The sequence below is a fragment of the Bacillus cereus group sp. BfR-BA-01453 genome, from assembly GCF_022662915.1.
Classification (GTDB): domain Bacteria; phylum Bacillota; class Bacilli; order Bacillales; family Bacillaceae_G; genus Bacillus_A; species Bacillus_A paranthracis.
Genome location: NZ_JAKUEN010000002.1, coordinates 461,373 through 519,043, shown reverse-complemented (window position 1 = coordinate 519,043; position 57,671 = coordinate 461,373). Strand labels below are relative to the sequence as shown.

Genomic DNA, 57,671 nt, shown 5'->3' with positions numbered 1-57,671 from the left:
TTCTTCTTTATTTACAGTAATCCCTCTATGATCAATTTCTAGCTCACACACTTTCATAGACGTAAATACTCTCGCTAATTGCTCAGCAATTTCTTGACGTTTCTCATACGGCGTTAATATAAAAATAGATGGTCCTGCACCGCTAAGCGCTGTACCGTATGCACCGAATTCTTTTGCACATTTACGAATAGATGGTAATAACGGTACAAGCTCTAAACGATACGGCTCGTGAAAATGATCCCTTTCCATCATTTCGCCTACAACTTTCCATTTCTTTTGACATAAAGCAGCTACTAATACATTACTTATTGCACTAGCCTTAACAGCTTCATGAAACGGGAATACATCTGGTAATACAGATCGACTTTCATCTGTATTTAGCTCTTCATTTGGAATAAGAGAAATAACACCTAATTCCTTACTTTCAATTCTTACAACCGAAACATTCTTCCCATCAAGTGCTCCGATTACAGTTCCTCCTAATATAGAAGCAGCAACATTATCGGGATGTCCTTCAAAATTTGTAGCAATTTGAACTTTTTGATCAGTCGTTAAGTTCAATTTTCCTAGTTGATTCGCAAGCTCTATCCCAGCCACAATTGCTGATGCGCTACTTCCTAGACCTCTTGTTAGTGGGATGTTACTAGTAACTTCTATTATATGGGGTGATAAAGAAGGACATACTTTACATGCCGTGCTAACAATTAAATTTTTATCGTCTATCGGAATTGAATCTTCAAAGGAATGGATCACTTGCCATTTATCAGCTTTTTCTTTAACTACTACATGTAAATATAATGACAAAGCTATTCCTACTGAATCGAATCCAGGTCCAACATTCGCTGTACTAGCAGGAACACGAATACTTAATGGTATCACGACATAATCACCCCTTTAATATGCTCTTTAATTTGTTCTATATTATTTGAAACACTTGCAATATCTAATGTATTAGAAGAGATTGCGATATCAGGATCTTTCAAGCCGTTTCCAGTTAAAACTGCAACAACTGTTTCTCCTTTTTTGATTTTTCCAGATTGAACATGTTTCATTACGCCAGCTAATGAAGCATTTGATCCTGGCTCAGCGAAAACCCCTTCCGATTTTGCTAATAATCTATACGCATGTAAAATTTCTTCATCTGATACCATATCTATTTCACCGTGAGATTGCTCAGCAGCCTCTACTGCATATGACCAACTTGCTGGGTTACCGATGCGAATCGCAGTTGCAATTGTTTCTGGCTCGTCAATTACATGCCCTTTTACAATTGCAGCTGCTCCTTCCGCTTCAAATCCGTGAATTCTTGGCTTTTTATAACCTTTTTCTTTCTCATATTCACAGAAACCTTTCCAGTACGCTGTAATATTTCCGGCATTCCCAACAGGGATCGCTAGAACATCTGGTGCACGTTGCAACTGATCACAAATTTCAAACGCTGCTGTTTTTTGCCCTTCAATTCGATAAGGATTTACCGAGTTAACTAATGTGATTGGCTCTTCTGCAGCAATATTTCTTACAGCCTTTAGTGCATCATCAAAATTTCCTTCTATTGAAATAATTTCAGCACCATAGGCAACTGCTTGCGCTAATTTTCCATGTGCAATCTTTCCTTCTGGAATTACGATAATACATTTCATTCCAAGGCGTGCCGCATATGCTGCGGCCGATGCTGATGTATTACCTGTTGATGCACAAATAATTGCCTCCGAACCTTCTTCTTTCGCCTTCGCAACTGCCATTACCATACCACGATCTTTAAAAGAACCTGTCGGATTCGCTCCTTCATACTTACCGTATAACTGAATTCCTAATTGTTTTGATATATTTAATAACGGGATAAGCGGTGTATTTCCTTCCATTAAGCTCACATCAGGTGTATTTTCATTGACCGGTAAATAAGAAGCATACTGTTTTAATAATCCTTTATACATATTGTTTTTCCTCCTCAATAATGTAGTAACTGTTTATTTCACTTGCGACATCTTCTATCGCTCCTAAAACTTGTTCGAATTGATACTTTGAAGTTTGATGTGTCACAACAACGACTTCTGCAAGTTCACGATTTAAAGGTAACTGAATAACTTCTTTTAAACTTACAGAATAATTAACGAAACATTCTGTTATTTTTTGCAACATCCCAGGTTCATCTCGTAATGAAATACGTAAGAAATATTTCGAAACAACTTCTTCATCTCCCTGTAATTCATATGGTTCTGGCTCTTTTAACGCACTTTTATTTTTCGGAACTTGATTCATATTTTTAACGATTGAAATAATATCACTTACTACTGCAGAACCAGTCGGTAATTTCCCAGCTCCTGGTCCGTAAAACATTACTTCTCCTACTGCTTGACCGTGAACATATACCGCATTAAATTCATTATTTACATTCGACAATGGATGATGACTTGGTAAAAGTGTCGGTTCTACACTTAAATGAATGGCTGATCCTTGTTTCTCCGCTTTCCCAATTAACTTCATTGTAAACCCTAACTTTTCAGCCATTTGTAAATCTTCTTTTTCGACCTTTCGAATCCCTCTTACTTGCACATCATCTAAAGAAACATTCATCGAAAAACCTAAGTTTGCAAGAATCGCTACCTTTCTCGCCGCATCTAGCCCATCTACATCCGCTGTCGGATCTGATTCTGCAAAACCTAATTTTTGTGCTTCCTGTAAAGCTTCTTCATACGACCATCCATTTTGACTCATCTTTGTTAACATGTAATTTGTTGTACCATTTACAATTCCCATTATTTTTTCAATCTGATCTGATGCTAATCCGTCTGTTAACCCTCTTAACACCGGAATACCGCCCGCTACACTTGCCTCATAACACAAATCACAATCATTATCATTTGCCAGTTGGAGAAGTTCTGCACCGTATACAGCCATTAAATCTTTATTTGCTGTCACGACATGTTTCTTATTTCGTAAAGCCTTAACAATATGCTGCTTCGCTTCTTCAATTCCGCCCATTACCTCTACTACAATATCAATATTTGAATCATTTAGAACTTCATCAACATGACTTGTTACTACGATTCCATCAATACAAACATCACGTTCTTTTTCTAAATCACGTACAACAACTGTCTTCACTTTCACTTCATACCCTGTATCAAGTGCAATTTTTTTACAATGTTCTTTCAAAATATGGACAACACCACTTCCGACCGTACCTAATCCTAACACCCCTACATTAACAACATTATTCATCTTCTAATCTCCTCCTACAATTTTATTTTTTATCCTTATCAATCACCTTGCTCTGCTTTTCAATCATGCAGGTGGTGGTTATTTCCGTACGTACAAATCGTTTCATGTTACAGCACCTCCTTTCAAAGTAATAAAAAAACACACTCATCCCTAGGAAAGGGACGAATGTGTTTTCGTGGTTCCACCCTTGTTCCAACCTAGACGTATTTCTCTCTAGATTGCTCAAGTTCAGATAACGGCTGATTCCGTCAATAATTACTAGATTACTCGTTCACTATTGAAGTTCAAAGGTGGTAAAATCATTTCTCGTGTTAGGAAGCTCACACCCTTGACTTCCCTCTCTGTAAACCGTAAAAATGATTTCATGTCCTTATCGTTACTTTTCGTTCATGTTTATTTGTTAACTCATTATACTCGCATAAAAAACAAAATCAATACTATTTTTTAATTATTTTCAATTTTCAATCTCTAAAACTATAAAAAAACACACTCATCCCTAGGAAAGGGACGAATGTGTTTTCGTGGTTCCACCCTTGTTCCAACCTAGACATATTTCTCCCTAGATTGCTCAAGTTCAGATAACGGCTGATTCCGTCAATAATTACTAGATTACTCGTTCACTATTGAAGTTCAAAGGTGGTAAAATCATTTCTCGTGTTAGGAAGCTCACACCCTTGACTTCCCTCTCTGTAAACCGTAAAAATGATTTCGTGTCCTTATCGTTACTTTTTCGTTCATGTCTATTTGTTAATTTATTATAGTTATCAACTTTTTAAAAAGCAAGCCTATTTTACTAACTATTTTCAAAAACTTCTTTTATTATATTTTACAATAGCGTTATTCATCTACAGATTGATTTACCTATTTGTAATTTTCTCTACTTATAAATTAACAGTTTATATATAAATATCCCATTTTAAAACACATAGATACTCGCAAAAAAAATATATTAATATAATTTTGTCAATACAATCTTTTCGTATAACTTTCTTCTAAAGAACGTGCAACATCTTCTTCTGAAGTATTTACTTTCGCATGCTCCAGCAACATTTTTGCTGCTGAAGGTAACTCTTTTTTATGTAACCAAAATTCTGGATCCCACATTTTTGAACGAATAAAAGCTTTTGCACAATGGATATAGCATTCCTCTACCTCAACCACAATTCCAAGTAACGGATTGCGTCCATTTGCCTGCATTTCTTGCAAAATTTCTTCGTCATTTGTTATATACGCTCGGCCATTTATTCTGAGTGTCTCCCCAAGGCCTGGGATAAAAAAGATTAATCCTACACGTGGATTGGAAATAATATTCAAAATGGAGTCTATACGACGATTGCCTGGTCTTTCTGGAATGATAATTTTATTATTATTAAATACGAATACAAATCCAGGTGCATCTCCTCTCGGCGAAGCGTCACACTCTCCTAATTGATTTGCAGTAGATAGTACTAGAAAAGGAGATTTAGAAAGAAAATCTACGCAATGGTGGTCTAATGATGAAATAACCTTTTTCAAAGCGCGCTCACTTGGTTCCCCTAATATTTTCCGTAATTCTACCTCAGTTGAAATAATCGATTTTATTTCCTTACTCTCTATTCCCACTAATACCGACCCCCTTTTTTCTTTATTTTCCCAAAATTCAATACAAATATTGTATAATAAAATTTGCAGAAAGGGGAATTAAAATGACAGAGTGGTTAACGATATTTGATTCTGAAAGAAATACAATTGGGAAGAAATTACGTGATGAAGTGCATCGTGACGGTGATTGGCACGAAACATTTCATTGTTGGTTTGTAGAAAAAGATGATGAAGATATTTTTATATATTTCCAATTACGCTCTAAAAATAAGAAAGAAGCTCCACTTATATGGGATATTACTTCAGCTGGACATATAATGCATGATGAAGATGTACAAATTGGCGGTCTTCGTGAAATTGAAGAAGAATTAGGCCTTTCCTTTCAAACGACCGATTTAGCATACAAAGGAATCTTTACAATAGATTATGAAATTTCAAATCTTACGGATCGCGAGTTTTGCCATATGTATTTTCACAATGTCATCGATCCACTTCCATTCGCACCAGGTGAAGAAGTAGACGATGTGATGAAAGTACATGCAACTTCTTTTCTACAACTATTAAAAAGAGAGATTTCATCTTTTACAGCTATTTCTGTCTTAAACAATAAACCGATAACGATAACATTTGAAGATATTTATCCATATGATATTGCATACTATGAATTTGTTATAGAGCAAGGAAAAGAATTACTAAAAAATAATGATTTGTAAATAGAATAGGACTCCCTACTAATATCGGTCGGGAGTCCTATTTTTCATTATTGCTCAAGTGTCTTCAACTTTTTCTCTACTCGTATGAATAAGCGAATGATTAGTACTAGCATAAAGATTATTATCGCTAACGTTGTATGGGGATATTTAAACAGTATACTAATAAAACTTCCTATCAACATCATAATGAATCCATTTTGTTTCATCACTTCTGCGCTATATCTGTTCCCCGCATCCCATAGTCCCTTATTTTTCATAGATCGTTTCGTACGGTAACCATATGCAGCGTTAATATCCGTTGGTGGATTTTTTCGAAGAATAAGTGCAGCAAGTATAAATATAACACCAATCAATATGCTCATTCCTATGTTTACTAATGCATAGCTCAATTATATCCCCCCTAACTTACACTTTTATTATACGATACGACCCTATTTTTTCCAATTCATAACACATTCACTTTCTTTCTTTCGATGTCTGGAACATACTTGGAAGTGTTACAAAACGTGCCCCTTTCGTTTTTAACTGCGGAATAATTTTGTCTAGCGCCTCTACGGACCCTTGCAAATGCCCACCTGGAGTTGAATGCTGAAGTATGACACTACCAGGAAATGAGTTCCCTAACACATTATTTGTAATCGTATCAGCGCTTACACCTTTCCAATCAACCGTGTCAACACTCCACTGTACAATCATAAAATTTTGCTCAGTTGCCCACTTCAATTGATCTTCAAGTATTTCACCATACGGTGGGCGAATAAATTTCGGTGCATACCCAGCTAAACGATTTAATATCTCTTCTGTTTTTATAATTTGATTACGGTACTCAGCATCATTTACTTTCGCTAAATTAGGATGGCTATACGTATGATTACCAATTACATGCCCTTCATTCGCAATACGCTTTACTACATTTGGAAACTTTTCTGCATTTTCACCAAGCAGGAAAAAAGTCGCTTTTACATTATGTTGTTTTAACTTATCTAATATTTTTGGCGTGAATTCTAAATCCGGTCCATCATCAAATGTAAGAGCAACTTCCGCTTTATTGTACGGTCCTGAAAATGCGTACGCATATTTTTCAACCCAAGAAAATGGCGTCCACGATCCACGCTCATCTGCTTTCATTTGTACTTCATAATTTTGAGGGGTATATGCGTATGGCAATGAGTTTATATAGTCTCCATAATAAAATGAGTTATATGGCATATAAGCATACGAAACATTTCGTTCTAGTCCCCATTGATATGGAGTAAACATTTGTGGCGAATAAAAATAATACATGATAAAAACCTCCCTAAATTTTCATATGTGATTCCTCTGCACTTTGTTAGAGAAATTGTTATTCATAAACAAAAATAAGACTGTCCGTCATTTGGACAGTCTTACTGCTGACTATTATTAATAAATTGATGTACTATCTTTCGGTAAAGCTTTCACATGTTTTAAATAACTTGTCACTCTGTCATCATCACCTTGCGGGTACGGATATCCATAAGCGTTAGCAATTTCGTTCGCCACTTCCCTAAATAAATTACCCATGACAAAGAATGATTCCCATATGTTTTCATATTCTGCATTAGAAAATGTCTTTTTAAATTGCTCCCACATATCTTCTTCAAAATATTGCTCAAAATGCTTTCCAAATTTACCTGCATTAACTGTAAAGTCTGTTTTCATACCAATATGCCATTCTAGCATTACGATGAACATATCTCGCACTGGACCATCAAGCATTCCTTTCGCATAAGAAAGCTCTTCTCTCCATAATCCTTTTGCCACATTCGTACTACACCACCAAAATTCATTACAGCAATCCAAAAACTCTTTTTCTGTAGGCTTTTTTATTAAGTAGTCTTTATCGCTTGCTGGTGGAAATTCTTCCATACAATTATCTTTATCGAGAAGTAATTTACTTAAACTATCTTGCCCAACGAAATGATTTATTAATTCAACTGGAATTAGTGTTAAATCGATCCGATTTCCATCCATGAACTGCATTAAATACGGAAACTTACCATCTCCATCTGGTGAAACTAATGACATTTCTTCCGGCATTTGTACAATCATTATTTCTCCAAATCTACGAATCCAGTTATGATTAGACGTAAAAGATCGTATATCTTCTACAACATACATAATATCATAGTCTTGAAAACAGTCTTTTTTCACATTTGGATTTACACGCGATCCATTCATAATGACAGCTCGAATTCTTTCATCCTCTTTTGCTGTATTTATAATTAAGTCCAGCATTTCTTTTTCAGTTCTCATCTATTCCTAACCTCCAATTTTTAATATAAACTTATATTTTGAAGTACGTTGGAGGTCCACGAGCTAACTGCGTTGTATACGATACATGTTATAACTTTTCAAACATCTTTTTCATTCTATTTATCTCCTTTCGTTATTCTTTTACGACTGCCATTATAAATCCATCGTACCCTTTACTTCCGACTGTTTGAAGCGCCGTAGCACTTACACGTGGCTCAGTAGCTATTGCTCATAGAAGCGACGTATCCCTTGTACGCGAGGGTCATTACTCGCATTGTCAATAACTTCTCCTTCACGTACTACGTTATCCCCAATAATTACAGTACCAGGGCGTGATAGTTTCAGTGCCCATTCAAAATAAGCAGGGTTATTTTTTTATCAGCGTCTATAAAGATAAAATCAAATGGTTCATACTTCTCATTTTCTATTTGTTGTAAAGAATCTAAAGCTAATCCTGTTCGCACTTCAACTCTATCATTCAAATTAGCGCGTTCAATATTGCTACGCGCAATGTCAGCATGCTTTTCTACTATCCACTTTTGATTATACTGAAAATTCTGTCTCATATGCGAAAAATAAAGAAGGGACATCTACTTCATTACAAAATAGATATCCCTTCTTTTGTTTATACATGTATCCCTTACGGATTAGTAGACCAAAGTCCTGCTGATTTAATAAATGTACGTTTATTTAATTTCAGCTGCGCTACGATAAACTCTGCAATATCTTCTGCTTGCATTACTTTATCAGGATTTCCGTCAGTTAATCCTAAATCTACAGCCATATCTGTTGCTACTGTACTTGGAGTTAAAGCAGTTACGCGAATGTTATGTTTACGAACTTCCATCGCTAACGATTCTGTTAAGCCAAGAACACCAAATTTAGAAGCACTATATGCACTTGTTACAGGTGCACCTTTTTGTCCCGCTGTAGATGAAATGTTAATGATATCACCAGATTGTTGTTCAATCATGCTTGGTAAAGCTGCACGAGTTGCATAGTATACACCCATTAAGTTTACTTGAATGATTTTTTCCCAATCAGCAACGTCTAGTTCTAAAAACTTACCGAACTTAGAAATACCAGCGTTATTAATTAAAATATCGATAGATCCTAAACCGTTTTTTAACGTCTCAATCGCAGTAGTCACTTCTTCATATGAGGAAACATCAGCAGTCGCAATAACAGCTTTTACGCCTTCTGCTTCTACTTCTTTCGCTACAGCTTTTAAGTTTTCTTCTGAACGAGCTAAAAGACCGACATTTACGCCCTCTTTCGCTAAAGCGATCGCTACAGCACGACCAATCCCTCTACCTGCACCTGTAATTAAAGCATTTTTGCCTTGTAATAATTCTGCCAAGTATAACACTCCTTAATCATCTCAGTTATGTATTATATTAAAATTGTATCTATGTTTATGTAAAAAGGCAATGATGCACTTTCATGTGCGTAGGTTACTTGTAGGTAACTACAGAAATTTTTTATTTATAATTCTCATGTTTTTTCCATAATTCATGTAAAATAGAAATAAATCCCACACAGAAGGGTGTATGTGTATGAAAAGAAAGAAGTGGTTCTTGTCACTAACTGCAGTCGGACTATGCATCATATTTTTGGCTATGTACTTTATATTTGGTAATCCACTACATTATAAAGTAATAGAAAAAGATACTAACGAATATCTCCATACTATAAAAGGATATAAGCAAAAAGAAATACAAAGCATAACCGGAAAATATACTCCTCTTTATAATATCGGCTATTATGCGGAAGTCGTATATAAAGACGAACCTTATTTTACATACTCTTATACATACGATAATAATAAAATAATACAAGACAACGGCATTTTAGGAAGACATACTGAGTCATTTGAAAATCTTAATTTAAACTGGTCATTGTTTGACGAGTTAGTAGACGGTATTCATACAAACTTGCAAGAAAGAGGTTTAAGTAAAAAGAAAGATTATTCTATACGCCATGTTCAATTCGTTGATATTGATGATGATAAAAACGGTGCAGAAGCATACGTTGACTTTAAAAAAGATAAAGAATCTGATTACTCATACCGTATGAATAGTGAAGGAAAAGCTTATCAATATAGTTGCATTAACGGGAAATGTGTTTTTAAAGAGAAATAGTGTTAGAAGGGTTTCCTCCTAACACTATTTCTCTTCCTAATTCGGAATACAAACAATAAATTCCGTCCCCTTCCCTTCCTCACTCTCGACTTTTATTTCTCCTTGATGAAGGTCGAGTACCTTTTTTACAATGGCCAAGCCTAAGCCACTTCCTCCATAAGCACGATTGCGTGAAGAATCTGCTTTATAAAAACGCTCAAAAATATGTTGTTTCTGTTCTTCAGATATTCCAATTCCCGAATCGCGAATACGCACTTCCACTAATGTCTCATATTCTTTTAGCTTGATTGAAATCGTACCGCTACTTGGAGTAAATTTAATACTATTATGAATTAAATTAATCCAAACTTGACTCATACTTTCTTGATCGGCATTTATTTGTACTTTTTCTAAATCAAGGTCTAATTCAATTTCTTTTTCAGCCCAGAGCGGTTCACTATTTAACACAATTTGCTTTAACTGCTGATCTAATCGATAAGTCGTCCTTTCTGGTGTATATTCTTCCGACTCTAAAAGAGTTAGTTTCAGTAAATTTTGACTTAGTTTAGATAATCTCGTTGTTTCCGTTTCAATAATGGTAAGGTAATGCTCTCTTTTTTCCTCGGAAAGATTATCGTCTTGTAGTGCTCTAGCAAATCCTTTTATAGAAGTTAATGGTGACTGTATTTCATGAGAAACATTCGATACAAATTCCTGGCGCATTTTCTCCATCGCATTCAGTTCATCTGTCATATCATTTATGCTTTTTACGAGCACACCAATTTCTCCATCATATTTCTCTTCATTTCGTATTTTTACGGAGAAGTCCCCTTTTGCAATTTTTTGTATCGGTTCAATAATAGTCCAAATCATCGCCTCTCGCTTCGGTCTCATTAATACTGCAATTAATATCCAAAGAAGAATCATAAATATAAAACTGAGTATGTCACTAATGAGATAGGTAACAAAAGGAGATAAATGTATTGCAAGGGCATCCAATATACTAGATAATACATAAAATGCTGTAGACCAAATAATAGTAAGAAAAGAAAAGAGTGCTATTATCGCTCCCGTTACTTTCAGCATCTTGAATTTACTCATTCGTTCTCTTTTTCTCATTTACTTACCTCTAAGCGATATCCTAAACCCCTTATTGTTTTAATACTAAATTTCGACTTCTCTTCTTGAAACTTCTCACGTAACCGATTTATATGAACGTCTAGTGTGCGTTCATTCCCTTCAAAATCATATCCCCATACATCTTCAATTAATTGCTCTCTCGAACAAGTTCTCCCCGCTTTAGAGCCTAAAGTAAAGAGCAATTCGAATTCTTTTAACGGTAACGTAACCGTTTGTTCTCCAATTGTAACTTCAAATGTTTTACGATTTAACAGTACAGTTCCAACTTGAATTGATTGCGACACTGTAATTTGGTAACGTTTCAATAACGCCTTAACCCTCACTACTAGTTCTATCGGATCAAATGGTTTTACAAGATAATCATCCGTACCAAGATGAAACCCTTTTACTTTTTGAGATGTTTCTCCTTTAGCAGTTAGCATCAAAATCGGAATATCATAGTATTTTCTTAATTCAAAACATACATCAAATCCATCCATATTCGGCATCATGATATCAAGAATAACCATATCAACTTTCACTTCATCTATTTTTTGAAGTGCATCTAGACCATCAATTGCTTCATATGTTTGAAATCCTTCCCTCTCTAAAAATACAGAAACAAGTTCTCTAATATGTGGATCGTCATCTACTATTAAAATTTTTGGTAGCAAAGAAAACCTCTCCTTTCTACGTAGCATCTTTTATATAACTTTTAAAAATGAATCACCAGCGGAGTATAAGCCCCACTGATGATTCATTTTATAATACGCCCTCTTTAATTTTCAATTGTTGCGTTGCAAATTCACGATACATGTCATGTGTGCGTAACAATTCATCATGTGTACCACTACCTGTAAGATTCCCTTTTTCTATAAAGATAATTTTATCTGCATCTACAACAGTAGAAAGTCTATGTGCAATAACTAACGTTGTTCTGCCTTTCATTAAGTTATTTAATGCCTTTTGAACGACGGACTCTGATTTACTATCTAAACTAGAAGTTGCTTCATCTAACATAAGAATTTGTGGATTTCTAAGTAACGCCCGGGCAATGGCAATTCGCTGTCTTTGTCCTCCAGAAAGTTTCACACCACGTTCTCCCACTTCTGTTTCATATCCATTTGGCAAGTCATGAATAAATGCATCCACATATGCCATCGCTGCTACTTTTTCAATTTCTTCATCTGTCACTTCTCCCTCAACGCCGTAACAAATGTTATCCCGAATCGTTCCATCAATTAACGGACTATCTTGTGAAACGTAACCAATTTGACGTCGCCATGATTGTAATGAATAGTTCGTAATTGCATCTTTCCCTAATTTAATAGCACCGCTAGTTGGCTCATAAAAACGTTCTAATAGTGAAAATAATGTCGTTTTCCCGCTACCACTTGGCCCTACGATCGCTGTTACTTTTCCTGATTCAATTGTGAAATCAATATTCTTTAACACTTGCTCTTCTTCGTTATACTCGAAATGTACATTTTCAAGAACAATTGGTTGCTTAGCATTTGTGACTTTCACACCAGTTTCATGATCTTCTACTTCATACTCTAAAATTGTATTAATTCTTTCCGTTGCACCAATTGCCTTTTGGAATTGTGTAAAGAACATAGATAATTGACTCATCGGCATTATAATTTGAACTAAATATAAAATAAACGCTACTAGTTCCCCAGTTGTTAATGCACCGCTAGAAACTCGCATCCCGCCATATCCTACGATAATAACAAGCAATGCCATTAAAACAAACGACATAACTGGTGAAATTAACGCTTGCACTTTTCCCTCTTTCAAACCAAATTGCAATAACTTCTCTATACCTTTATTTCCAGTTTCATATTCTCTTTTTTCTGTGTTCGAAGATTTCACTAAACGAATTTCTGATAATACTTGCGTTAGCACACTTGTAAAAGAAGCAGTTTCATCTTGAAGTGCTTTTGAAATCTTATACATTTTTCGTCCTAGTGGAACTAAGATCAGTACTGATAATGGAATAACCGTTAAAAGTAAAAGTGTCATTTTCCAATCTAAAACAAATAATACGATTAATGATCCGACAATTGAAATACCGCCTGTTAATAAATTTGACAAATGCTCAGAAATTAATGTCTTCACAACACCTGTATCATTTGTCATTCGGCTAATTGTATCGCCTGTTCTATTTTGATCATAATAAGATACTGGCAATATAAGTACCTTTTTCCACAAACGTTCTCTCAGTCCGGCTACAATCTTCTGTCCTATATAATTTAGTAAATATATAGATAATCCTGCAGCTATAGTTTGCATAATAAAGAATGCAACTAGCCCAACAATTTGTCCTGTACTAATTGACGAAAGTGAAAAATTATCTACTAATCCTTTTGTTAACATCGGAATAAATAAACTCGCTCCCGTAGAAAGCAAACTCATGAATAACGCAAAAACAAGAATCCCTTTCGGAGGATTTGTATCTTGAATAAGGCGTAAAAACTGCCTCCAACTCCCTTTTTTCTTTATTTCATTTCTAACTTCCATTTCTGTCATCTCCTCGTGTTAAACAAAACTGTTCTTTCTAAAAATAGAATACAATACAAATGTAAACTGAATGTAAACACACTTTTTCTATTTTTACAAAATATACATAAAAACTCATCTTTACAACAGATATAAATATCTGATATTATTACCTGGTACTTAATATTATTCTATGTGAATGATAGATAACTAATTTACAATACTATATAAATCTCCAGTTATTGAAAGGAGTATCCTTTTTGCAAACAAATATACATTCTAAAAAGGAAACAATTATTTTTATTCATGGTTTAGTCGGCAATCGTCGTGCTTTCAAAAAAGAGCATAAACGATTTTCCGCCTCTTACAACATTATCACTTATGACTTATTAGGTCACGGCGATGATAAAGGAGAAGCTATCGAATTTTCATTACAGCGTCTCGTTGATCAATTATTGAATTTATACGAAAAAGAAGGCATTCAAAAAGCTCATATTTGCGCTTTAAGCTACGGCTGTTATATCTCTACCATTTTTGCACAAATGCATCCAGAAAAAGTTTTGAGCATTTGTCATATTGGTGGACATTATAATAACCCTTCCCTTTTATATAACGTATTTCAAAAGTTTTGGGAGAAGCGAGGAGACGATTACTCTAAATGGCTCTCTCAATACGCAAATACCATTTTTCCAAGTGGCATACTAAAGGCAAATCCGTTCGCAGTCATTTCAAGAAATATTTATTATCGGTTCGGATTGCAATTACATTCATCAATTATTGCTCAATCATTACGTCACCGGTTAGAATTCGATTTAAAATCTAAATTAAAATCACTTCCCCACCCTATTCTATGGGTAATGGGCGAACATGATCATCTCTATAAATCTTGTCTTTTTGATTTAAAGTCCATTCTTCCTAACGTTTTATATAAAGAAATACCGTTAGCAGGACATGCAGCAAACTTATTCCGCCCCAACTACTTTCATGATCTATACGCTCGATTTTTAAACGGGAAGTTACAGTAAAAACTATTACATCCCAATTTATTAAACTATAAAAAGGCTTCCCAAGTTTCCCTGGAAAGCCTTTTCTCTATACGAAAAGTATATAATCTACTTTTTCTTAGTATGCTTTTGTGTAACCTAATAGGTGCTTGCTCCAGTAAGAGTTACTCACAGAACTAATACGTACACCAGTTGCATCAGTTTCTGCACTAATGAACTGACCGTTTCCTAAGTAAACACCCATGTGAGAAGGACCTGATTTATAAGTGTTTTGGAAGTATACTAAATCACCTGGTTGTGGATTGCTAGTTTTTGTTTTAGAGCTCCAGTATCCAGCAACTGTTTGACGAGCGCCTTTATGACCAGTTTGATTTAATACGTAGTGAATGAATCCACTGCAATCAAAACCAGCAGGTGTTGTACCAGCTGTTCTGTATGGTGAACCATTTAATGATCTAGCGAATCCAGCGATTGAAGATGTATCTCCACCAGTTGTTGGTTTTTGTACGTCTTTACCTGGTTGTTGAACGTTATTTGTAACGTTATTGTTATTTGTAACGTTGTTTACTCCGCCTTTTACAAACTTAACGAAGTCTGCACTTACGTAACCTGTGCGGCCGTTATGGTTAATTTTGTACCAACCATTTTCAGCGCCAGTAACGTTTAATACTGTACCGTTTGTTACACCACCGATTACAGCGTTGTATGTAGCTGGGCCTGTACGTACTTTTAAAGCACCAGTGTTAACAACATAAGAACCACCAGTTTGAACTGTAGTAGTATTGTTGTTTGTAGTTGGTTGTTGTGTTTGGTTAGATACAGCAGAACCACCTTTTGTTACGAAGTCTTTGCTTACGTATCCAGTTCCACCATTGAAGTTGATTTTAAACCAATCTTGTACTTCACCAACAACTTGTACTGTTTTACCTTTATTTACAGAGCCTAATACTGTATGAGATGTACTTGGGCCTGTACGTACGTTAAGTGAAGAAACGTTTACTGTGTAAGTACCAGTTCCTTGTTGAACAGTAGTTCCTGTTTTACCACCAGTCGTTACGAAGTCACCACTTACATAACCAGTTTGACCGTTTACAGTTACTTTGAACCAACCGTTTTCTTGTCCAATTACTTGTAGTACTTGACCTTGTTTTACTTTAGAAATAACGCTATGTCCTGTACCAGCACCTGAACGAACATTTAATACATCAGCAGTTACTGTGTATTTTAAGTCGGATTTTGTTTCTACAGTTTTTGTTTCAGTTACAGTCGTTTGTGTTTGAGTTTGTCCATTAATTTCTTTTAGCGCTTCGTTTGAAACTTGTGCATGAGCAGAATCCATACCTGGAACTGCAACACCTGCTACTGAAGCTGCTGCTAAACCTGCAATTACTTTTTTCATAAGTTGTCTTTACTTCCTTTCCCTACTATCCTCTTAAAAAAAACTTATAAACTTAATACTTTACAATATTATCAAAGTAAAATATTCATTAAGTTCCATTTTTTAACAAGAGTTTTATTTTTCACACAGAGTTCATTTTAAACGAACGAAGTGAAATCCGTGTGAACTTCATGTGAACTTTACCATTAAACTTACTCTTTTTGCAATGCTTTTTTTATATTTCCTATGTATTTTATTGAAAATTCGACATACCATTCATTATCTTAGTATATATTTTCTATCCACTTAAAAAATTCTATTCATCTAACACAATGCAAAGAATGTATTTCCTAGTATAGTTCCTCCTATGAAGTATACTCTTATCATGACAAAAAACACTTTTTTTATCAATAGTATAATATTTTTAGAAAACTATTTTTGATACTATCTATCACTTTTAAAAGATTTGACGATTTGTAAGATTTAACTTCAAAAATTCTGTTCTAATTTGACGAAAGTACACATTCCGCTACCCATTTTTAACTGTCTATGGAATTTATAGGTTATTTATATTATCATATATATAGTAGCGTTTTAATCTATACACATTTTATTTACCCTACACGGAAAGCAATTGAATTTTAAGATGATTGTTTTATTGCTTGCAAATAGTGGAATCAAAAGGGAGGTATATTTATGAAAAACATAATAGATGATCCTATAAATAAAAATATAGAACTGTACTATGCTTTTTTTCAATTCGTTTCAATTATTACCTTACAAAAAATATCAACTATTGAAACACGTAAAAACGAATTAAAAAATCAGATAAAAAATTCCTATCAAAAAAATCCTTACTACTTATAAAAAGTGGGGGATAAACAATTCCCCCACTCGTTCCTACATTATTTATAAATTTTCACACGGTTTTCTAAAGGCTGGTATTCTTTTTCACCTGCAGGTACAACCGGTTTACCAAACGGCATTTGCGCAATAAGCTTCCAATTTTCTGGAACTCCCCATTCTTTTCTCACTTCTTCATCAATTAATGGATTGTAATGTTGCAATGTAGCACCAAACCCTTCAATTTCCAAAGCTGTCCAAATTGCAAATTGTAACATTCCAGAGGATTGCTGAGACCAAATTGGAAAGTTCTCTTTGTATAATGCAAATTTTTCTTGCAGTTGTTCCACCACTTCACTATCTTCGAAGTATAGAACTGTTCCATAACCACTTTTAAATGCATTCATTTTTTCTTCCGTAGAATCGAAGTTATTTTCAGGTACAATTTTTCGTAACGTTTCTTTCGTAATATCCCATAACTTATCGTGTTGTTCTCCAAGCAAGACGACAACGCGAGCACTCTGAGAGTTAAAAGCTGAAGGTGTATGTTTTACAGCATGATAAATCACTTCTTGAATTTTTTCATCAGAAACTACTTGTTCTTTACTAATTGCGTAAATAGATCTTCTGTCTTCAATCGCTGAGTAAAAATCTTTTGCCATCATAATTCCCTCCAATTTTCATTTGAGGCTTTTTCCTATGTACACATCATATGCCCCTCAAAACTTATCATTAATAAGTTTCTAACTTTATAATATAAACAAACAATAATAAACTCAAATAATAACACTCACATTTTTTACCTTTTTACTTTATTAGTGCTAAAAAATAAAAGGCAATTTGTTGTTACCGATAATACGTAACAACAAATTGCCTTTCTTATATGATAATCCAAATCAGTATTTCACTTAATTAACTAAGCCAAATGCATAAGACATTAGCTTATTCGTCTCTGTAAAACGCTTTGTTTTACCTTTTGTTCCCATAACAACTGTAATAATACGAGTATCACCTTGTTTTGCTGTACCCGTAAAACAATACCCTGCGCTATCTGTAAATCCTGTTTTTAATCCGTCTATTCCTTCTATATATAAAGCTTTATTATTTTTGTTTAACATATCATTTGTACTTATAACATTAATATTATTAAATGCTAACTGACTTTGACGTAAGTGAGTCACTTCTAATATTTCTGGGTAATCTTTTATAAGATGATACGCCAAGTTTGCTACATCACCAGCCGTCATTTTTGTTTCACTTCCATCGGGCTCTTGTAATCCAGAAGCATTTGCAAATTTAGCATGTTCCGACATTTTTAACTGTTTCGCTTTTGCATTCATAAGCTGAACGAAATCTTTCTCCGATTTTGCCATATGTTCTGCTAAAGCCACAGCTGAATTATTAGCTGACTCAATCATTAATGCATGATATAAATCTTTAACAGTTAATGTGTCATTAACTTGTACTGGGATTCTCGCTCCCTCTGTTTGTGCCGCTTTCGCACTCATTTTCACCGGATCTTCCCAGCGAACTTTCCCATTATGTACATTTTCTAATAGAAGATATGCTGTCATCATCTTAGACATACTTGCTGGCGCAAAAGCCTCATTTTCATTATGTTGATAAATAATATCTCCATTACTCGCATCAATAATCATAGCTGCTTTTGCATCAATTTCCGGTGGTATGTACTTTGGTGGGACTACTTTTTCAACTAATCCTGTTTTAGGTAGTTCTGCCACTTGTAAAGGTTGTCCCTCTATACTTGTTGCACTCTTTTGAGTTCCTTGGAATAAGAACCAACATATCCCTAAAACAATGACTAATAGGACTGTCAGCCTTCCCCATTTTAACCGCTTCATTTCAAAACTCCTTTAACAAACCTTTTATACACTCACATTTAACCATAACAACTTTCCCTTTATATCGTCAAGGTAAAAAGCATATTTATTCATCTACAGCAATTATTATTTCAATGCATGTATGTTACAATAACAATACCGAAATATAAGAATATTCAATGATAAATCCTTATGAATAAAACTATTAATAGAAGGGATTCATACAAATGCCACTTCCAAAATCATTAAAATACGGAGACACAATTGGGATTTACTCACCTTCTTCTCCAGTAACCTACACTTCTCCTAAAAGATTTGAACGAGCGAAATCTTACTTACAACAGAAAGGATTTCATATATTAGAAGGTTCACTAACAGGTCGATATGATTATTATCGTTCGGGTAGTATACAAGAGCGTGCTGAGGAACTAAATGCTTTAATAAGAAATCCTAATGTTTCTTGTATCATGTCAACAATTGGTGGCATGAATTCAAATTCCTTATTACCTTATATTGATTATGATGCTTTTCTAAATAACCCTAAAATAATGATTGGGTATTCAGATGCAACAGCTTTATTACTAGGGATTTATGCAAAAACAGGACTCCCTACATTTTACGGCCCGGCACTCGTTCCCTCCTTTGGAGAATTTGAGCCTTTTGTAGATGATACATACAAATATTTTGTAGAAACATTACTGCATGATCAAGCACTTCCTTACAACATAAAACAACCTTTATTTTGGTCAGACGAATTTATTAATTGGGAAGAGAAAACGAAAGAAAAAGAACTTAGACCAAATAATTGGATTTCTGTAACAAATGGACAAGCTACCGGACGGATAATTGGCGGCAACTTAAATACAATACAAGGAATTTGGGGCAGCTCTTTTATGCCATGTATTCAAGAAGGCGATATTCTATTTATTGAGGATAGCTCAAAAGATGCAGCTACTATTGAAAGAAGCTTTTCATTCCTTAAAATTAATGGTGTATTCGATAAAATTTCAGGGATTATTCTTGGAAAACATGAGCAATTTGATCATTGTGGTACAAATCGAAAACCTTTTGAAATACTATTAGAAGTACTTCAAAATCAAAGAATTCCTTTTCTAGCAGACTTCGATTGTTGCCATACACATCCAATGATCACCATGCCTATCGGTGTTCAAGTAGAGATGGATGCAACAAATAAAACGATACATATTGTAGAACCTTGGAAAAAATGAATACATGGCTTTTATTGTTTTACAATAAAAGCCATGATACTATATAATTTGGAATGTGAAAGATTAAACTAAATACGTTCCAATATCTATCATTAGAAAAATTAGGTATAAATATATATTTATATGCAAAAGAGAGTGAATAAATGAAACCAACTATTAAAAATTACTTATTTTTACATGTAGCTTTTTTGATATATTCTATCATTATGGTTTACATGAAATGGGCGGCTAAATTTCCCATTGCTTCCATCTCATTTTTTATTGCTTATTTCGGACTAGTTATACTTTTATTTGGATATGCAATTTTATGGCAACAAGTAATTAAACATTTCGAAATATCAAAAGCATATTCACATCGCGGGATTATTATACTATGGTCAATGCTTTGGTCAGTATTTCTATTTGGAGATACGATTCAGTGGAATCATTTACTTGGTGCAGCTATTATTATCGTCGGAATTGTGGTGGTGACAAAAGATGAATAGTTATATGTTATTATTTATTTTCGGGATAATTTTAGCTAATTACTCACAAATATTATTAAAAAAAGCTACTTTGCAACAATACGATTCTAGAATAAAAGAATATGTGAATCCTTATGTTATTATTGGCTACTCTTTATTTGTAATTAACGCTGGATTAAATGTTATCGCCATGAAGGGAATGGCATTAAAACAAGCATCAGCATTAGAATCCTTAAGTTATATCATCATATTAATTTTCGGTTGGTATTTCCTAGGGGAAAAAATAACGAAACGTAAACTCATCGGCAACATGATTATTATCGTTGGTGTAATCGTTTATTGTATCCAATAGTAAAAGGCTCCGTTTGTGATAAACGGAGCCTTTTACTATTGACCTAAATTTTGCACCTTATCTTTCAAATCTCGAACTTGATCTACCGTCTGCATAAGCTCAGAGTTTTTAAACTCTTCTACATTCACTTTCCCTTCTTCTATTTTTGTCATCGCCGTATCAATTAACGTATTTAACTTTTCGTTATATCCGACGATTTGCTGATGAAGATCCTTTGCTACATCAGGCGGTGTTAATTCATTAAAAACGGGTATATCTTGTTTAATTTCACTAAGCTTCGCTTCTAATTCTTTTCGAGCTTCACTATCATTAACAGCCTTTTCAGCTAATGCTGGTGCATCATTTGCAAACGCACTTATTTCATTTACATAATCTGTCGCTTTTTGAGCATAATCTATGGAGTTCTTTCCTTGTTCAACGAGTGAACATCCCATCAAACCAATTGTAACTATAAATACTAATAAAATTGATTTTATTTTCATTTTAGGCTCCCTTCGTCTTTATAATTGTCTGTAAGTTTCTCTATCCTAACTTCTAGCTACATTACTTATAACCTTTTTTCAAATAGCTATTTACCCTCTTACATGCCCGATTACTGTTACAACATCTACTTCTATATGTACGCTAATAATATCTTCAATTATATCCGTATATCCTTGTCCTATAGCTGTTCCATAGTGTAATGTAAGCCCCTTCTTTTCATACACTGACTTTGGTACTGAAAAAATAAATCTCCTCAAATTTCTTTCATCAGCCGGTTCCATAATTAAAACAATCCCATCCTCATCAAACATATACGCTCGCCCTCCAACTTTACATTCACTATGGCTCAGTATTGCCTTGGTCAGCAAAATTTAAAACATAATACGTTTATATACACACTCTGCTGCACCATAAAAATAAAAAACATTCCTTCTTTTTGTTAAGAATGAATGTTTTTTAAAAAATCAATTTCTAACTCCAGCATCTTTCTTTGACGAGGTTTTATTTTTCTTACGGGAACTCCAGCATAAATATACCAATCTTCTAAACTCTCTTTCACCATACTCATCGCACCTACTGCTGTGCCTTCTCCTATAGTTACATTTGGAAAAATAATAGAATCAGCGCCAATAATCGCATGTTTTTTAAAAATAACTTTTTCTGTTTCCACATTCCTATATTGATTCGGGACAGTTGGCCCCATTAAAGTATTTCCACTGAAATCATCAAGTACCGCATATACTAAGGTTTTAGCTGATATATTTGCAAAGTCATGCATTTCAATTCCAACTTCCCCTCCATATAACGCTGTATACGCTGATATATGCGAATAACTTCCAATTGTGATTTTGCCACTTAAAATGCAAAAATCATCAATTCTTACATGATTACCAACTGATATAACACCTGGATTATATATACTTGCTTTTTTACTAATCAATACATTTTTCCCAACAGATAAAAATCCAATTTTCTTTAGCTCTTCTTGACTATAAAAACTATTCATCTGCCGACACCACCTTCTGTCCTAAACAGATTACAATTTGTTCTACTATTTCTTTCGTCATTCCTTCCCATAAAGGCAAACTTACTATTCGTTTTGCTATTTTATTCGTTCTTGTTAAATCTGTAGACTTATAGTTTCTAAAAAGAACTTGTTGGTGGCAAGAGGGCGAAAAGTATAATCTAGCTTCTATTTTCTGTTTTTTCAGGTCTTCTATTACTTGTTTGTTGCGAACTTCTTCCGGACAAAGAATAGGCATAAATTGCTGAATAACTGCTTCTGTCTTTTGGAGTTGCCACCCTTTTTTCATTAACCCATTACTTTGTAACAATTGTTTATACCATTCAGAAATACGGGTGCGTTCTTTTAATTTGTCATCCCATTTTTTCATAGTTGCAATCCCAATCGCGGCCGCATATTCAGACATTTTACAATTTAACCCCATCATCGTACATTCACGATTTGTATCAAATCCGAAATTCCCCATTCTTTTAATACGTTGTATATCTTCTTCATTTTTACTATATATGAGCCCTCCTTCACCAATTCCGAAAGGCTTTGTTGCATGAAAGCTATATATGATCATTCCACTAAAATCTTGACCGTAATGCATCCCTCCATTCATTAATCCAAATCCCGGTGCCGCATCTACGACAACCGGAACACCTTTTTTCTCTAATTCTTCATATTCTTCTAAGTTCATCCATGAGCCAAAAGTTGCGTACGGGACAACAATCGCAACCTCTTCTTTTAATTCTTCAATCTTATCCCAGAGTACTGTTTTATCCATATACCAATCATCTATTGAAATATCAATAAAATAAGGTTCCAACCCACACCAAATAGCCGCTAATGGAGTTGCAGGGAATGTAAAACTAGGCATGAGGGCATACTTTCCTTTTTTTCTTTTCTTAAGTTGAATGGCCGCCATTAACCCTAACGTTGCGTTTGCTACTGTTGTAACAGCTCCCCTGTTCTGAAAAAATCCCGACATAATTGTTTGTTCAAAACGTTGATTTATAGGTCCATAATTCGTATATATGTGCGATGCATCAATTTCCTTCAATTCATCTAAATACTCAATTACTGGTACAGTTGAAGCACGTAAAAAAGGAATATTCTCCATATCTATTTATTCCTTCCTATCATTTTCGGACAATATAGAGCATATCTGTTTCAGATAATCCAAATTTCCTCGCACTTTTCATTCCTTGTCTTTCAGCTATGTTATATAATTCCACCTTAAATCCTGCATTCGTTAATCGTTGAATGAATCCCGATTGATTATAAATTCTCACATGATCTTCTTGACCAAAAGCTAATTTTCTCAATTGTGGTGTTACAATTAATTTATTCTCTATAATAGAATCTACATTCATTACGATTGGTACTTGAATAATTCCCCATCCATTTGGTTTTAAAACCCTATATAACTCTCGCATTGCTTTATCATCGTCAAGAACATGTTCTAATACATGGCTACATAAAATTACATCAAACGTATTACTATCATATATAATACTTGTAACATCAATTTCCTTCATTAATGGATCCTTTGGTTCTATATCCCCACATACATACGTAATATTTTTATACTCGTTAAACCAATCCCTTACATTCGCTTCAGGTGCAATATGAAGCATGGTGTATTTTCTACTTAACAAGTCCGTTTCCGTTTCAATGTACGCACGATACAATCTTTCACGATCCATTGAACTACAAACTGGACATATCCCTGTATCTTTATTCCACATCTCAAATTTATATTTCGGAAAATCATAATGTGCTGGCCAAGGTAAAAATTTTTCAAATTGTTGATTGCAATATTGACAATAACAAGATTCTTTCTCAAATATATGAGCAACTAGCTTGTTTAATCCTTTTTTAATCTTTTCATTATAAATTTGATCTAGTTCTCCATTTCTTACTGCATCTTTAACTATAAATCCTGCATTTTCTAAACAATAAGATAGGCTCTCTTTATAATCCCTCTCAGAACTTAAAAAACCACTATTATATGCATCTATAATTAATTCAATCCATTCGTCAATTGTCATTAAAATAAAATGCATTTGTTTTTGATTTTGTCCACTATGTTGTCTAAAATAACTAAGAGGCTCTTTTATATAAACTACTTTCCCTTTCCTCATCATATCTAACCAAGTTGCAATGTCATTAATAGCAGAATAAGCCTTCCCTTTAAAATACCCAAACTTCCCTTCAAACATATCTCGATTAAATAGAACAGTTGTCGGCTCACCCACTATATTTTTTAAATTTTTCAATATGTAATTCCCTAACTCTTTTCCTTCAAAAAGTGTAGTTTCTTTCGCAATTTTCATATTCAATGTTGAGGCTGGTAATATCTCTCCGTTCTCATCAATCAGTTCACGATAAGACGTCACAAATGAAATATTTTCTAACGTCAAAAAGTATTTCATCATTCTCTCGATCTTTTCATGATGAAATAAATCATCATCTAATAAAAAGTTTATATAATCCCCGTTCGCAAGTTCTATACACTTATTAAAGTTTTCAGCAACTAACGGAGTTTCATTTTTAACATATGTAATACACTCATATTCACGTAAATACGGTTGAATCATCGCATTGACTTCATTATTTGTACTGTCGTCAGAAATAATAATTTCAATATTTTCATATGTTTGATTCAGAGCGCTGTTAAGTGCCAATTCCAAGTAATACGGCCTATTGTACGCAGGAATCAGTATACTTACTTTCGGTAAAGGCGAATTATTATTTATATGTTGTTTTTTCTTTTCTATGTTTATTTTCTTTTCTTTAATTTTTTGATAATAGTCTAATGTATATAATATTGATGATGGAACTATCCTTCTTGCATAATCTAGAAAATTAGTTATCGCTTTATCTAACTCTTTTTCGTTAGATAAGAAACCATATTTTTCTCCTGCTAAAATACTATGTGAAAAATCTTCTAATCCATCCATCATTTTATTAGATTCATTTAACTGTTGATCTGGATGTAATCGAAAGTAACTAAGTGTCTCTGCTATATATACAGCTTTTCCTTTACTTAATAAAGATAACCATGAAGCTATATCTACGTTACATAAATACCGCCTCTTATCAAAAATCCCAAACGGTTCTTGTAAATCATTTTTACGAAATAAAACTGTTGTCGGTTCTCCAATATAATTTTTTTGATCCACAATTACCTTATTTCCTAATTCTGTTCCCGCTATAATGGTATCCTCTTCAAATAAACGGACAGTCGAATAAATATGTCGTAGCTCTTTCCCTTTATCATCAATGACTTGACGATGAGATGTTACAAGCTTAATTTCATTATCTAAATCATCGAAAAAATACTTCATCATTTTTTCAATTTTATTCACATGAAATACATCATCATCCATTAAAAAATTTATATATTCACCGTTCGCTTCATTAAATAACATGAGCGCATTTTCAAATTGTCCGAGAGTTGATCTGTTTTTTATATAAATAATATTTGAATGATCACATAAGTATTTTTGTAACACTTTTTCTGTTTCATCATTCGTGCTGTCATCTCCAACTATAATTTCTATATTAGGGTACGTTTGTTCTAACACACTACATAGCGCCTTTTCAAAGTAACGAGGACGATTATACGTAGGAATTAATACACTTACCAACGGAAGTTGCTCTACCACCTCTTCAGTTCTTTCAATACGAGTTCTCATTTTAACTCTCTCACCTCTTCGCATATTATTTATATACGCGACACAAAAATCACATTACTTTAACTGTATGGAGCCTATATACTTTTATGCAAACATGAAACAAATTATCATACTTTTCGTTCCTGAATAAACATATTTAATAATGCGGACATTTTATTTGCACCTTTTTTATTCATATGATCACTATCATAAAAATCATCATCACAAAATAATGGTGAATCAAATAGATCTATAATTTGAAAAGAATATTGAGTTTGAAAATCATTTATAACTTTATAAAAATCTTCTTTTAATTTCTTACTACTACAATTGAAATAATGTGAAGTAACTGGGAATACAACAATTAGTGGTTTTATATCATGTTTTAACAGTAATTCTAAATATTTTTTAAAAATTATTTTATTTTCAACTAAAGTTTGAGGATACGCCAATTTAGCATGTGAAGCCGCTCTTATTTTCCCGTGTTCTTCAAAAGGAATATGAAGAGGAGTAGTATTCCATTCAGCATTTATCCAGGGCAGTATCAATGATTCATCTTTTAGTTTATCTAATAAAATATATTCAAAATGCAAATTAAAAATAGAAAGAAGTGGTTTCGGAGTATTTAGATGGGAGAATCCATCAGTGGGTAGAGGAGAGTGAACTACAGTATGATGACCATCTTGAAACAATGGATAATATACTTTGTGAATTCTATATGCTTCAGATGATAACGACATGTCAAAGTAAAAAGAGAAATAGGCTATTCCTATCAAACAATATTGAAAGGAATGATCGTTTGATAGCAGTTGTGACGCTATTAAATAATCATAGTACAGGTCTTGCGATGGAAGTGTAAATTTTATTGACTTTTTTGAGAGGATCTCCGTACTTATACCACAATGCGGGTAAGATAAACCTGTCGCAAACAATTCATACGTTGGATCACTCTTTGCTTTTTTCATAGCAATATATAAAGACATAAGATCCGGATTTATTTGATAGATAGAAATTAATTTATTCCTCCATTCATACATGTATTTTGTTAAATTAATAATTTTTGAACTTTGCACGCCCCTATTTATCAATTCATTTGTAATTTTTTCTGCGTCCATTCTCCAAATGACTATATATTGAAAAGAATTTTCTATTTGAACAATGGCTGAAACATCTACAACATGAACGATTGTTTTACATTTATTTTTGTCTAATGCATTTTGAATCTTCCCCTTTGATAATTCATCACTTAAAACAATAATTTTATACTGCTCCTTCACGTATATCCCCTCCATTATATGTATAATATGAAATTCATTTTTCATTCGTAACGATCATATACATTTGCCATCCATCAAAAAAAGAATAGAATATTTATTTCAAAACAAAAAATAGCTCCACCATTAGGCGTAGCTATTTTTCCATTACATACTTAATAAAATTATATTCCTTTGTCTAACTCATAAAGCATACGATACTTTTCGTTTTCTTTCAGAAGTTGTTCATGACTACCTTGCATCACAATTTGACCACGATCAAGGAATATTACTTCATCAACATGCTCCATTCCTACAAGATGGTGCGTAATCCAAATTACTGTCTTTTCTTCCGTTGCAGAAAACATCGTTTCTATTAAAGATAATTCTGTCTTTGGATCTAAGCCGATTGTAGGTTCATCTAGTACAATGATTGGTGCTTCTTGCATTAGCGTTCTTGCAAAAGCAACTCGTTGTCTTTCCCCGCCAGAAAATCTTTTTCCCATCTCATGCATTTTCGTTTGTAATCCATCTGGAAGAGAAGCAATATGCGAAGCTAATTGTGCTTTCTCTAAAGCTTTCCATATCTCTTCATCTGTTGCCTCTGGTTTGCCTATCCTCACATTATTTCCAATTGTCGTATCGAATAAATGCGGCTTTTGATTCAATACAGAAATATATTTTGATAAAAGATTCGTATGAGCATGTTCACTATTCAATAAAACTTCACCATGTAATGGGCTTAGTGCACCTGTTAACAATTTTAACAAAGTAGATTTTCCAGTTCCGCTTCTTCCTAAAATGGCGATTTTTTTTCCTGCTTTTATTTGTAATGATACGTCTTTCAATACAACTTCATTACTATGTGGGTAACTATACGATACATGATTTAATTCAATGTCTATATGTTTAGATGCAATATAATCTTTATCTCTAGGTAATTCCTTTTCATCCTGTAAAACACCATTACCTTCTACTTGATTGAGACGATGAGCGGATTCTACATATGATGGAATTCGATCGATAGCATCTGAAAGAGGAATAAGCGCGTTTGTGACAGATAACGTCATTAAGACGAAAGCCGCAATAACAGTAGGTGCAATCTGTTCACTTGCCGCCTCATTTCCAGTCCATATAATCATTGAAATGACTACAATCCCTACTACTAATTGAATGATACTGTCCCGAATATGATTCCAGCGCTTCATTCTTTTCTCAATTTTTAACAACTGATCATTTTGCTCTACATACTTATCAATGAATTCATCTTTTCTACCACTTGCTTGCCAATCAGATAATCCAAAAACAGCATCTGTTAGTTGTTGGTACAAACGGTTTCTTCCTTGCTTTAAAGTAACATGATGTTTCTTCATTAAAAGTAATGATATAAATGGAAGAAGAAAAACGATAATAGCCAACATACATGCTGCAATAAGTGCAAACACTACGTCAAATGTACCGATAACAAGTACGAATATGCTATATACGACTAATGCTAATATGCTAGGAAATATTGTACGTAAATATAGGTTTTGTAAATGTTCTATATCTTCGGATAATACCCCTAACATATCACCCGTTTGGAATCGCGAACGGAAAAATAACGCCTGTGGCTCTACTATCCCATATAGTTTCGTTCTCATCTTTTCTAATATGCGTAATACAACATCGTGTCCAACTAAACGCTCTACATAATGAAATACCGCTTGTCCTATACTAAACGCACGTGTTGCAACGATAGGTACATAAACTGCCATTACATTTTCTGGTCTAAGAGCAGATTTAGAGATTAAATAACCTGAAATAAAAAGTAACATCGCCCCTGAACTAACTCCAAGAAGACCAAGGAAAATAGTTACAGCCATTCTACCTTTATTTTGCTGTATATACGGTTTAATCCAGTTACTCATCTCTATCCCCTCTCTTTCCTATGAAAATGTAATGCCTCATTCTTTAAAAGCTCTTCATACGTTCCACTTTCTATCATTTTCCCTTTATTTAAAATAAGAATATGATCCATCTGTTTCATCCAGTGAAGACGATGTGTTGCAAGAAATACTAACTTACCTTCAAACAGACGTAACATCGCTTGCTTTATTTCAAATTCAGTTTCAATATCAAGATGTGCTGTAGGCTCGTCTAATAAGATAATTGGCTTTTTACTTAAAAGGGCTCGCGCCATTGCGACACGTTGTTCTTGTCCGCCACTCAGCATACGCCCACCTTCTCCAATTCTTTCGTACATTCCATTTGGAAGCGATGTAACAAGTGAACGAAGACCGACTTCATTCATAACTCTTTCCACTTCTTCATCAGTTGTATTTGTTTCATAGAAACAAATGTTATCTTTTAATGAAAGCGGGAAAATATAAGGTTGCTGCGGAATATAAGCAATATTCTTTTGCCACTCTTCACGAGTAGCCCCGTCAATTTTCACACCATTTACAATCAACTTTCCAGCTGAAGGAGTTAAAAACCCTGCTAATACGTCGATTAACGTTGATTTCCCTGCTCCACTTTCACCAATTACACCTATAGCGCCAGTTCCTTTCCAAGTAAAATCAATTTCCTCTAATATAGCTTTTTCAGATTCATCATTCTTTACTTTTACATCTTGTAATTTCAAGTTACTAGTTGAATTCCATATTAAGTCTACATTAGATTCTTTCTTCCCTATTTCTTTTTGTCGCTGTAAAATCTCTTCTATTTGCTCCATTGCAAGTTGTCCATCTAACGTAGCATGATAATTTGCTCCAACTTGTTTAATCGGCAAGAAGTATTCCGGAGCTAAAATTAAAATCGTAAGGGCTGGCAATAGTACAATTGTTCCATCTATTAAACGTATCCCTAATCCGACCGCTACAAATGCAATTGATAAACTCGTAAAGAAATCTAATGCAAATGAAGAAAGAAAAGCAACTCGCAAAGTACGCATCGTTGCTTTTCTATATCTTTTACTTACTTTTTCAATCTTTCCTTCGTGTTGTTTACTTTGACCTAAATACTTTAATGTTTCTAATCCTTTTAACGTATCTACAAAATGATTAGAAAGAACACGATATGTTTCATATTGGCTATCCGCCATTTTCTGCGCTGCTAATCCTAGTAGGATCATAAAAATAATTACGATAGGAATCGTTACAACTAAAATAATTCCTGACTCAATATCTAGTGTAAAAACATATAGTACAATTAGTCCTGGTACGATACTACTTCTAATCATTTTAGGAATTGTTAATTCAATATATGTTTTAAATTTCTCAATACCCTCTATCGATAAGGTAACCAGATGACCTGTTCCAACAGTTTGAACATACCGTGGACCTAATGTGAAATACGCCTCTATTAATTGTTTTCTCAGTAGCGATCCTGTTTTTTCAGCGAAACGTTCCACTAATATTTGTGACATTCGAACTAGCAAATGACGTACTGCAAACGTGATTCCAAAATAAACAGTTTCATTTAACATAGATTGCACTGCTTCTCCCTGAAATAAAAACGTAATAGCCCTCGCTAAAAACACTGTTTGTGCAATAATACTAAAAGCTTCTAACATGCTAATGATTGTTAGCACTACATATAAAACGCGGCTACCAGGATACGACGGAAGTCCTCTTTTTCTTTTCATTAGTACTCCAAATCTTTATCTGACTTAACAGGTTGTCTAAACACATAGAAACTCCATATTTGACTTCCCAAAACAAATGGCAATATAGCAATTGAAAAATACGTCATCAGTTTTAGTGCATAATCGCCTGATGCTGCATTATAAATTGTCAAATCGTATATTGACCCTAACGAGCTAATTAAGACACGTGGGAACATGCCAGCAAACACACTTGCACTTAGTAAAATGATTGTTAAACTTGTCATAAAGAAAGCCCAACCATCTCTTCTTCTTTTGTTTAATAATGTTGACGCACATAACGCTACAAAAGCTCCGATTGGAACCATAATCCACTCTGTACCATGACCAGTGAAAATATCTGTTTTCCATAACCCTACACCGGCAAAAATAAGAAGTGCTATAATTGCAAGTGGTGCAATTTTCAACGCAGCAATACGTGCACGTTCTCTTAACTTACCTGTTGTACGTATAGTAAGGAATTGCAATCCGTGAACAATACATAACAGAAGGAACATAACTCCTCCAAGTAACGCAAATGGATGAAGTAATTGTAAGAATCCACCTACAGCATTTTTAGTCTCATCAATTGGAATACCTACCATAAAGTTAGCAATGGCAACTCCCCAAAGGATAGGAGGTAGTAAACTCCCTAAAAACATACCCCAATCCCAAAAACCTTTCCATTTATGATTATCTATTTTCGCACGGAATTTAAAAGAAACACCTCGTATAATTAAAGCGAGAAGCATAAATACAAACGGAATGTAAAACCCGCTAAATAAAGTTGCATACCAGTGCGGGAATGCTGCGAACATAGCGCCACCTGCACAAACAAGCCATACTTCATTCGCGTGCCAGAATGGACCAATTGTATTTAAATATATTCTTTTCTCTAAATCGTTTTCTCCTAAAAACCTTGAAACTATACCTACACCGAAATCGAAACCTTCAAGAACAAAGAAACCTACGAATAAAATTGCAATAATAATAAACCACAACTCATTAAGAGATAACATACTCATCCTCCTTATCAAATGGATCATGGCTTTGAGAATCCTGTTTCGCTTTCTTATTCTCATGTCCTTTAATAATACGAACGAATAAGTAAACTGTAATTCCACCTATAATTAAATATAATGATGTGAACGAAACTAAAGAGAATAGCACTTCTCCGAACGTAACATTTGGAGATACAGCATCTTCCGTTTTCATAACACCGAAAACTACCCAAGGTTGACGTCCCATTTCAGTCATAATCCATCCTACTGTATTACCGATAAACGGTAGTGAAATTGCATACACCATTAATTTTAAATACCAAGTTTTTTCAACTAATCGATCTTTTCTTGATAAGAACCATCCGTACGCTCCTAGAAGAAGCATAAATGTTCCACTCATTACCATCGCTCTAAAACTCCAGAACATCGTTTGTACTGGTGGAATATAATCTCCAGGCCCATATTTTTCTTCATATTGCTTTTGAATTTGATTCATCCCTTCTACTTGACCGCTAAATTTATCATATGATAATAGACTTAGCATATAAGGGATTTGAATTTCAAACGAATTTTCTTTCTTCTCTGCATCAATTTTCGCAAATACTGTAAATGGCGCTGGATCTTCACTCGTATTCCATAATGCTTCAGCTGCTGCCATTTTCATTGGGTGTGTCTTAATTAATTGTTGCGCTTGCGCATGACCGAAGAATAATACTAGCGCCGTTGTAAGTGTTCCAACAATGATAGAAATGCGGAATGATTTTTTAAACACTTCCGTTTCTTGCGCTTTCGTTATTTTCCATGCACTCACACCTGCAATAAAGAATGCACCAGTTGCAATTGCCGCTGTAATGGTATGCGGGAATTGTACCCATAATTGTGGGTTTTGAATGATCGCTAAGAAATCATTCATTTGTGCACGTCCATCTGCTGCCATTTCATATCCTACTGGCGATTGCATAAATGCACTTGCAGTTAAAATCCAAAATGCTGATAACATTGTTCCAATTGAAAGGAGCCAAATACATAAAAGGTGAATTCGCTTCGGTAATTTATCCTCACCGAATACCCATAAACCTAAAAATGTAGACTCAATGAAAAATGCTAATAAACCTTCAATTGCAAGTGATGGACCAAACACATCACCTACGAAACGTGAATAGGTTGACCAGTTCATACCAAACTGGAACTCTTGTAGAATACCAGTTACTACACCTACCGCAAAGTTAACAAGGAATATTTGCGTCCAAAACTTCGTCATCTTCTTATAAATTTCTTGTCCCTTTACTACATATAACGTTTGCATTAACGCAATGATAAAAGCTAAACCAATAGACAGCGGAACAAAAAAGTAATGGAAAATCGTTGTTGATGCGAATTGTATTCGTGCCAATTCGAGCGTTTCCATACTACAATCACTTCCTTCATAGTTTTTATAATAAAAGTTAATTGAGCAATCTTATCAAGCTCAATTATTAAGAAATACGAAAAGACAAAAACATTTTGTATGTATTGTCGAAAAATACGAAGTTTCAGTTTTTCAAACTATTTTAATGCTATTTTTTACCTTTTCACTATTTCTGTAGTGTTTTATTCGTTAATCGAATTGTATAATATACCTGCATAGTAAATTCAGCTGATTTTTGACGTATTATTGACATCATTTTGTCTGAAATATGTCTTTTGGTATTTTTTTGAATTAGATTTTTCTTATCGATAAAATGTGTTTTTTTAATATGAGACTTATCTTTGCATCAATAAAATAATCGTCCCTCTCTTTATACACTTGACTTTCCCACGAAAAAATGTCCTATTAACCAATGGATAATTTCGTTGTTTTTTTGTCAAGATAAAAATGTATTTCTAAAATTCAAACATGAAATATTGTTATTCAAAAATAGGAAATAACCTCCTCTTTTCAGATTAAAAATTCACTTTTTTGTCATTTTTTCAAACTAAAATAAATTAAAAAATACCGAGAATCGATTAGACTCTCGGTATTTTTTAATTTATTTTGCTGTATGTTTTCTAATAGCCGGTAAAATTTCAGTAGCAATTAATTCGATGTTTTTCTCAATTTTATCAAATGGTACGCCACCAAAATCAATTTGTGCCATAAAGCGTTGTTGCCCAAATAATTCATATTGGTAAAGCATTTTTTCAATAATTTGTTGCGGGCTACCAACCATTAACGCGTCACGGTAATCTATTGTATTTGTAAATTGTTGTTTCGGATACCCGCCACCGCGTAGCGTAAGCATACCAGCATTAATGTGAGGGTAGTATTCACTAAGTGCATCTTGTGAATTTTTCGCTGTATAAAATAAACTCGTTGTTGCAACTGGCAAACTCGCTGGATTAAATCCACTTTGAGCAGCCGCCTCACGGTAAGCATCTACTGATCCTTTAAAGTTAATAGCTGGGCCACCTAGTGTTGTTATCATCATTGGTACACCTGCACGTCCTGCTTTAATCGCACTAGCTGGTGGGCCACCAACTGCACGCCAAATTGGTAAGTTATTATTTTTAGCTCTTGGAATAACCGATGCATGCGCAAGCGGTGCTCTGAACTGTCCATTCCATGTTACATGTTCCTCTTTATTAATTTTTAATAAAAGATCCATCTTCTCTTCAAATAACTCTTCATAATCATTCACATCATAACCAAGTAAACTATATCCCCCAATACGAGATCCACGACCAGCCACAATTTCTGCACGTCCATTAGAAATCAAATCAAGTGTAGCAAAGTCCTCGTATACTCGTACCGGATCAGATGTACTTATTATCGTTGCTGAACTTGCAATTTTTATATTTTTCGTTGCTTGCGCAATCGCTCCTAAAATAACTGTATGAGCTTGCGTTGTAAAGTGTGTTTGATGACTTTCACCGACAGCAAATACATCAAGTCCAGCTTCATCCGCTAACTTTGCTGTTTTAATTAATTCATGAATTCTTTGTTCAGCACTAATTTTCTCTCCGTTATGTGGATTTAAAACATGATCCCCAATTGAATATAATCCAAACTCCATTCCTTTACTTGTATTCATACGGTATTTTTCCATCATTACTCTCTCCTTTAATGAAGTGTTATTAGTTTCTCTTTTAAAAACTTTTGTAAGTCCAATGTTTTTCTCTATTGTTTACAACATCACTTGATTAGTCAATTGATAATGTAAAAAAAATTACTCTTTCGGTAATTCTTTTTTTTCACTGTGCTTATGAACTTTCGTCATTAGCTCGTATAATATTTTCTGTTCTTCTTCATTCAATACATCATCAAAAAAAGATGATTGAAATGCAAGTTGCTCTGGCAATGCTTTCTCTAAGGCAGCTTCCCCTTGCTCTGTCAGACTAATTGTTTTCGTTTTCCAATCTTGTTTTCGTACAATATATCCTTCTTTTTCAAGACGCGTTAACATTCGAGAAATACCGCCTTGTGTAACAGTTACCTTTTCAGCTAACTCCATTTGTGTTAGTGGTTGATACGTACGTATTTGTAAAAGCACATCAAATTGAGCAGTCGTTAAATCAAAACGTTTTAAAAACTCATTTGACATCTGATTACTTTGGTTCGTAAATCGTATTAAACGTAACCATATTAATGATCCTATCGTATTATCACGCATGTTTGATCACTTCCTATCGTGAATCTCACTATCACTTTACTACGCAAGTGATAAAAAAGCAAGAGAAAAAGTGAAAAATATCTCATTAAAGTATTACATAAATAACGATAAGAAAGAATTCATGTTTAAATGAATTCTTTCTTATCGTTATTCTTAACTTTCCATATCATTCATTGCTATATGTAAAGCGCCTACTGCTTTGGGCCAACCAACATAAAAAGCCATATGTGTTATTAATGCAATCATTTCATTTTCTTTAATTCCATTTTGTTTGGCCAGTCGCAAATGAAATGGTAATTGTTCTGTATTACCAAGACTGATTAATACCGACACTGTACATAAACTCCTTTCTCTTAATGTTAAAGTGTCATCTCGCCACACTTCCTCGAACAATATTTTTTCACTATAATGAGCAAATGCAGGTGCCTTTTCTCTCATTTTCTCTTGAATACAATATTCAATGGATTCATTCATCATTTCACTCCCCCTTCACTTTTACCAATTGCGCCAATCCTTGACCAAACGACCAATTTTCAGCGGCTGTCTCGTTAAGTGTAATAAAAATGTCTGCACTTTTTATACTAGAACATTCAGAAACCCTCAAAGATATTGACTGATACAGATCGCGTTTCTGCTTTATCGTTCTTCCTGGTCCACATGTGATAGAAACATACATCATATTCTCTGTTCTCTTTTCTCCTCTTTCTAATAAATAATATGGATCATATAAAAAATGATTTTGTTGATAAGGTACAAACATTTCAAAAAAATCATTTTCAGGGATGTTAAAATGTTTAATTAATGAAAGATGAATACATTCACCTATCTTTTTCAATTCTTCTTCATTTAATATATTTTCATGATAATAAACGTTCACAAAAGGCATATATTTTCACCCCTTTACTTAATTTAGCATTCAACAAGATATCATTGTGAAATGTGCAAAATCTCATATACTGTAGTACCTTTATTCGTTACCATATCAGGCTTTTCTTCATAAAAATTAAACTTACTATATCCCCATTTATCTGGATTATATACTATTACATTGCCTAAACAATTCTCTACCTTTTGATCCACAATGGTAGATTGAGTCCCAATCAATGATTCACTTTGAGAAATACTTCCTTCATATTCAACAACATATCTACATTTCTTAAAATCATTTTTTAAATTAACAACTAATGGAACACCTATATTTATTTGTTGCCACCCAAACGATTGTAAAATATTATCGTAATACCCTTCAAAAATAAATTTATTCATCCCTTCATGACCATTCCAAATATATATAGGTGCATAACAGTTATAGAAATTTCCGTCCTTATCTGCCTCAGTAATTAAATAAGCTTTAAAATTTAAGTCTTGAAAACCATCCGTTTTATACCCATTATCCTCTACCCTTTTTCTAATAATCTCCATGTCATAATCCTTTGGCAAAATGACCTTATATTGCATTCCAATCATGTTTATCACTCACTTTCCATCTTATATACACAATGATAAACCGATGACTGGCCAGCGTAAAATAGGTATAAATTATGTTTGGTATCATTTATAATGATATCGTATAAGGGGCTGTGATAAATGGAAATAAATGATCTTATTATATTCAAAACTGTAGCTAGCGAAGGTTCTATTAGTAAAGCTGCGAAAGAATTAGGTTATGTTCAACCGAACGTAACTGAAAGAATTAAAAAATTAGAACAAGAATTAGAAACACCTTTACTACATAGAGATAACAAAGGCGTTTCCTTATTACCTTCTGGTGACATTTTACTAGACTACACAAATCAAATATTAACGCTAGTAGAAGAAGCGAAAGATAAAATTAAAATGTGTGGTTCTTCTTATATAATCGCGACGTCACAATCGATTTTGACTAATTATGTAAGTAAGCGCATTAAAGAAAATTTCAGGAATTATCAAATATATGTAGAAAATAGTAGTCATTTGCAAAAATTACTGCAGCAACAAAAAGTTGATATGGTCATTACTTATGAGGATTACCCGGACACAGCGTTTAAAAAAGTATTTTCCACTTCAATTTCTATCGGCTTATTAAAACCGAAAGAAAAGTGTACCATTGAATTTTCAAAGGAACTCTTCTTCGTTAGTAATGACAAAAAGTGCCCTTTTAGGAATAAGACGATACAATTTCTAAAAGAAAATAATTTATCTCAGCGCCAACTTCAACAATTAGATTCTTATTCGCTTATAGAAGAGTTTATTCAGGACGGAAAAGGAATAGCCTTTTTACCAATTAAAAATGATAAATTAGTACCAATTGAAGATGTTCCAATTGAGAAATTAGCTGTTCATTTCTTTACGAATCAAAATTCTTTCAAACAAATCCCTGATGAACTATTTAATTAATATAATATTTATAAAAGAACTAAATTTACATACAGCAATAAAAATCCCTCCTTTCCGAATCTAAAAGAGGGATTTTCATATTCTATACAATTGATTTTTCACACATTTTGCTCCACTTCTGCACTTTTCTCCTTCTTATTCCGTTTCATATTCTTCGGTCCCTTAACCGTGCCAACTAATCCTTTCGGGAAAACTAGCAGTACGATAATGTACAATACACCAAGGATAATCGTCCATCGTTCAAAGATCGGATACTCTGTAGCTAGTTCTGATAAATAATATTTTAGGGATTCAATAATTCCAGCTCCTGCAATGGCTCCTATTAACGTTCCAACGCCTCCAATCATCGTCATCAATAATGCATTTAATGTCATTTCAATTGAAAATACAGTTGTATTAACAAAGCGTAAAGTGATAACAAATAAACCACCGCTAATTGCAGCTACTACTCCTGCAACAATGCTAGCAATAATTTTATAATGAAGAACTTTATATCCTAGTGCTTCAACACGTTGCTCGTTTTGTGAAATTGCCTTTAATACTTTTCCAATAGAAGATTTGGTAAAAAGACGTAACAGAACAAAAATGATAAGTAAACATATAAGTGTTACATAATAAAACGTAAAACGATCACGAAATACGTCTGGTACACCAAATGTAAAACCATCTCCTCCGTGAGTGAGCCCACGCCATTTTTCAGCAAGTACGAAAAACAACTGTGAAATAGCAAGTGTTAACATTGCATAAAAATGACTTTTCAGCCGTAAAGAAAGCAAACCAATTATATAACTAACAATGGCTGAAATGATAATTGCAGCTACTATCCCTATTAAAAAGTTCGTTATGGATACTCCTTGTCGATCAAATAAAAGTGCTACGCCATATGCTCCTATTCCAAAGAACATACAATGGCCGAATGATACAATTCCTGTATATCCAAGCAATACATCAAAACTCATTGCAAAAATAGCAAAGATGAAGATTTGAGTGAACAAAATTAACAAGCTCCGTGAATCATTTACGAATGGAAATACACTTAAACAAATGAGCATACATACTCCAAAGTATACTTTAATTCGATTTGATGTGCCGTTCACCATTTCACCCCTTTTCACCAACAAGTCCATTTGGCTTCACGATTAAGAAAAACAGTAGCATTAACATATTGATTGCAAGTGATAAATCCGGTATAAAATACGCTGTAAAAGCACCAGCTAATCCGACAATTAAAGAAGCGATGGCTGAACCTTGTACGCTTCCTAGCCCTCCAATGATTACTACTATGAAAGCTAAAATCGCATACTGCATACCCATCTCAGCGAAAATCACGCCTGAATACGGTGCTAATAAGAAACCTCCCAACGCTGCCATCCCTGCTCCTAATAAAAAGACGAAAGAAAATATCGCTTTTACGTTAATACCGAGCGCTTGAACCATCTCTTTATCCATTACACCTGCGCGTATCATAAGACCTATCTTTGTTTTTTTGAGCAATAATAGTAAGGCGATGTAAATGATAATCCCAATTAAAATAACGAATAGACGATATTTAATTAATATAACGCCTCCGAATGTAAAACTTCCTTGTAGCCATAACGGTAACTTTGCCCCAATTGGATTTGGTCCCCAAAATACTTTAATACATTCACTAAGTACAAGCATTCCTCCAAGCGTAACAAGAAGCTGGCGAACATGATTTCCATATACCGGTCTAATAAGGAATCTTTCTAAAATGAATCCAAGGAACATTCCCATAGCTATTGCTCCAATTAACGCTAATACGTAACTACCTGTCATATTAAATAACCAAACACCTGTAAACGCTCCCCACGCAAATAAACCACCATGTGCAAAGTTTAGAACACTCATTAAACCGAAAATAAGCGAAAGACCTGATGCTAATAAAAAAATGAGCATCCCTGTTGAAATCCCATTTACAAATAAATTGATTAACACATCCATCCTTCTCACCCCGGATTCATGTTAAGAGATCCCTAAATATTTTTGACACATTTCCTTATCCTCTTTTAATTCATGCATAAAACCGTTATGAACAATTTTTCCATTATCCATAATATAAAAGTAATCACCAATTTGACTAGCCATCATAAAATTTTGTTCAACGAGTAAAACTGTTGTTTTCTCCTTCATTTTCAAAATGGCTATCATTAACTTTTCTATCATAATAGGAGACAAGCCTTTACTCGGCTCATCAATAAGTAATAAACCATCACTATTAATAAATGCTCTTGAAATTGCTAACATTTGCTTTTGTCCTCCACTTAGGAGTCCGCTTTTTTTGTGCCAAAATTGCTTTAAATCTGGAAATAGTTCAAGCATCCATTCTATTTTTTCTTCCGCTTCTTCACCCTTACCTCTAGCAAGAGCGAATGTTTCTTCTATTGTCAGGTCGTGAAAGATACCTTGATTTTCTGGTACATACCCTATTCCTTTCCTTGAAATTAAATGTGTAGACAATCCATTTACTTGTGTACGATCATAATAAATTTCACCATGTGCAATATGGTGAAATCCCATAACCGAACGTAATGTCGTAGTCTTCCCTGCCCCATTTCTCCCAAACAGTACAGTAATCGTTCCTTTTTCAACAGCAAGAGATACGCCTTGTAAAATATGAAACTGATCTAAATACGTCTCTATATTATTCACTTGTAATAGTGCCACTATATAATCCCCCTAAATAAGCACTTTGTACACGCTCATCTTTCATAATTTCTTCGGGTAAACCTTCAGCCAATAACTCTCCATGAAATAAAACGATTAGATGGTCTGACAAACCTAGTACCATATCCATTTTGTGTTCAATAAGTACAATTGTACTCTCTGGATGTTTCTTAATATTTTCAATCACTTGTAGTATAGCTGGGACTTCCTCAACCGAAATACCTGCCGTCGGCTCATCAAGTAATAACACATCTGTTTTTAAAGCTAATAACATCGCAAGTTCTAGCTTTCTTTTCTCTCCATGTGCCAAATCTTTCGCTAATACATTCTCTTTCTCCTGAAGTAATACTGTTTTTAAGAAACGTCTCGCCTCTCCAACTTGTTGCTTTAATTTTGCTGGACTCGGGAAAAAACTATAGTAATCTTGTACGAATGATTGAACACTTAAACGGACATTTTCAAGTACCGTTAATTCTGGGAATATGTTTGTAAGCTGAAAAGAGCGACCGATTCCTAAGCGTGTTCGATCTGAAATCGATAGTTTTGTAATATCTTGCCCTTTAAAATACACTTCACCTGTTGTGGGTGAAATCTGTCCACTTAGTAAATTAAATAATGTTGTCTTACCCGCACCATTTGGCCCGATAATAGAAATGAGTTTTCCTTTTTGTACAGTTAAATTTACATCTTTAATAACATGATGCTCGCCAAAAGATACACTAAGATTTTTCGTTTCTAGCAAATGTGTCACGAAATCCCTCCCTTTAAAGCTTTCAGTATGAAAGAAATACGTATAAAGAGGGTGTACCCCTCTTTATACGTAAACAACAGAAAATTCAGTCTATTTATTTTGAACTGGTGGTTCTGTTTCTTTCATCGTTAATTCTCGCTCTAACACTGGCACCGGATAATCAACACCATCTTGTTTTTTCAATGTGATAGAATACAGCGTCTGCATCGCTTGATGATCCTTCTCTCTAAATTTCATCTTTCCTTTCGGTGTATCAAATTCCATTCCTTCCATTTTCTTAATTAATGTATCTACATCTGTATCACCTTTTGTTTTCTTTAAAGCTTCTACAATTGAAATTGCCGCTGACATTCCTCCTGCTGTAAATAAATCTGGCACCGCACCATTAAATCGTTTTTTATGTTCTTCCACTAACCAATCATTCACCTTATTTTTCGGGAGTGTATGATAATAAACAGAAAAACCTTGCATTCCTACTAATGCATCCATCGTTTTTAATGCTGGTATATCTGGCGCACCTGTGGAGATTTTAATACCTTGCGCTTCCACATTCATATCTTTCAACTGTTTCCAAGGTGAATTCGCCCCTGCCCAAACGATAAATAAATAATCTGGTTTTGAGCTAATGATATTTTGAATATTAGCTGTGAAGTCAGTCGAATTTGTATCTGCATATTGCTCGTTTACAATATTTGCCCCTAATTTCTTCGCTCCAGCTTTAAATGCTGCAATTCCCTCACGGCCGTAAGCATTATCTTGTGCTAATGTTGCTATTTTCACATCTTTTTTAGCGATTGCCGCCGCACCAGCGACTGCATCTTGAGATGAATTTCTACCTGTTCTAAAAATATATTTATTCCAGTTCTTCCCGGTAATACTATCAGCTACTGCTGGTTCTACAACCATTATTTTTTCATATTCTTCAGCTAGTGGTAAAACCGCTAATGTATCACTTGAACTAGACGATCCGACTAAAAAATCAACTTTCTCTTCTTCTAATAACTTCGTAGCTTTTTTAACCGCTACATCAGCTTTTGTTTCTGTATCTTCTACAACAAACTTAATCTTCTTTCCTTCCACTTTCCCAGTTCCATCCGTCGCATAGTCTAACCCTAATTCAAATCCGTTCACTGTTTGTTTTCCATATGATTCTAACGGACCTGTTAATGATGCAAGAACCCCTACCTTAATCGTCTTTTCATCCTCTGTACTTGTTTTCTTTCCTGAACAAGCTGCCGTTATTAATAACGAACCTAAAACACAACCAGCAGCCATCATTTTTAGCCATTTACGTTTTTTCATCGACATTGTGATCCTCCCCATACTTTTCTTTCTGATAGAATCAATCTCGCCAAAGTTATCCATCCGTAATTATGACTTTTTCTTTGAATCATACAAACAAATTTATTAAAAAATTAATGAAGTACCATTACATTCGCCGCCCCTTTCCAAATACCTCCATTTCCCATATGTTCATTTGGAATTTTTCACCACCTAATCACAGTAGCTGCCCACGTATACCCAGTTCCTGCACTAACTACTACTGCAATATCTCCGGCCTGTAATTTTCCCTGTTCATTTGCAAAGTGAAGACCAATGCAAGGATCAAGCGCTGACATATGTCCATAATGATCTAAATATACAACTTGTTCTTCTGCTAGCCCTAGTCCCTGTATCAATTCTATTAACATAGAACGTTTTGTATGCAGTGGTAACAATACTTTAATATCTTTAGGAGTTAACCCACTTTTTCTTAACGCCTCCCGAATCACCTTATCAAAATTAGGGATTGAAACCTGATCTAGACGTTCTTTCATACTATTAGGATCTATTACATCAATATAATGCTGTCGATTCTCAACTGTATCATAGCTCGCAACCTTCTTCGATCCACCAGCTGGGATACGAACATCTTCATGAAATGAACCATCTGTTATTATCGTACTTCCTAATATTTCACCGTTTCTAGCGTCTTTTTTCACTAAAGCTGCACTTCCGCCATCAGCGAAATTAAACATAAAACGCGAACGTGGATTATCATAATCTACAATTTGAGATTCTTTACATCCACCTACTAATAATATATTTTCAATTGAGTTATCGGAGTAGAGCATATCTTTTGCGACTTTGAGAGCGATTGGAAAGCAAGAACTAACATTCATAATTTCGAAAGCATAAGCATTTTTCAATCCAAGTTCATGCTGAATTTTGGGGGCACTAGACCATACGTGGTAATCTTTATGTGGACTGCCAAAATAAATGACTACATCAATAGATTGAGGATCTACTTGTGATAATATTGGTTTTGCAGCAGCAATAGCTAAATCTGATGCATGCATCGTTTCATCTGCGACATGTTTTTCATATAATCCAAACTTTTCTATAATAATATGCTCAGGAATACCTGTTTTTTTAGATAGGTCTGCAGCCGTCTCTACGTCTTTTGGGAAGAAAACACCAGTCGCTTCAATCCCAATATTCATTAGACTACTCCTCCTTCTTTTGGCACCATCATTGTAGCTACACCTGTTAATACTAAATCTCCTTTTTGGTTATGACACTCTGTTAACAATTTCAAAACTCTCTTTTCCATCATAAATTCTTGTACTGTAGCCGTTGCTGTAATTGTATCTCCTATAAAAACTGGTGCTGTAAATTTAATAGTTTGCTCCATGTAAACGGATCCTTTTCCAGGTAAATGAATACCAAGCAATTGCGATAATAAACTAGAAGTTAGTAAACCATGTGCTATTCTTTGATTAAATCTAGTTTGTTTCGCATACTCATGATCAATATGGATTGGGTTAAAATCCCCACTCAAACCTGCAAATAATACAAAATCCGTTTCTGTAATTGTTTTACTACATGACGCCTGTTGACCAGTGATATATACCGTCATCTCTTCACCTGCTTTTCAATTGATTTGCTAACTGTGCTTTTTGAATTTTACCAGTTGCATTTTTTGGCAATTCCTCTAGAAAAACAATTTCTTTCGGTATTTTATATTTTGCTAGAAATAAACGACAATGCTCAATGACTTCTTTTTCAGTTAATACACTGCTACTCTTTTTCACAATAAAGGCGATTGGAGTCTCTCCCCACTTTCCATGTTGCCTACCAACGACCGCTACCTCATATACGTCCGAAAGCTTATTAATGACTTGCTCTACTTCAAGTGGATAAATATTTTCACCACCGGAAATTATCATTTCTTTTTTTCTACCGACAATGTATACAAAGCCATCTTCATCAACTCTAGCTAAATCTCCCGTATATAACCAACCATCTTGAATCGCTTCTTTTGTTGCATCTAGCCGGTTCCAATACTCTTTCATTACATTCGGTCCTCTTATTAGTAACTCCCCAACTTCACCAACCTCAACTTTATTTTTGTTTTCATCAATAAGTTCATACTCACAAAACAGAACAGGTTTCCCAATCGAGCCTACTTTACGTCTTGCATCTTCTTCTGAAAGCATAAATACGGTTGGTGATGTTTCAGTCATACCGAATCCTTGACCAAATAAAAATCCTCTATTTATAAATTCTCTCATCAACTCTTCTGGACACGGAGCACCACCGTTATAAAACCAGCGAACTGCTTGTAAATTTGTAGTTTCAAACTTTGAACAATTTATTAATGCTTGATGAATTGTAGGTACTCCCATCACAACAGTCACTTTATGTTTTTCTATCATAGAAAGAGCTTTGGTTGGCTCAAATTTTCTTGGAACAATGATTACACCACCTGCAAATAAAGTTGGAAATGCGAATAAACCAATACCACCAATATGAAATAAAGGCAATAATACAATAGAGCGATCGTGCATAGTTAGATCAATCGCAAATGTATTATTAAGCGCATTCCAAAACATATTTTCTTGTGTAAGTACAGCTCCTTTCGGTTTTCCAGTTGTCCCTGAGGTATAACATATAATAAAGGATGCGCTTTCATTTATCTCTTCAAAGTTATCAATTTTTCTATCTTCTATTTCTTTTAAACTTGTAATCGAAATAACTCTTTGTACATACGATACCTTCTGCATTGACAATGCCATATTTTGAAATGTTTCCTCTACAAATAAAACTGTAGTTCCACTATCCTTCAACTGAAATATAAGTTCATTTTCTGTTAACCGTATATTTAGTGGAACAGCAATACATTCTACCTTTGCTATAGCGAATAAAAGCACAATATATTCCAAGCTATTTTGCGATAAAATAGCTATCCTTTCTCCTTTTTGCACATGTAAGTCGTAAATGAAATATGCGGCTACTTTATTTACATACTCATGTAACTGTTTATATGTCATTTCCTCCTCATCTGTAATAATGGCAATGCGATCTGGATGTAAATAGGCCCGTTTTTCAATCCAATAAGCAATGCCTTGCATATGTTCCCCACTCCCTTATCTCTTTCTCAATCCTTCAAATATTAATGACATCGCTGCTTCAAATACATCTTCTGGAACATCTTTCTCTTCCCAATAACCCCATCGCATACCTAAAAATTGTCCAATTGACATAAGACAATACGCAATTGTTTCTGTATCAAGTTGTTTAAACTCTCCCGCTTCCATACCAGCTGATAAACTTTTTAAAAATCCATTTGCGAGCTTTGCATAGTACCATCTATATAAATTATCATCAACTACTACCGCCTGTTGTACAATGTTATATAGATTAGGACGATCTTTCACCCACCGAAAAAATGCCTGAAAACCTCTTCTTTGTGCCTCTTCATAACTTGATATCCCCTTCATTTCTTCTTTAATAATTAAGCGTAACTCACGGTTCAATCTGCGAATCAATTCATCAAATATATCTTTTTTAGATGGAAAGTAATTATAGAAAGTTCCGTGCGCTACCTTTGCTTCTTGTGTAATATTCACGATAGAAGCCTCGTAATATCCTTTACTACCAAATACTTCTTCTGCAGCACACAATAATTTCTCTCTCGTTTCTAGTCCTTTTGTTGTTAAGTTTTTTACATCCATTATTATTTTTTCTGACACCTGAATCACCTCTTAGATTTGATTATAAATATATTTCCGAATTTTACAATTATTATTGTTAGACAAAATCTGCAAGTGTTTTTCTACATACAAAAAGGCCTAACTTAAAAATAAGTTAGACCTTTAGTCTTAATTAGAATTATTTTCTACTTTCTCTAACCCTTCAGCCAATTGTTTCTTATCTAGCCCTTCCCCTATTACTACTAAGTTCGTCGGGAACCCGAAGTCTTGTTCCAGTAAAGTCGGTACCCCGAACGAGTATTGGAATAAGTGAGGATATTTGTCCCCATGGAATTTCACAAAACCTTTCACACGATAAATACTGTCTGGTAAATTTGAAAGCCATTCATATAAATTGTCTTGATCAATCGATTTCGTAAATTGATACGTCATCGTTTGTATATGTAAATGCTGTTTTTCATGTAGTGTCTCACGTTCCCCATCATTCGTAAATTCAGCTTCCTCTATGTCTTCTAAAGATATATTACAATATTTTGTTTCAAACAATTTTGCATGATTATTTATTGCTTTCACTTCTTCAATTACTTTGTTCTTATCCGCATCTGTTAGTAAATCTGATTTATTAATTAAAATGTGGCTACCAAACTTCAGTTGCTCATGTAATAATTGCTGAACGTTTGCACTTAATATACTTCGATTTAACCACCTTACTGCATCTAAAACGACTACAATTGATTTCACTTCTAAGAAAGGTGCTAAAATTGGTGATACACATGCATCTAGCACTTCAATTGGGTGCGCAACACCTGTCGTTTCGATATAAATGACATCTGGTCTTTCTTGTTGATATAACGAATGCAACTGTATTTCAAGCTCTTCTTTTAGCGTACAACAAATACATCCTTTCAGAAGTTCCCTTAAAACATTCTCTTTTCCAATAATATCGGTATCTACCGAGTATTCACCAATTTCATTCATCAATACTGCAACTTTTCTCTTCTTCTTTTTTTCTGCTAACAATAAATTTTGTAATAATGTTGATTTTCCACTACCTAAAAAGCCACCTAATATATGAATTTCTACTTTATTCATTTGATCGACCATCCATTTCTTTATTTCAAGCGTATTCAAAGCGTAATAATTACGATTTATATTTATTATTTTATTAAAAGAGTCGTGATTTGTAAATATATGTTCACTGTTCATTTACTTCATATGCAACTCGAATTCCAGACTCTATTGCTCCTTGCATCCATCCATGTGTTAATGTCGTATGCTCTCCTGCAAAATGTACTTTTCCAGATGGTGATGTAATATACGGAAATAACTCGAGCTCTTGGCCTGGTTCGAAAGCTGTAAATGCACCGCAAGAATACGGATTTTTACTCCAGCTAACAGATGTTCCAGTAACAAATTCACTATAGACGATGTCACCATATATTTCCGCTAAATTTTTTAATGCGTAACGAATACGATCTCTGTGCGAGAGACTATCCCATGTTAACGCCTCATCTGCCCACGTATAACTTGCTATAACGATAGCTGGTCCTGGAGTGTGAATGCCATAACTCGGATAATATGTAAATCGAATCGGTAAATCTGTAATAGATTTACCGCCGCATTGTCCCGCTCTCTCCCAAAATCTACTTTTAAACTCTATCGCAATTTTAGTTGCAGCAATATAATTCAACTCACGAATTGCTCGTCTTTTATAATAAGAGAATAAATGATATGGCTGAATTTCTACAAATCGTAACGCTGAAAATGGAATTGTAATAATAGCAAAATCACTTGTTATTGTAAATTGCTCTAACGTTTGTTCATGATTTCCTTGTAACATTACTTTATTATCTTCTTGTATGATTTTGTCAACCTTATACGGCATTAAAATATGTTCTCTTAATTGTGGTAAGAATGCATTCGATAACTTATCCATTCCACCAGTTATTTCATAATATTTCGTTGTTGAAGTAAAGAAAATCATTTCACGTAATACTTCAATTAAGGACATTCCCATATAAGCTTCCATATCAAGAAGTACCCCAATCATATCTATTGCACCATCTGAATAATACTCCATTAAAAATGAACCAAGCGAATACGTTTTATACTTTTTTTCAACGATAAGCCAGTTTTTATCAGGATCCTTCTTAATATAATTTAGTATTGGTTCTAATACCTCTAACATTAACTCTTCTGCCGTTTTACCTTTTTCGCTCTCTAAAATAGGATATCCAAGTATACTTGGATTTTTTTCGAATATGCTTAATCTCGTTTTAATATTATTCGTATAAATAATATCTGAAATAGTTTTATTTATAAAAAGGTTTAACGGTAATTTAAATTTGCGAATGTATGCTAAAGTTAACTCGTGTGTTTCAGGAATTCGCATCGGCCCTGCATTAAAATATAAACCTCTGCTAAACGGTTCACGCATCGTATATATTCTTCCGCCTATTCGGTTATTCGCTTCTAAAATTGTTATGTTATGACCTGCTTCTTTCAATAACAATGCTGCAACTAATCCCGAAATCCCTGCACCAGCAATAACAACCTGCTTTGGATTATTCGTTTTAACGAGCCCTCCATTAATAATATGAAGCATTCTTTCCATCGTTAATGGCTGCATCATGCCCTTTTCCCCTTCAATAAAGGATTTTATTGCATTATATTCGATTAACTTACTTCCTATGTTTCATGCAAAGAATTGCACGGATACATTTTCAAATACTTGAATATCTTTTATAAAATGTAATAAACTAGATATGAATCTATAGAAGTAAGACGTATTATCTTACATAATAAAATCAATGAAATTGCGAGGAATTTTGAAATGAAAAAAGGGATTAACCGTGTTGTATTAGTAGGAACAGGAGCAGTTGGATGTAGTTATGCTTACTGCATGATTAACCAAGCTGTAGCTGAAGAATTTGTTTTAGTTGATGTAAACGAAGCAAAAGCTGAAGGAGAAGCAATGGATTTAAGTCATGCCGTTCCATTTGCTCCAGCTCCAACTAGAGTATGGAAAGGTAGCTACGAAGATTGTAAAGATGCTGACCTTGTAGTCATTACGGCTGGATTACCACAAAAGCCAGGCGAAACACGTTTAGATTTAGTTGAGAAAAATGCAAAAATCTTTAAACAAATCGTGCGCAGTATTATGGATAGCGGATTTGATGGTATCTTCTTAATCGCAACTAACCCTGTCGATATTTTAACTTACGTAACTTGGAAAGAATCTGGTTTACCGAAAGAACGCGTAATTGGTTCTGGTACAACACTTGATTCTGCTCGTTTCCGCTATATGTTAGGTGAGTACTTCAATATTGGTCCACACAACATTCATGCTTATATTATCGGAGAACATGGTGATACGGAACTTCCTGTTTGGAGTCACGTATCAGTTGGTATTCAAAAACTACAAACACTGCTTGAAAAAGACAATACGTATAATCAAGAAGATTTAGACAAAATCTTCATAAACGTTCGTGATGCAGCTTACCATATTATTGAGCGAAAAGGCGCAACATACTATGGTATTGGTATGTCACTTCTACGCGTTACTAAGGCAATTTTAAACGACGAAAATAGTGTATTAACTGTTTCGGCATATTTAGAAGGTCAATACGGTCAAAAAGATGTGTATATCGGTGTACCTGCTGTTTTAAATCGCGGCGGTGTTCGTGAAATTTTAGAAGTAGAATTAAGTGAAGACGAAGAATTAAAATTCGATCACTCTGTTCAAGTGTTGAAAGAAACAATGGCTCCTGTTCTTTAATCATATATGTGAAAAAGCAATCCAATTTATTTTGGATTGCTTTTTGTTTATTTTCTATTTTTTAATCGATTCCTCATTATTTACATCAAGTACATCTAATAAAAAGATAAAGATTGGTATCCCGATAATAAGCCCCCATATTCCAAGGAAATGTTCTGAAAAGATGAGAATCATAAATGTATAAAAGATTGGTAAATTTGTTTTCGCAGACATAAACTTCGGGTTTAAAAAATAACTTTCAAGAGCATGGATGACTGTAATGAACACAAGTATGTACACAACGTATATAACTCCGCCTACGTTATAAGCAATAATACAAAGTGGAAATAAAGAAATAATCACACCTGCAACTGGAATCAACCCTAGTAGAAAAATCATAACAGCTAATACGAGAAGCTGCGGAAATCCTAAAACAATTAATACAATAACAGTAAGAATACAATTTACAACCGCAATTAAAAACTGTGCTTCAATTACTTTACCGAACGATCTTGCAAACCTTTCGCCAAAATATGCAATCTCCTCATAAAAAATCTTTAGCTTACTCTCTTTAAATTTAGAAGTAAAGGTAATAATACGCTCTTTTTCTAATAAGAAAAAGAGACTTAATATGAGAGACAATAATATTTGTAAACTTACCTTCCCTATATTTGCTATCGATTGATAGATGACATCTACACCTTGTTCTATATACTTTGATACTTCCATTCCGTTAATTGTCGAAAGTGCATATTTAATGATTTCATTATCAGGCGGGTTTTGAAAAAACAATTTAAATTGATAAATCAATTGCGAAATTTGTATCGTTAACACAGGTAAATATTTATACAATGTCGTGCCAATAAAGGAAACTAATATGATATACAAACATGCGATAACAATTTTCCGATTCACTTTCAATTTCTTTGAAATAAAACGTTGAAATCGATCCATTAAAAATGTCAGTATAAACGTAATTAATATTAAATTGATCATACTTTTTAATCCATATAATACAAGCGCTACTATTATTAAAACGAGAAACCGTTGAAACCCTCTACTTCGAAAGAAATTTTTCACTTCATTCATTAAGATTTAACCTCCCCCTTCAATGGATGGAAATTGAATATATTACATTTTATGAACTTCTATAGACAATCTTTCTTACTAATTGAGAAGAATCCTTTTTTTCTTTTTATATTGTTAGATTCTATTTATATTAGCTCACCTACTTACTTCAGTTGAGCTCTTTTTTTCGTTTAACCTTTTACAATTTAGGTGATTTTCTATTTTTAGACTGCTGCTCATACGCATATCCAATATTGAAAAGCTCTTTTTCACCAAACTGTTTCCCTACAAACACTACACCGATTGGTTCTCCATTTTTATCATATCCAGCAGGAACCGCTAATTCCGGATAACCAGCGACAGCGGATAGAAGAACTTCATCGTTGTTAATCATAACTAGAGCATCCAAACCTTTTTCTACTAAATATCTATCTAGCTCTTTTCTTGCATTTTCTTGACTCGTTTGCACTACTTTTTCAAACTCATCTTTCGTTATAGCAGATTTTTCAGATCCCTCAATTAATGTTTGTCCATATTTTATTCGTCTATTACTATCCTTTTTATTAAACGCTATAATCTCTTCTAACGATTTTACCGGTACATTTTTTTGCTTTGAAAGAAAATCGTTAACATTATGTTTGAATTCATATTCTAACGTTTGTAGATTATCTACACCCTCAGCGTTTAACTGAATATCATCAGTCAATATCGCACCTGCATCTTGAAGGTCTTTTCTAATCTTTTCTGCTACTGCTTTTCTATTTTCATCTTGTTGGTCTACAGAAAAAAGAAGCCCTATCTTTTTCCCTTTTAATCCACCTATTGATAAATCCTTTGTATAATCAATTCTTTCTTTATCTTTCACTTTTTCTGTCATAACATCTTTTTCGTCATAACCTATCATTGCATTAAATAACGTTGCTGCATCCTTTACCGTTCTTGCCATAGGTCCTGCTGTATCAAGCGTTTCAGCTAACGGAATAATTCCTGATCTACTCACCATACCTAGTGATGGACGTAACCCAGCTACTGATTGCTGCGTCGCTGGTGCTACAATTGATCCAGTCGTTTCTGTCCCGATTGCAAGCGGTGCAAAATCTGCCGCAACTACTGTAGCAGATCCAGAGCTTGATCCTGATGTATCAAACGTAATCGGACCATACGGATTCAAATTTTGTCCTTTTTTCCCGCTATATCCGCTAGGCATTGTAAAGGATAAATAATTTGCCCACTCAGACATATTCGCTTTTCCTAAAACAAAAGCACCTTCTTCTTTCAACTTTTTCACAATCGTCGCATCCTCATCTGCAATCCAATCTTTTAACACATACGTTCCTGCACTAGTCGGCATCACTTTTTCCGTCTGTACATTATCTTTTACAATGACAGGAATACCATATAAATTCGATTTTTTATTTCTACCTCGCTCTTGATCTAACTTTCTTGCTTCCTCCATCGCATTAGGGTTTATCTCTGTAACAGCATTTAATGTTATTCCATTTTGATCATGTTCTTGTATTCTAAAAAGATAAATACTCGTTAATTCTTCATATGACAACTTTCCATCATCAATCATTTTTTGAAGCTCATCTATAGTCGCATTTACGACTTCTTTTTCTTTTATCTTTACATTTTCTATGTTAATTCCTTTTAACTGGTTATGTATCGGTTTTAACACTCTATCTTTATCATATACGATACGCTCAGGTTCCTTTGGAAAATAATTTTTATATACGTAATATCCGCCAGCACACGCTAATAAAACAATGCCTCCAGCGATAGACAGCGTTACCTTTACCCATTTCTTCATGTTGCTTCCTCCACTCTATAAGATGCTTAGCTATAAGAAAAAGAGAGTTACCTTTTACTTAACTCTCTCCAATCAAAATGCTAAATGAAAAAATGAAAGATTTCAATCTAATTACTTCTTTTTTTGCATTTGCTTTGCTAACATTTCTTTCACTTGATTATACGTTAACCCTGAATTTTTATTTAAACGCTTTACTTCCTCAACATCAGTACCTACCACTGTATATTTTTTCTCATCATTCATTTTCCTAATTCCCTTCTCAACGGATTATTTCTTATATTTCTTCCCTAAATGCGCATAATTTAACACCACTACAAAAAAGGAAGCTGTTCTTAAGCACAGCTTCCTTCTCGTTACATATTGTATTTCTTAATAAAATTTCACTACATCTTCAGTAGGCAAGAACGTTCTTTCTGCTGGTTGTTCGTTTGGTTCACCAAATGGCATTTGACCTACTAAGCTCCACTCTGCTGGAATGTTCCATGTTTCTTTCACTTCAGCATCTACGATTGGGTTGTAATGTTGTAATGATGCCCCAATTCCTTCAGCAGATAATAACATCCACACAGTATGTTGTAACATTGCATTTCCTTGATGAGACCAGAATGGGAACTGATCTTTATATAATGGTGCGTTTTCTTGCATTTTTTCTACAGTTGCTTGATCTTCAAAGAATAGTACAGTCCCTACACCTGCATGAAAACCTTTTAGTCTTTCTACAGTCGCTTCAAAGTTTTCTGCTGGTACGCGGGCTCTTAATGTTTCTTTTACAATATCCCAAAACTTTTCATGCTCTCCATCCATTAATACAACCATACGACCACTTTGCATATTGAAAGATGTTGGTGCGTGTAAAGCTGTTTTTAACACTTCTTCAATTCTTTCTTTCGTAATTGCATCGTTTTTTGTTACTTTACGAATCGAACGGCGGTTCACGATTGCTTCTTTTAAGTTTGTTGTAGTTGCTGACATTTTAATTCCTCCAAATGTTTGTTTTATGATCTATTTTGTTATTTCATAACAAGTGAATTAGCAATATCCATCGGTATTACATTGCATACCTTCAAATGAATTTGTTTTATCCTTTTCAATTTCTTTATCAATGACCCTTTCTAGCGTTTCTTTACTAGCAAGCCCTTGAATGACTTCATCTCCAATCATGACAGTTGGAACAGCCATAATATTAGCTTCATCATATGCGTGCTGAATTGCTTCTTGATGCTTTTCTTTATATTTACGAGTTACTAAAGCATCCTTAAATTCAGCCTCAGGAAGTCCTACTTCTACCGCTAATTTTGTTAACACATCAATATCTTCAATATTTTGCTCTTCTTGGAAAAATGCTGTGAATACGCGGTGATGATACTCATTACCTAGTCCACGTTCTTTCGCAAATTGACATCCTTCAAAAGCTAAATGTGTATATGGATGTGGTGAAACACGTGGCAAGCGCATTTCAATTCCTAACTTCTTCGCTGTCGGAAGAATGAAAGCATCCCATGAACCTAATTTTTCTGGTTCATTCCATGGATCTATTTTGGAATATGGACTTGGACGCAGCTCAAATGGCATCCATTCAATCTCTACATCTTTCTCTTTCGCTACTTCATCTAATGGACCTTTTGCTAAAAAACAAAACGGACATATAAAATCTGAGTATACTTTCATTTTTACAGTCATAACTTTTCCCCCTTACCTTTATGGTTGTAATCAAATTAGTTACATTAATAACAAAAAAAATATAAATATGATTTAAGCATTCATTTTTTCTTGCAAAGTTTCAAATAAATGCCCCATCGTAATATTTCTCAAAACTTCTTCCATCGCGGATTGCGCTTGAATTAAAATAATTTCTAACACCGCTTGAATGTTCGCCCCAATTGGACAATCTGGATTCGGTTGCTCGTGAATATGAAATAACTTGTCTTCTTCGACTACGTTCACTGCATGATACACATCTAACAATGTGATTTCGTATAAATCCTTTAGTAATCCCGCGCCACCCGGTCCACGATTTACGTAAACAAAGCCAGCTTGTTTCAAATATGACATAATTTTACGAATGACTACTGGATTTGTATTGACACTCTCAGCCATATAGTCTGAAGTACAAAGTGAAGATGGATTGTTTTTCAAAATAGATAAAATATGAACAGCTATGGAAAAGCGGCTACTAATTTTCATCGTAATCACCACCTCGATGTAATCATTATAGTTACAACAAAAAGATAAGTCAACCCTTTTCGTAGATTTTTTATAAGCAAATTAAAAGTGTCCCATTATGATATATGAGACACCTCTTTTTATTCTGCAAATAGCGCTTGAAATTCTTCAATAAATAGCTGCACAGCGATTGAAGAATCCTTTAATGAAGGAACAGCTAAAGCAATTTCTCTCCATACTTGTGGTTCCAATTCTCTCGTTTGCACATTCTGTGGTAAATTCGTTAAAGATAATTGAGCTAATATTGCAATGCCTAATCCTTCTTGAATCATATTTAAAGCTGTCGTAACTGTCGAAATTACATACTCAGCCCGAAGTGGTACGTTTGCTTGTTTAAACATATCGATAATGGGTGGTTCGTATCCGCCCTTACATAATATAATCGGCTCATTCTCCAAATCACGAATTGTAATAGCGTCCTTCTTGCAAAGAGGATGATCCTCTCTTAAAATAACAACCATTTTCCCCTTCGTTAATGGAACAATCTCCATCTCTTTATTAGGCAAAATAACAATTCCTATATCAACAACCCTCGATACTAACCAATCTTCAACTTCCTTAATCGTTCCTTCACAAAGAACGACTTCTAAGTTCGGATACTTCTCCTTAAAATGGTTTATCATTTTTGGTAAGAAATGTGCAGAAGCACTCGGAAAGCTCCCAATTCGAATCGTCCCAACTTCGTGCCCTTTCTCCATTGCAACTTCTTGTTCAATCTTCTCTACACTGCCCAAAATCTCTCTAATATGTACAAGAATTCTGTTTCCTACATCCGTAACGAGTAACCCTTTTCGTTTATCCCGTATAAGAATCGTAACTCCTAACTCCGATTCTATACTTGAAATCGCATGACTTACAGCTGGCTGCGTCATATTTAACACCCGAGCAGCCTTCGTAAAACTACCTAACTCAACAGTTTTTATTAATACTTGTAGTTGTGTAATGGTCATAACTAATCACTTATACTCCTCATAAAAAAGATTCATTTTATTTATTACAGTCGATATCATATCATAGTGAAATGAATAACAACAAGGAGGTCTTACAGTGACACAGCTTTCTCGAACTAAGACGGCCATAATCCTTACCTTTCTCGTTTTCATGTGGGGAATCAATTGGCCTTTATCTAAGTTTGCCTTGCATTATACACCCCCCGTTTTATTTGCAGGCATTCGAACTTTAATTGGAGGATTCATTTTACTCCTGTTCGCCTTACCAAAATACAAAGAGCTACACTTAAAAGAAACTTGGCATTTATATGTTATTTCTTCTTTACTTAACATCATTATATTTTACGGGTTACAAACTGTAGGTCTTCAATATATGCCTGCTGGTCTATTTTCCGCTATCGTATTTTTACAACCTGTTTTACTTGGTATTTTCTCATGGATATGGCTTGAAGAATCAATGTACGGTTTAAAAATTTTCGGGCTTGTACTCGGATTTATTGGTGTAGGTGTTATTAGCTCTAGTAGTTTAACTGGACATATTTCTGTCATTGGCATTCTTCTTGCATTAGGATGTGCGATTGGCTGGGCACTTGGAACAGTATTTATTAAGAAAACTGGTCACCGTGTGAATGCCATTTGGATGGTAACAATTCAGCTGCTTATCGGTGGTCTTTGTTTAATCGGATTTGGCTCAGAATTTGAAAGTTGGTCTAGTATTGCTTGGAGTATGCCATTTGTTAGTGTACTACTCTTTATTTCATTCTTTGTTATTGCAATGGGGTGGCTTGCATACTTCACACTCGTTGGAGCTGGTGAAGCGAGTAAAGTTGGGGCTTATACATTTCTTATTCCACTAATCGCTATTATTGTAAGTTCAATTTTCTTACATGAAGCCATTACTATTAGCCTATTCATCGGACTATTATTTATTGTAGTGAGCATTTGTTTTGTAAATATAAAGCCGAAAACACTTGCTGTAAGGCAACGAGTTGAAGTGAAATAAATATGGGAAAGAGCCTACCGTTTGTAGGCTCTTTCTTATATCTTATTTTTTACGTCGTACTACAAAAACACACGTACCTATCGAAGATACAATTGCCAAAATAGATAAAACAATCGCTATCAATTGCATATTACTAGTACCTTCATTCTTTCCTAAATTAGACACTTCACCATGTTCTCCTGTTAATGACGTACCTTTTGCAATTGTAGTAAGGGAATGCGGTTTTTCAGCTTTCTCATCGCCTGTCCATTCAACAATTTCTCCGTCTTTATATTGTTGATATGCATCCCAAGCTATTTTTTGTTCTTTATCCGGATTTTTAGCGACGAAAGTAAACCGCTGGAATTGGCCAGGTAAAACCCCTTCTCCTGTTGCTTCCCATACTACAGTCTTCACTTTTCCGGCATTATCTTTTTGCTCTTCTATTTTCCACCCTGGCACTGGTTCATACTGTTGGAATTCCACACCAGACGGTATTTTCAGTGTAACTTTTGTTGTTGCTACATTCTTTTCAACTGGTACTTTTATCGTGTAAGTCTCCCAAGAGCCGATGTCAGAAGTTGCTGGCTTCACAGTGACGTGCGCACTAACAGGTAACGAAAAAATTCCCATTCCAATTACTGTTGCGATCATTGTTGTTCCTAATTTTTTTATGCGTTTCATTTTCAATTAGCTCCTTTTTATCTATACCTACTCTTTATCCCGCTATTCGCCGGGCAACCCAATTGATGAGGGCTGCTTAAAGTTTCA

At 34.3% G+C, this 57,671-nt stretch carries 58 protein-coding genes, 1 pseudogene and 2 other annotated features (1 of these 61 only partly in view); of the genes and pseudogenes, 10 read left to right on the top strand and 49 right to left on the bottom strand.

The features are described 5' to 3' along the window. From thrB to MR070_RS07335, 4 genes are all read right to left on the bottom strand, one after another. Nucleotides 1–879, bottom strand: the 5' portion of a protein-coding gene (thrB, locus tag MR070_RS07350; protein ID WP_000612667.1) for a homoserine kinase. Its footprint begins 15 nt before the window's first position; the window shows 879 of its 894 coding nt (coding positions 1–879); its start codon is at nt 877–879; its stop codon lies beyond the left edge, outside the window. Beyond that, nucleotides 876–1,934: a threonine synthase gene (thrC, locus tag MR070_RS07345; RefSeq protein WP_139895565.1), complete on the bottom strand. Its 1,059-nt coding sequence runs from the start codon at nt 1,932–1,934 to the stop codon at nt 876–878. Before thrC ends, thrB begins: the two co-directional genes overlap by 4 nt. Further along, nucleotides 1,927–3,222: a homoserine dehydrogenase gene (locus MR070_RS07340; protein ID WP_001067137.1), complete on the bottom strand. Its 1,296-nt coding sequence runs from the start codon at nt 3,220–3,222 to the stop codon at nt 1,927–1,929. The genes thrC and MR070_RS07340 overlap by 8 nt, the downstream gene beginning before the upstream one ends. Nucleotides 3,223–3,376: 154 nt before the next feature. Beyond that, nucleotides 3,377–3,608 (bottom strand) — a binding site (T-box leader). 114 nt (nt 3,609–3,722) lie between these two features. Further along, nucleotides 3,723–3,954, bottom strand: a binding site (T-box leader). A 231-nt stretch (nt 3,955–4,185) separates the two neighbouring features. Then, nucleotides 4,186–4,824 (bottom strand): pyridoxamine 5'-phosphate oxidase family protein, encoded by a 639-nt coding sequence (locus MR070_RS07335; RefSeq protein ID WP_044790388.1) that lies wholly within the window; start codon nt 4,822–4,824, stop codon nt 4,186–4,188. Between the two features lie 83 nt (nt 4,825–4,907). Between MR070_RS07335 and MR070_RS07330 the strand changes: the two genes are divergently transcribed. Continuing rightward, complete coding sequence (locus tag MR070_RS07330) at nt 4,908–5,516, top strand: NUDIX hydrolase (protein WP_000141371.1); 609 nt, start codon at nt 4,908–4,910, stop codon at nt 5,514–5,516. 47 nt (nt 5,517–5,563) lie between these two features. On the opposite strand, the gene MR070_RS07325 is transcribed toward MR070_RS07330, so the two are convergent. From MR070_RS07325 to MR070_RS07305, 5 genes and pseudogenes are all read right to left on the bottom strand, one after another. Next, entirely contained in the window at nt 5,564–5,878 is a 315-nt protein-coding gene (locus MR070_RS07325; protein WP_041184205.1) for an SdpI family protein, read from the bottom strand. A 94-nt stretch (nt 5,879–5,972) separates the two neighbouring features. Further along, nucleotides 5,973–6,800, bottom strand: a complete 828-nt coding sequence (locus MR070_RS07320) for a peptidoglycan-N-acetylglucosamine deacetylase (protein WP_000291228.1) — start codon at nt 6,798–6,800, stop codon at nt 5,973–5,975. A gap of 117 nt (nt 6,801–6,917) precedes the next feature. Beyond that, entirely contained in the window at nt 6,918–7,790 is an 873-nt protein-coding gene (locus MR070_RS07315) for an aminoglycoside 6-adenylyltransferase (RefSeq protein WP_242260947.1), read from the bottom strand. A 133-nt stretch (nt 7,791–7,923) separates the two neighbouring features. Further along, nucleotides 7,924–8,317, bottom strand: a pseudogene (locus tag MR070_RS07310) (O-methyltransferase); the annotation flags it as partial. Nucleotides 8,318–8,430: 113 nt separating this feature from the next. Then, nucleotides 8,431–9,150, bottom strand: coding sequence for a 3-ketoacyl-ACP reductase (locus tag MR070_RS07305; protein WP_000818985.1), 720 nt, complete (start codon nt 9,148–9,150; stop codon nt 8,431–8,433). A gap of 196 nt (nt 9,151–9,346) precedes the next feature. On the opposite strand from MR070_RS07305, the gene MR070_RS07300 reads away from it, so the two are divergent. Further along, complete coding sequence (locus MR070_RS07300; protein ID WP_242260945.1) at nt 9,347–9,931, top strand: DUF3139 domain-containing protein; 585 nt, start codon at nt 9,347–9,349, stop codon at nt 9,929–9,931. Nucleotides 9,932–9,967: 36 nt separating this feature from the next. Here MR070_RS07300 and hitS read toward each other — a convergent pair whose 3' ends face one another. From hitS to MR070_RS07285, 3 genes are all read right to left on the bottom strand, one after another. Continuing rightward, nucleotides 9,968–11,029, bottom strand: coding sequence for an envelope stress sensor histidine kinase HitS (gene hitS, locus MR070_RS07295; RefSeq protein WP_242260943.1), 1,062 nt, complete (start codon nt 11,027–11,029; stop codon nt 9,968–9,970). After that, nucleotides 11,026–11,703 carry an envelope stress response regulator transcription factor HitR gene (gene hitR, locus MR070_RS07290; protein WP_048557535.1) on the bottom strand — a complete coding sequence of 226 codons (678 nt, stop codon included), beginning with the start codon at nt 11,701–11,703 and terminating at the stop codon, nt 11,026–11,028. Before hitR ends, hitS begins: the two co-directional genes overlap by 4 nt. Nucleotides 11,704–11,791: 88 nt before the next feature. Further along, on the bottom strand, nt 11,792–13,552 hold the full coding sequence (locus tag MR070_RS07285; protein ID WP_242260942.1) for an ABC transporter ATP-binding protein: 1,761 nt from the start codon (nt 13,550–13,552) through the stop codon (nt 11,792–11,794). A gap of 239 nt (nt 13,553–13,791) precedes the next feature. Here MR070_RS07285 and MR070_RS07280 point away from each other — a divergent pair, with 239 nt between their 5' ends. Next, nucleotides 13,792–14,556: an alpha/beta fold hydrolase gene (locus MR070_RS07280; protein ID WP_001194311.1), complete on the top strand. Its 765-nt coding sequence runs from the start codon at nt 13,792–13,794 to the stop codon at nt 14,554–14,556. 97 nt (nt 14,557–14,653) lie between these two features. Here the strand turns inward: MR070_RS07280 and entFM are convergent, their stop codons facing one another. Continuing rightward, the gene (gene entFM, locus MR070_RS07275; protein WP_000755519.1) at nt 14,654–15,934 is read right to left on the bottom strand and encodes an enterotoxin EntFM; all 1,281 of its coding nucleotides are present in this window, start codon (nt 15,932–15,934) and stop codon (nt 14,654–14,656) included. Between the two features lie 675 nt (nt 15,935–16,609). On the opposite strand from entFM, the gene MR070_RS07270 reads away from it, so the two are divergent. Next, the gene (locus tag MR070_RS07270) at nt 16,610–16,780 is read left to right on the top strand and encodes a hypothetical protein (RefSeq protein WP_000789342.1); all 171 of its coding nucleotides are present in this window, start codon (nt 16,610–16,612) and stop codon (nt 16,778–16,780) included. Nucleotides 16,781–16,818: 38 nt separating this feature from the next. On the opposite strand, the gene MR070_RS07265 is transcribed toward MR070_RS07270, so the two are convergent. After that, the gene (locus MR070_RS07265; protein WP_179192348.1) at nt 16,819–17,421 is read right to left on the bottom strand and encodes a nitroreductase family protein; all 603 of its coding nucleotides are present in this window, start codon (nt 17,419–17,421) and stop codon (nt 16,819–16,821) included. 243 nt (nt 17,422–17,664) lie between these two features. After that, nucleotides 17,665–18,618 carry a D-alanyl-D-alanine carboxypeptidase family protein gene (locus MR070_RS07260; protein ID WP_000825886.1) on the bottom strand — a complete coding sequence of 318 codons (954 nt, stop codon included), beginning with the start codon at nt 18,616–18,618 and terminating at the stop codon, nt 17,665–17,667. A 206-nt stretch (nt 18,619–18,824) separates the two neighbouring features. On the opposite strand from MR070_RS07260, the gene MR070_RS07255 reads away from it, so the two are divergent. The 3 genes from MR070_RS07255 (at nt 18,825) to MR070_RS07245 (ending at nt 20,642) form a co-directional block, all read left to right on the top strand. Then, nucleotides 18,825–19,826: a S66 family peptidase gene (locus tag MR070_RS07255; RefSeq protein ID WP_001130817.1), complete on the top strand. Its 1,002-nt coding sequence runs from the start codon at nt 18,825–18,827 to the stop codon at nt 19,824–19,826. Nucleotides 19,827–19,969: 143 nt separating this feature from the next. After that, nucleotides 19,970–20,311 carry an EamA family transporter gene (locus tag MR070_RS07250; RefSeq protein ID WP_000805122.1) on the top strand — a complete coding sequence of 114 codons (342 nt, stop codon included), beginning with the start codon at nt 19,970–19,972 and terminating at the stop codon, nt 20,309–20,311. Next, nucleotides 20,304–20,642: an EamA family transporter gene (locus MR070_RS07245; protein ID WP_001089868.1), complete on the top strand. Its 339-nt coding sequence runs from the start codon at nt 20,304–20,306 to the stop codon at nt 20,640–20,642. The genes MR070_RS07250 and MR070_RS07245 overlap by 8 nt, the downstream gene beginning before the upstream one ends. Nucleotides 20,643–20,677: 35 nt before the next feature. On the opposite strand, the gene MR070_RS07240 is transcribed toward MR070_RS07245, so the two are convergent. The 15 genes from MR070_RS07240 to MR070_RS07170 all read right to left on the bottom strand — a co-directional run bounded on the left by MR070_RS07240 (nt 20,678) and on the right by MR070_RS07170 (nt 36,789). Continuing rightward, nucleotides 20,678–21,124, bottom strand: a complete 447-nt coding sequence (locus tag MR070_RS07240) for a DUF6376 family protein (protein WP_000695208.1) — start codon at nt 21,122–21,124, stop codon at nt 20,678–20,680. Nucleotides 21,125–21,214: 90 nt separating this feature from the next. Then, entirely contained in the window at nt 21,215–21,436 is a 222-nt protein-coding gene (locus tag MR070_RS07235) for a hypothetical protein (protein ID WP_000459104.1), read from the bottom strand. A 128-nt stretch (nt 21,437–21,564) separates the two neighbouring features. Continuing rightward, nucleotides 21,565–22,131 carry an acyltransferase gene (locus tag MR070_RS07230; RefSeq protein WP_001084179.1) on the bottom strand — a complete coding sequence of 189 codons (567 nt, stop codon included), beginning with the start codon at nt 22,129–22,131 and terminating at the stop codon, nt 21,565–21,567. Beyond that, a complete protein-coding gene (locus MR070_RS07225) occupies nt 22,124–23,254 on the bottom strand; it encodes an aminotransferase class I/II-fold pyridoxal phosphate-dependent enzyme (RefSeq protein WP_000427945.1) in 1,131 nt (376 codons plus the stop codon). Before MR070_RS07225 ends, MR070_RS07230 begins: the two co-directional genes overlap by 8 nt. A gap of 19 nt (nt 23,255–23,273) precedes the next feature. Then, a complete protein-coding gene (locus MR070_RS07220; RefSeq protein ID WP_242260940.1) occupies nt 23,274–25,835 on the bottom strand; it encodes a glycosyltransferase in 2,562 nt (853 codons plus the stop codon). 107 nt (nt 25,836–25,942) lie between these two features. After that, nucleotides 25,943–27,091, bottom strand: coding sequence for a hypothetical protein (locus MR070_RS07215; protein WP_044790403.1), 1,149 nt, complete (start codon nt 27,089–27,091; stop codon nt 25,943–25,945). Nucleotides 27,092–27,252: 161 nt separating this feature from the next. Beyond that, nucleotides 27,253–28,977 (bottom strand): thiol reductant ABC exporter subunit CydC, encoded by a 1,725-nt coding sequence (cydC, locus tag MR070_RS07210; protein WP_242260938.1) that lies wholly within the window; start codon nt 28,975–28,977, stop codon nt 27,253–27,255. A 2-nt stretch (nt 28,978–28,979) separates the two neighbouring features. Beyond that, on the bottom strand, nt 28,980–30,695 hold the full coding sequence (cydD, locus tag MR070_RS07205) for a thiol reductant ABC exporter subunit CydD (RefSeq protein ID WP_242260936.1): 1,716 nt from the start codon (nt 30,693–30,695) through the stop codon (nt 28,980–28,982). Beyond that, nucleotides 30,695–31,711, bottom strand: coding sequence for a cytochrome d ubiquinol oxidase subunit II (gene cydB, locus MR070_RS07200; RefSeq protein ID WP_000950061.1), 1,017 nt, complete (start codon nt 31,709–31,711; stop codon nt 30,695–30,697). Before cydB ends, cydD begins: the two co-directional genes overlap by 1 nt. After that, nucleotides 31,698–33,101 carry a cytochrome ubiquinol oxidase subunit I gene (gene cydA / locus MR070_RS07195; protein ID WP_242260934.1) on the bottom strand — a complete coding sequence of 468 codons (1,404 nt, stop codon included), beginning with the start codon at nt 33,099–33,101 and terminating at the stop codon, nt 31,698–31,700. The genes cydB and cydA overlap by 14 nt, the downstream gene beginning before the upstream one ends. 601 nt (nt 33,102–33,702) lie before the next feature. Next, nucleotides 33,703–34,758, bottom strand: coding sequence for an LLM class flavin-dependent oxidoreductase (locus MR070_RS07190; protein WP_242260932.1), 1,056 nt, complete (start codon nt 34,756–34,758; stop codon nt 33,703–33,705). A 120-nt stretch (nt 34,759–34,878) separates the two neighbouring features. Then, complete coding sequence (locus MR070_RS07185; protein WP_001205516.1) at nt 34,879–35,322, bottom strand: MarR family winged helix-turn-helix transcriptional regulator; 444 nt, start codon at nt 35,320–35,322, stop codon at nt 34,879–34,881. 153 nt (nt 35,323–35,475) lie between these two features. After that, on the bottom strand, nt 35,476–35,799 hold the full coding sequence (locus MR070_RS07180; protein WP_000980847.1) for a carboxymuconolactone decarboxylase family protein: 324 nt from the start codon (nt 35,797–35,799) through the stop codon (nt 35,476–35,478). 1 nt (nt 35,800) lies between these two features. Next, nucleotides 35,801–36,208 carry a tautomerase family protein gene (locus tag MR070_RS07175; RefSeq protein ID WP_001117246.1) on the bottom strand — a complete coding sequence of 136 codons (408 nt, stop codon included), beginning with the start codon at nt 36,206–36,208 and terminating at the stop codon, nt 35,801–35,803. A 41-nt stretch (nt 36,209–36,249) separates the two neighbouring features. Then, the gene (locus MR070_RS07170; protein WP_000579912.1) at nt 36,250–36,789 is read right to left on the bottom strand and encodes a DUF4865 family protein; all 540 of its coding nucleotides are present in this window, start codon (nt 36,787–36,789) and stop codon (nt 36,250–36,252) included. A 120-nt stretch (nt 36,790–36,909) separates the two neighbouring features. Between MR070_RS07170 and MR070_RS07165 the strand changes: the two genes are divergently transcribed. After that, the gene (locus MR070_RS07165) at nt 36,910–37,698 is read left to right on the top strand and encodes a LysR family transcriptional regulator (RefSeq protein WP_242260930.1); all 789 of its coding nucleotides are present in this window, start codon (nt 36,910–36,912) and stop codon (nt 37,696–37,698) included. A 98-nt stretch (nt 37,699–37,796) separates the two neighbouring features. Here MR070_RS07165 and MR070_RS07160 read toward each other — a convergent pair whose 3' ends face one another. The 11 genes from MR070_RS07160 to MR070_RS07110 form a co-directional block, all read right to left on the bottom strand. Continuing rightward, a complete protein-coding gene (locus MR070_RS07160; RefSeq protein ID WP_242260954.1) occupies nt 37,797–38,750 on the bottom strand; it encodes a branched-chain amino acid ABC transporter permease in 954 nt (317 codons plus the stop codon). Between the two features lie 49 nt (nt 38,751–38,799). Continuing rightward, complete coding sequence (locus MR070_RS07155) at nt 38,800–39,660, bottom strand: branched-chain amino acid ABC transporter permease (protein WP_000382792.1); 861 nt, start codon at nt 39,658–39,660, stop codon at nt 38,800–38,802. 21 nt (nt 39,661–39,681) lie between these two features. After that, nucleotides 39,682–40,383 carry a branched-chain amino acid ABC transporter ATP-binding protein gene (locus tag MR070_RS07150; protein ID WP_001196685.1) on the bottom strand — a complete coding sequence of 234 codons (702 nt, stop codon included), beginning with the start codon at nt 40,381–40,383 and terminating at the stop codon, nt 39,682–39,684. Continuing rightward, nucleotides 40,361–41,134: an ABC transporter ATP-binding protein gene (locus MR070_RS07145; protein ID WP_000149327.1), complete on the bottom strand. Its 774-nt coding sequence runs from the start codon at nt 41,132–41,134 to the stop codon at nt 40,361–40,363. Before MR070_RS07145 ends, MR070_RS07150 begins: the two co-directional genes overlap by 23 nt. 90 nt (nt 41,135–41,224) lie before the next feature. After that, nucleotides 41,225–42,442 (bottom strand): substrate-binding domain-containing protein, encoded by a 1,218-nt coding sequence (locus MR070_RS07140; RefSeq protein ID WP_138322148.1) that lies wholly within the window; start codon nt 42,440–42,442, stop codon nt 41,225–41,227. Nucleotides 42,443–42,621: 179 nt separating this feature from the next. Continuing rightward, nucleotides 42,622–43,617, bottom strand: a complete 996-nt coding sequence (locus tag MR070_RS07135) for a 3-oxoacyl-ACP synthase (protein WP_139895576.1) — start codon at nt 43,615–43,617, stop codon at nt 42,622–42,624. Beyond that, nucleotides 43,617–44,033 (bottom strand): MaoC family dehydratase, encoded by a 417-nt coding sequence (locus MR070_RS07130; protein ID WP_000219484.1) that lies wholly within the window; start codon nt 44,031–44,033, stop codon nt 43,617–43,619. The genes MR070_RS07135 and MR070_RS07130 overlap by 1 nt, the downstream gene beginning before the upstream one ends. A gap of 4 nt (nt 44,034–44,037) precedes the next feature. Continuing rightward, a complete protein-coding gene (locus MR070_RS07125) occupies nt 44,038–45,528 on the bottom strand; it encodes an o-succinylbenzoate--CoA ligase (RefSeq protein WP_097851984.1) in 1,491 nt (496 codons plus the stop codon). 15 nt (nt 45,529–45,543) lie between these two features. Then, a complete protein-coding gene (locus tag MR070_RS07120) occupies nt 45,544–46,149 on the bottom strand; it encodes a TetR/AcrR family transcriptional regulator (protein ID WP_001290800.1) in 606 nt (201 codons plus the stop codon). 129 nt (nt 46,150–46,278) lie between these two features. Then, a complete protein-coding gene (locus MR070_RS07115) occupies nt 46,279–47,202 on the bottom strand; it encodes a CobW family GTP-binding protein (RefSeq protein WP_242260928.1) in 924 nt (307 codons plus the stop codon). 103 nt (nt 47,203–47,305) lie between these two features. Beyond that, nucleotides 47,306–48,742, bottom strand: a complete 1,437-nt coding sequence (locus MR070_RS07110) for a flavin monoamine oxidase family protein (protein ID WP_242260927.1) — start codon at nt 48,740–48,742, stop codon at nt 47,306–47,308. A 201-nt stretch (nt 48,743–48,943) separates the two neighbouring features. Between MR070_RS07110 and MR070_RS07105 the strand changes: the two genes are divergently transcribed. After that, nucleotides 48,944–49,888, top strand: coding sequence for an L-lactate dehydrogenase (locus MR070_RS07105; protein ID WP_000715326.1), 945 nt, complete (start codon nt 48,944–48,946; stop codon nt 49,886–49,888). Nucleotides 49,889–49,942: 54 nt separating this feature from the next. On the opposite strand, the gene MR070_RS07100 is transcribed toward MR070_RS07105, so the two are convergent. From MR070_RS07100 to MR070_RS07075, 7 genes are all read right to left on the bottom strand, one after another. After that, on the bottom strand, nt 49,943–50,956 hold the full coding sequence (locus tag MR070_RS07100; protein ID WP_001006586.1) for an AI-2E family transporter: 1,014 nt from the start codon (nt 50,954–50,956) through the stop codon (nt 49,943–49,945). Nucleotides 50,957–51,134: 178 nt separating this feature from the next. Continuing rightward, nucleotides 51,135–52,745: an amidase family protein gene (locus MR070_RS07095; RefSeq protein ID WP_242260926.1), complete on the bottom strand. Its 1,611-nt coding sequence runs from the start codon at nt 52,743–52,745 to the stop codon at nt 51,135–51,137. Nucleotides 52,746–52,856: 111 nt separating this feature from the next. Beyond that, the gene (locus tag MR070_RS27055; protein ID WP_000997344.1) at nt 52,857–52,988 is read right to left on the bottom strand and encodes a hypothetical protein; all 132 of its coding nucleotides are present in this window, start codon (nt 52,986–52,988) and stop codon (nt 52,857–52,859) included. A gap of 126 nt (nt 52,989–53,114) precedes the next feature. Then, a complete protein-coding gene (locus MR070_RS07090) occupies nt 53,115–53,717 on the bottom strand; it encodes a nitroreductase family protein (protein ID WP_001277021.1) in 603 nt (200 codons plus the stop codon). A 57-nt stretch (nt 53,718–53,774) separates the two neighbouring features. After that, nucleotides 53,775–54,425 (bottom strand): DsbA family oxidoreductase, encoded by a 651-nt coding sequence (locus MR070_RS07085; RefSeq protein WP_000216683.1) that lies wholly within the window; start codon nt 54,423–54,425, stop codon nt 53,775–53,777. Nucleotides 54,426–54,497: 72 nt separating this feature from the next. Beyond that, nucleotides 54,498–54,929, bottom strand: coding sequence for an Rrf2 family transcriptional regulator (locus MR070_RS07080; protein WP_000704084.1), 432 nt, complete (start codon nt 54,927–54,929; stop codon nt 54,498–54,500). Between the two features lie 119 nt (nt 54,930–55,048). Beyond that, a complete protein-coding gene (locus MR070_RS07075; RefSeq protein ID WP_098924950.1) occupies nt 55,049–55,918 on the bottom strand; it encodes a LysR family transcriptional regulator in 870 nt (289 codons plus the stop codon). Nucleotides 55,919–56,015: 97 nt separating this feature from the next. Between MR070_RS07075 and MR070_RS07070 the strand changes: the two genes are divergently transcribed. Next, on the top strand, nt 56,016–56,921 hold the full coding sequence (locus MR070_RS07070; protein ID WP_242260925.1) for a DMT family transporter: 906 nt from the start codon (nt 56,016–56,018) through the stop codon (nt 56,919–56,921). A gap of 42 nt (nt 56,922–56,963) precedes the next feature. Here the strand turns inward: MR070_RS07070 and MR070_RS07065 are convergent, their stop codons facing one another. Then, complete coding sequence (locus tag MR070_RS07065; protein WP_242260923.1) at nt 56,964–57,584, bottom strand: YcnI family copper-binding membrane protein; 621 nt, start codon at nt 57,582–57,584, stop codon at nt 56,964–56,966. Between the last annotated feature and the right edge of the window lie 87 nt (nt 57,585–57,671).

What these genes read in the sequence shown, in the direction of transcription:
- MR070_RS07115 (WP_242260928.1), bottom strand. Translation starts at nt 47,202, where the DNA reads ATGAATAAAGTAGAAATTCATATATTAGGTGGCTTTTTAGGTAGTGGA.
- cydD (WP_242260936.1), bottom strand. Translation starts at nt 30,695, where the DNA reads ATGAAAAGAAAAAGAGGACTTCCGTCGTATCCTGGTAGCCGCGTTTTA.
- MR070_RS07250 (WP_000805122.1), top strand. Translation starts at nt 19,970, where the DNA reads ATGAAACCAACTATTAAAAATTACTTATTTTTACATGTAGCTTTTTTG.
- MR070_RS07090 (WP_001277021.1), bottom strand. Translation starts at nt 53,717, where the DNA reads ATGTCAGCAACTACAACAAACTTAAAAGAAGCAATCGTGAACCGCCGT.
- MR070_RS07125 (WP_097851984.1), bottom strand. Translation starts at nt 45,528, where the DNA reads ATGCAAGGCATTGCTTATTGGATTGAAAAACGGGCCTATTTACATCCA.
- MR070_RS07095 (WP_242260926.1), bottom strand. Translation starts at nt 52,745, where the DNA reads ATGAAGAAATGGGTAAAGGTAACGCTGTCTATCGCTGGAGGCATTGTT.
- MR070_RS07155 (WP_000382792.1), bottom strand. Translation starts at nt 39,660, where the DNA reads ATGGATGTGTTAATCAATTTATTTGTAAATGGGATTTCAACAGGGATG.
- thrC (WP_139895565.1), bottom strand. Translation starts at nt 1,934, where the DNA reads ATGTATAAAGGATTATTAAAACAGTATGCTTCTTATTTACCGGTCAAT.
- cydA (WP_242260934.1), bottom strand. Translation starts at nt 33,101, where the DNA reads ATGGAAACGCTCGAATTGGCACGAATACAATTCGCATCAACAACGATT.
- cydC (WP_242260938.1), bottom strand. Translation starts at nt 28,977, where the DNA reads ATGAGTAACTGGATTAAACCGTATATACAGCAAAATAAAGGTAGAATG.
- MR070_RS07300 (WP_242260945.1), top strand. Translation starts at nt 9,347, where the DNA reads ATGAAAAGAAAGAAGTGGTTCTTGTCACTAACTGCAGTCGGACTATGC.
- MR070_RS07245 (WP_001089868.1), top strand. Translation starts at nt 20,304, where the DNA reads ATGAATAGTTATATGTTATTATTTATTTTCGGGATAATTTTAGCTAAT.
- MR070_RS07105 (WP_000715326.1), top strand. Translation starts at nt 48,944, where the DNA reads ATGAAAAAAGGGATTAACCGTGTTGTATTAGTAGGAACAGGAGCAGTT.
- MR070_RS07285 (WP_242260942.1), bottom strand. Translation starts at nt 13,552, where the DNA reads ATGGAAGTTAGAAATGAAATAAAGAAAAAAGGGAGTTGGAGGCAGTTT.
- MR070_RS07170 (WP_000579912.1), bottom strand. Translation starts at nt 36,789, where the DNA reads ATGATTGGAATGCAATATAAGGTCATTTTGCCAAAGGATTATGACATG.
- MR070_RS07100 (WP_001006586.1), bottom strand. Translation starts at nt 50,956, where the DNA reads ATGAATGAAGTGAAAAATTTCTTTCGAAGTAGAGGGTTTCAACGGTTT.
- MR070_RS07235 (WP_000459104.1), bottom strand. Translation starts at nt 21,436, where the DNA reads ATGTTTGATGAGGATGGGATTGTTTTAATTATGGAACCGGCTGATGAA.
- MR070_RS07180 (WP_000980847.1), bottom strand. Translation starts at nt 35,799, where the DNA reads ATGATGAATGAATCCATTGAATATTGTATTCAAGAGAAAATGAGAGAA.
- MR070_RS07175 (WP_001117246.1), bottom strand. Translation starts at nt 36,208, where the DNA reads ATGCCTTTTGTGAACGTTTATTATCATGAAAATATATTAAATGAAGAA.
- MR070_RS07160 (WP_242260954.1), bottom strand. Translation starts at nt 38,750, where the DNA reads ATGCTCATTTGTTTAAGTGTATTTCCATTCGTAAATGATTCACGGAGC.
- MR070_RS07260 (WP_000825886.1), bottom strand. Translation starts at nt 18,618, where the DNA reads ATGAAGCGGTTAAAATGGGGAAGGCTGACAGTCCTATTAGTCATTGTT.
- MR070_RS07080 (WP_000704084.1), bottom strand. Translation starts at nt 54,929, where the DNA reads ATGAAAATTAGTAGCCGCTTTTCCATAGCTGTTCATATTTTATCTATT.
- MR070_RS07110 (WP_242260927.1), bottom strand. Translation starts at nt 48,742, where the DNA reads ATGATGCAGCCATTAACGATGGAAAGAATGCTTCATATTATTAATGGA.
- MR070_RS07255 (WP_001130817.1), top strand. Translation starts at nt 18,825, where the DNA reads ATGCCACTTCCAAAATCATTAAAATACGGAGACACAATTGGGATTTAC.
- MR070_RS07135 (WP_139895576.1), bottom strand. Translation starts at nt 43,617, where the DNA reads ATGAATATTGGGATTGAAGCGACTGGTGTTTTCTTCCCAAAAGACGTA.
- MR070_RS07230 (WP_001084179.1), bottom strand. Translation starts at nt 22,131, where the DNA reads ATGAATAGTTTTTATAGTCAAGAAGAGCTAAAGAAAATTGGATTTTTA.
- MR070_RS07075 (WP_098924950.1), bottom strand. Translation starts at nt 55,918, where the DNA reads ATGACCATTACACAACTACAAGTATTAATAAAAACTGTTGAGTTAGGT.
- MR070_RS27055 (WP_000997344.1), bottom strand. Translation starts at nt 52,988, where the DNA reads ATGAATGATGAGAAAAAATATACAGTGGTAGGTACTGATGTTGAGGAA.
- MR070_RS07330 (WP_000141371.1), top strand. Translation starts at nt 4,908, where the DNA reads ATGACAGAGTGGTTAACGATATTTGATTCTGAAAGAAATACAATTGGG.
- MR070_RS07085 (WP_000216683.1), bottom strand. Translation starts at nt 54,425, where the DNA reads ATGACTGTAAAAATGAAAGTATACTCAGATTTTATATGTCCGTTTTGT.
- MR070_RS07065 (WP_242260923.1), bottom strand. Translation starts at nt 57,584, where the DNA reads ATGAAACGCATAAAAAAATTAGGAACAACAATGATCGCAACAGTAATT.
- MR070_RS07315 (WP_242260947.1), bottom strand. Translation starts at nt 7,790, where the DNA reads ATGAGAACTGAAAAAGAAATGCTGGACTTAATTATAAATACAGCAAAA.
- MR070_RS07320 (WP_000291228.1), bottom strand. Translation starts at nt 6,800, where the DNA reads ATGTATTATTTTTATTCGCCACAAATGTTTACTCCATATCAATGGGGA.
- MR070_RS07185 (WP_001205516.1), bottom strand. Translation starts at nt 35,322, where the DNA reads ATGCGTGATAATACGATAGGATCATTAATATGGTTACGTTTAATACGA.
- MR070_RS07340 (WP_001067137.1), bottom strand. Translation starts at nt 3,222, where the DNA reads ATGAATAATGTTGTTAATGTAGGGGTGTTAGGATTAGGTACGGTCGGA.
- hitS (WP_242260943.1), bottom strand. Translation starts at nt 11,029, where the DNA reads ATGAGAAAAAGAGAACGAATGAGTAAATTCAAGATGCTGAAAGTAACG.
- MR070_RS07325 (WP_041184205.1), bottom strand. Translation starts at nt 5,878, where the DNA reads ATGAGCATATTGATTGGTGTTATATTTATACTTGCTGCACTTATTCTT.
- MR070_RS07220 (WP_242260940.1), bottom strand. Translation starts at nt 25,835, where the DNA reads ATGAGAACTCGTATTGAAAGAACTGAAGAGGTGGTAGAGCAACTTCCG.
- MR070_RS07140 (WP_138322148.1), bottom strand. Translation starts at nt 42,442, where the DNA reads ATGTCGATGAAAAAACGTAAATGGCTAAAAATGATGGCTGCTGGTTGT.
- MR070_RS07130 (WP_000219484.1), bottom strand. Translation starts at nt 44,033, where the DNA reads ATGACGGTATATATCACTGGTCAACAGGCGTCATGTAGTAAAACAATT.
- MR070_RS07240 (WP_000695208.1), bottom strand. Translation starts at nt 21,124, where the DNA reads ATGAAAATAAAATCAATTTTATTAGTATTTATAGTTACAATTGGTTTG.
- MR070_RS07190 (WP_242260932.1), bottom strand. Translation starts at nt 34,758, where the DNA reads ATGGAAAAATACCGTATGAATACAAGTAAAGGAATGGAGTTTGGATTA.
- MR070_RS07265 (WP_179192348.1), bottom strand. Translation starts at nt 17,421, where the DNA reads ATGATGGCAAAAGATTTTTACTCAGCGATTGAAGACAGAAGATCTATT.
- MR070_RS07270 (WP_000789342.1), top strand. Translation starts at nt 16,610, where the DNA reads ATGAAAAACATAATAGATGATCCTATAAATAAAAATATAGAACTGTAC.
- cydB (WP_000950061.1), bottom strand. Translation starts at nt 31,711, where the DNA reads ATGTTATCTCTTAATGAGTTGTGGTTTATTATTATTGCAATTTTATTC.
- entFM (WP_000755519.1), bottom strand. Translation starts at nt 15,934, where the DNA reads ATGAAAAAAGTAATTGCAGGTTTAGCAGCAGCTTCAGTAGCAGGTGTT.
- MR070_RS07225 (WP_000427945.1), bottom strand. Translation starts at nt 23,254, where the DNA reads ATGGAGAATATTCCTTTTTTACGTGCTTCAACTGTACCAGTAATTGAG.
- MR070_RS07165 (WP_242260930.1), top strand. Translation starts at nt 36,910, where the DNA reads ATGGAAATAAATGATCTTATTATATTCAAAACTGTAGCTAGCGAAGGT.